The organism is Acinetobacter sp. BIGb0196 (genome assembly GCF_011759595.1).
In the GTDB taxonomy this organism is placed as follows: Bacteria; Pseudomonadota; Gammaproteobacteria; order Pseudomonadales; family Moraxellaceae; genus Acinetobacter; species Acinetobacter guillouiae.
In genome coordinates, this window is record NZ_JAAOZA010000002.1 from 634,385 (window position 1) to 692,055 (window position 57,671).

Below are 57,671 nucleotides of genomic sequence, written 5' to 3' on the forward strand. Positions count from 1 at the left end.
GAGGAGATGGTAGAACTGCACAAATTTTAGTCCCTGCTAAAAAACTAGGAGAGAATGAAAGCGATCAACGTAAAGCTCTTAAAACAGCAATTGCTGGATTGACTGCATGGAGTGGTACACCTTCTGCACCCGCTTATGCTGAAGCAGCTTCATATTTAATGGGTACAACGACATATTCAGAAAAAAAATATAGAATAAAAAGAGATATGCAATATATGACTAGGAGTTATACAGTTTTATCAACAGGCTCCGGTTCTTCCAGACGATATAATTATACATATACTTATAAAACGTACTATTGTCAGTCTCTAAATGCTCTAAACCTTAATACGTTAGCGCAAACATGTAAGTATTGGAGTGGCGCTACGACGACTTATGGGGGGACCAATGGAGCAATAACTAATAATTCACCCGTTTGGGAAAATCAACCTAATATTCAACCAAATGGTGGTTGGCTCGATACCTATACAGATACTTTTTATTCTGGGGATTATTACGACTATATAATACCAAATGCTGATAGTGGTATACCAAACTCAATTATAAAAGATGCTACATACCCTGATATCGTAATTGATAGAGCAGCAGAAAATGTTAATGCATTATATAAATCGCCATTACCAGATGCAAATAAGAGTGCATCATGTGATGGTCAGGGGGTTTATTTTTTATCAGATGGACAGCCAAATAGTTCCAGCGATGAACGTGCTGCAGCCTTAATGCAGCAAGCTTTAAATGATAAAGGAAGTTTATTTTCTTGTTCTAATGACTTATCAAACACTGCAGATGGCAGTGCTTGGCGTTGTATGGGAGCATTTGCGAAGTCATTGTTTAATCCTGTAACGAATCCTAAAGGGGTATCTATTCAAACAGCTTTTGTTGGGTTTGGTACAGAGTTTGCTGGTGATCCTTTGAATGCATCTACAGATATTCAAAATGCTTGTCGAATAAGTTCTCGTGCATATAAAGATGCAGCAACAGGTGCAGAACCTAACGATAAGTGTTCACCTGGATATGCTGGGAGTTTATCAGTTGCAAAACCGACTGAAAATAACTCAGGAACAGGAAGAAGTGATGGCTATAACTATGATGGTGGTTTCGGCAATGGCGGATTTTTCCAAGCCTCAAAAGCAACAGATATTACATTAAGTGTTATTCAGTTTATCAACTCTTTAGGAGATACTCCACCAGATCCTTTATCTACAGGTGCTATCTCTGTGCCAGTCGACGCATTAAATCCAAATGGTTTTCAACCATATGGATATTTACGTGCTTTAAAACCTGATCCTGGAAAAAATTATTTAATCTGGCAAGGTAATTTAAAGAAGTATGGAATTAATGGCGGAGCCTTAAAAGATGGACCAACAACAATTTTTAATGACCTAGGTGCATTAAATAAAAATACTAAAGACCTTTTTAATGCTTCAAATTCATTTGATTTAGGTCTTGTTGAAAAAGGCGGAGTTTATTCAAAATTAGCTTTGCCAACAACAGATAATCCTAATTTATTTAGACCATTATTTACAGACGTATCTAGTGTAAATAATGGGAAGCTTGTAAAAATCTCTGCAAAAGATAGCAATTTATTGGCTGTTACAAATAAACCAATTACAAATAATGCAGCATTATTGACAGGGTTTAAGACACAAGCTGTTGTAAAAGATTTTTCCACTCCACTTAAGATTAAAATATTAAATTATCTTGGCTATGACTTAGATTTGGCAACAACGACAACTTTACCTGATACATTAACACCACCAAGTTCCCCATTCACTGCTATGGGGGCAAGTATTCACTCATTCCCTGTTCAACTGACTTATTCTGGTGATTTAGATGCAGATGGTGATTTAACAGCAGTACGCTCACAATCTGTACTCTATTCAAGTATGGAAGGGGGCTTACGTGTTGTTGATGGATCAACAGGTGCTGAACAAATGGTTTTTATTCCATCAGATATCTTAGAAAAAGATGATGCTTCAAGAGCCTTACGCAGAAGTGAAGCAGGTGATGCCACTTATGGAATAGATGGTGCATGGGTTGCCGATCCAGCATATGAATTTGGCACAAGCTCAAACACAACATCTGTAAGAGCGAAGCAAATGAATGTGTATGGTGGTATGCGGATGGGGGGGACAAGTTATTACGGATTAAATGTACTGAATCCTAATTCACCAAAATTTTTATTTAGAATTGGACCTGATTTAGGTGGAAAATATGTACGCATAGGGCAAACCTGGTCTAAACCTGTACTTGCAAATGTACGTTATGGCGATAAATTCAAACGTGTGATGATCATCGGCGGTGGTTATGATATATGCTATGAAAATCCAAGATTTAAATTAAATACTGCAAATCCAGCGGAGTATGGTGGCGCTGCCTGTAAGAAAGCACAAGCAGATGGTAATGCTGTCTATATGATAGATGCGAATGATGGCTCTGTTCTGTGGTATGCAAGTAATGCAGGTGCAGATTCTAATAATGCAGCTATGACGCATAGTATTGTGAGTCGTATAAGTACTGTTGATCGTGATGGCGATGGTCTGGTTGATCATCTTTATTTTGGTGATTTAGGTGGGCAAGTATTTAGAGCCGATTTAAATAATGCAAAAGGGACACCTGTTTCTGGATTTGGTAAACGAGTTGTAAGACTGGCAAATCTAGGCAGTACAACAGTAACCGATGGAGACCAACCACGCTTCTATCAACCGCCAACCTTAACAAAACATACCCAAGGTTCAGACACTTTTATTCTAGTTGGGATTGCTTCAGGTGATCGTAGTACACCTTTAGATGTAACGCCATTAACTGGACGAGAAGGAATCTTACCTGCAAAAGCAATACCAAACAGACCTATGAATAATGTTTATGGGTTAATTGATCGTGATTTTAGTAATAAGGCATTAATAACGATTGCAGATAGTGATTTAAAAACAGTTAATTTAGTACTGACAGATTTAAAGAAAAATCCTCAAACGCTATCTGGGGCAATTGCATCAAGCTTTTTTCCATATAATAAAACAGGGCTACAAGGTTGGTATCGTTCTCTTTCTAGTGATTATACGGGAAATGATGTATCAGGAAGAACATCTGGTGGTATAAAGGCGTTTGAAGAAGAACCTATCGCTTTAACTAACTATTTATTTGTACCTACATATGATCCAGAAGGTACAGGTGTAGCACAACAAGATCCATGCAAACCACGCATTGTAGGTGAAAGTAATACCCAGCAGTTCTGTTTGCCATATGGTGTATGTTTGAAATTAGATGGTACAAAGGATATAGATGAAGATAAAAAGTCAGGCTTTCAAATTCTGAATGGTAAAAATACAAATGTTATTGGGGCGGGTATCCGAGGGATTACTTTAGGACCTGGTGAAAATTCAAATAAACCAAATAGTTGTGGAAGTTTAACCATGCTTGGAAATATTCAAGGCTCTGGTAAATGGGAATGTACACGTATCCTTAACCCAATACGGTGGTATGAGAAATATGTTTCAGCAAGTTAAGTTAAAAAATAATTTGCCTATGTATTCGGATCGTAGGCAATCGATTGTTCAATCTGGATTTACTTTAATTGAAGTAATGGTCGTTGTCATAATTATTGCTATTTTAGCTGCCGTAGCCTTCCCAGCCTATACGGAGTATACCCGTAGGGCTTCAGCATCCGCTGCTCAACAAGAAATGCAAAAGATTGCTGAGCAGCTAGAGCGATATAAAGCCAAAAATTTCACTTATAAAGGTTTTGATCCAAATTATATCTATGGTGTATCTGAGGCAATGACGGAAATTATCTTGCCGAAAGGAGCAAGTGGTGATCAGGTAAAATACAAAATCACTCTACAAGATCCAATAAGTGGGAAACAATTGTCTTCAAAGGATGATGCAAATAGAGGTCGAAATTGGGCAATCAAAGCTGAAAGTACTGATGTTAAAAACTATAATCTACTTATGACGAGCGAAGGGATTCGTTGTAAAACCAAAGACAGTGTTACTTTTACAGCTTGTACGGGTAGTGAGATTACATCATGGTGAAAGTATGAAGCAGAAAGGATTTACATTAGTTGAGTTATTAATTGTTGTGGCAATTATAGGAATTTTAGCTGCAATAGCCTATCCGTCATATCAAGAATATATTGTTCGAACAAACCGAGTTGATGCACAAAGCGAGATGCTTCAAATTGCCCGAAATTTATCCAATTATAAAATGGCGAAAGGGACATTTAAAGATGCCAAATTGGAAAATGGAGCATTTGAAGAAGATTATCCAAGTGTTGGAGAAGCAAAATATAAAGTTAAATTAGAAGTTTCTAAAGATAATTTAACTTGGTCTTTAAATGCTGCTCCAAGAGCGGGTTCTCAGCAAGCCGGAAATGGTGATGTCGGATTAGATAGCCAAGGCCAAAAATGTTGGAGCAAAGGTACCACTTGCACCCCATCAGCAACCACAAATTGGGACGGCAAATAAAAATTAAATTCAAAATTGTGGATAAATAAAATTTGATCTTTCTTTCATGACAAAGATAACGTAAAATATTGCCCTCTATGAAAGGGGTTTGAAATGTATCGATGGTCGGTACAAGGATAATCCGTAAAAACTATAAGGTTCTATCATGGTTGTAATTCGTCTAGCACGCGGTGGTGCTAAAAAACGTCCGTTCTATCAAGTAATCGTAACTGATAGCCGCAATGCGCGTGACGGTCGTTTCATCGAACGTATTGGTTTCTTTAACCCTACAGCTCAAGGTAAAGCAGAAAAACTTCGTTTAGATGCTGATCGTTTTGCTCACTGGGTTGCTCAAGGCGCTCAACCGTCTGAACGTGTTGCTTCTTTAGCTGCTCAAGCTAAGAAAGCTGCAGCTACTGCATAATTAAATCTTTAATTAGGCAGTAAGCCCATGACACCAGCACAGAATGTGCCCGAAGATCGTATTCAGATTGGACAGCTACGTTCAGCATATGGATTAAATGGGTGGCTCTGGGTCTATTCCAATACAGAACCTATGAGCAACATATTTGACTACCTCCCTTGGTACATTGAAACCAAAGCAGGTTGGCAAATTGTAGACGTAAAACGTTGGAAACCACATGGTAAAGGCTTGGTTGTTTCGTTGAAAAGTGTGAGTGATCGCACTGCAGCAGACAGCTTAGTTGGCGCGAATGTTTGGATTTCAAAATCGCAACTGCCTCAAGCAGGCGTGGACGAGTATTACTGGTCTGATTTAAAAGGTCTAATCGTATTAGGTCTGAATGAAGAAGAACAGGAAGTAAATCTTGGTCAAATCCACGAATTGTTTGAAACAGGCGCCAATGATGTCATGGTTGTTCGTGCAACAGCAGATAGCATCGATGGTGAAGAGCGAATGATTCCATGGCATAAAGATGTGGTACAACGCGTTGATCTCGAAGCTGGTCGTATCTATGTCAATTGGGGTGTAGATTTCTAATCCGATAAGGATTGGCGCAGCAGGAAAATAGAGGAGTCTGCGATGTTTTTTGCAGTCATTACGCTTTTTCCTGAAATGTTTGAAGCGATTACAGCGTACGGAATTAGCGGGCGAGCGGCAAAGCGTGACATTGTACAAGTTCATTGTATCAATCCGCGAGAATTTGCTGAGGGTAACTACAAACGAGTGGATGAACGTCCATTTGGTGGTGGTCCTGGTATGGTGATGATGGCTGAGCCGTTGGCAAAAGCAATCCACCATGCAAAAGAGCTTGCAAAGCAAGCAGGTGCAGTTCATGTTCCTGTGGTGTATATGTCACCGCAAGGGCAGACCTTAAATGAACCTGCAGTACAACAATTTGTTGAATATGACGGATTAATTGTGCTGTGTGGACGTTATGAGGGGGTTGATGAGCGTTTGATCCAAAAATATGTTGATCAGGAATGGTCGATTGGAGATTACGTATTATCAGGCGGTGAACTCCCTGCGATGGTTTTATTGGACAGTATTATTCGACGTTTGCCGAATACCATGTCAGATGAACAATCAGCAGTGCAGGACTCATTTGTGGATGGTCTTTTAGATTGCCCACAATATACCAAGCCAGATCATTTTGAAGGTTTGGATGTTCCTGAAGTACTTAAGTCAGGGCACCATGCCAATATTGAGAAATGGCGGTTTTTGCAACGCTATCAACGCACTTTAGAACGGCGACCTGAGTTGGTGGAAAAAGTTGAGTTGACCAAGCAGCAAAAAAAATGGCTAAAAGATGAGCGAGGGTAGGCAAGCATTGATTATGTTTGTTTCAACGCACGTCAGAAGCTGTACTTCTTATCAGGAATACAACAAGTCATCATTGTTGTCCTGCGGAATGTGAGTTCCATAAGAAGTCGGCTTCGAGAAAATACTTATGATTAAGTACTTATATTAGGCTCTTTATTGATCTGAATAACATCAGCAATAAAGGGAAAGATAAACGGGTTGATACGCGATTTAGCCTCTATCCCCAGCGGTTGTGCAGACCTCTTCTGTCCCGCAAAACGGAGATTCCCACAATGAGTGGTAAACATCCTTTAGTTCAAGCAATTGAAAACCAACAGTTAAAAACTGACCTCCCAACTTTTGCTCCTGGTGACACAGTTATCGTTCAAGTAAAAGTAAAAGAAGGTGATCGTGAGCGTCTTCAGGCTTTTGAAGGCGTAGTTATTGCGAAGAAAAACCGTGGCTTGAACTCTGCGTTCACAGTACGTAAAATTTCTAGCGGTGTTGGTGTTGAGCGTGTATTCCAAACTCACTCTCCAATCGTTGCTAAAATCGAAGTGAAACGTCGTGGTGACGTTCGTCGTGCTAAGCTTTATTACCTACGTGAATTGTCTGGTAAAGCTGCGCGTATTCGTGAGAAATTACCAGCGCGTAAACAAGGTTAATTTTAACTTTGCTTTACAGCTAAAAAATGCGCCATTTGGCGCATTTTTTGTTTCTTGCTACAGTTAAAGGTTAAAGTCCTTGTAGTTTCAGGCGATTGGTATGTTCACGATAGACTTGTACTGGGTCTGGTGAAAAAATTGCACGCAATCCTAAAATTTGATTGACCTCATCTAAGTGATTCCAACGATAATCATCACGAATCGTTTTACCGAATTTAGCACTACATCTTGAGACTAAGCCATCATTATCACGACCAGCATTAATTAATAAACTTGTGCCAAGTAGAGCAGAATCCAAGTCTAAAAGATTTGTGACGGCGGTATTGCCCGTAAATGAATAGAATTGAATCCCTTTTTCTTGATAAGCCCCTTCACCACAAGCTGTGGTACCAACGCCCATCGGGAATTTACTGTTAAATTGTGCAGAACCCTCAATGGTGAGACTTTTCCCACCTGCCAACGCATCATGGGGAAGTTCTTTCGGGTTAAGACCTTGCGCCCAGACAATTGCTTTTGAAAATAAATTGACCACACTCACCAATGGACCTTGAAGTGGCGTGCCTTCTATACTTAAGATAACGTTTGCAACAGGGCTACCTTTTTGTGGTGAACCAACAGCAGTCACAGATGCAATTTGCATAGGCATGATGCCTGCGACATAGCGGCTGGTTGGACCACCATGCGAATGTCCGATCAGATTGACTTTTTGACTGCCGGTAATTGCCAGAATCTCTTCCACTTGCTGAGCCAATTGCTCACCACGGACTTCAGTGGAATTAAAGGGTGATACTCGTGTAGCCCATGTATTGGCGCCGTTGCGAGCCAAATCTGGTAAAATTTGATACCAGTAGTCTAATCCTAAAACATCGCCAGCACGAATAAACCCAGCCATACCATGCACAAATACCACAGGATATTTGGTTTTTGCATAGTCCGAGTTCACTTTACTGACAGTCACTTTTTGCGCATTATTAGATGCATATGTGGTTGATAATGTACTCGCCAGCAGTAGACTCGCGATAATACGTCCATATTTCATGTTAAAACTCCATCTATTTTATTATTGGGCGATTTACATACCTCAATTTTAAATGTATTGAGTGTAAAGCCTCGATTCTGATCATGTTTGCAGGAACGCAAACTTAGCTTCTTTGTTTTTTTAATCTCGTATCAAATCAGATTCTGGAATTCGAAATTCAATACGATGTTCAATATAAAATTTGAATCCAGAATCATTTACTATTCAACTATAAAATATACTGAATGAACAGTACATTTTATCGCCTCTCATCGGCAATATTTACAAGCCTTGTAATTTCAGACGATTGGCATGTTGACGATATTGAGCAAGTGGATTCGGCGCAAAAAATAACCCACGTAGCCCTAAAACATGATTGATTTCATCCATGTGTGTTTGACGGTAATTGTCTCGAATCACTTGCCCATAATGGGTATTGCAACGATTCATCATGCCATCATTGTCTAGATTTTTATAAGACAAAGGCGCGAGTGTAGAAATGACGCCATCCATAACATCAAAAATGTTGGTGAATTGAGCTGTACCCGTCCAAGAATAATGATAAACACCATTGGCTGTTACTTTTTGACCATTACCACAGTCTTTGGGAATCGCAGCGCTTGGAAATTTTGCATTAAATTCAGCAGCCCCTTGTTCGCTCACACTTTGTAAAGAGTTATTTAGGCTGAGGGGGAGGGATGGATTACCTTCGAGAAGTGTAATCACAGGTGCTAAGATATATTGACTAAAAATTGTCAGAAGCGTATTTGCACCTCGGTTACTTAAAATATCATCTGCGATCTTAGAACCTTTAATTGCCCCTGCAACAGCAGTTAAAGAAGCAACTTTTGTGGGTGCAACGATTTCAATATAACGAATTGTTGGACCACCATGACTATGTCCAATCAGATTGACTTTGGGTGAGCCAGTCAGTGCGAGGACTTCATCGACTTGCTGTAAGAGCTGTTCACCACGAAGCTGTGTCGATTCCAATGGGGAGACTTGTGTCGCATAAACTTTTGCGCCATTGCGAGCTAAATCAGGGAGGATCTGATAGAAGTAATCTATGCCAAAGGATGAAGGCCCTAGACGTGTGAAACCGAACATCCCATGATTAAATACAATTGGATATTTGGTTTTTGCATAGTTTGAACTGACATAACGTGGATTTACAGTTTGTAAGCCAGATGCAGATGCAGTCATCGAACTTAATCCAATGATTAAACTCAGGGCGAAAATATTGATCTTAAATTTCATATTAAAATACTCTTGTTGTTTTTAAGTGAATTGTTGATTGACATGAAGTCTATGTTGCAAGCTAAAATTTGCTTACAACCCTTATGATCTCAAGCGATTGGCATACCATCTTTATCGTTATTGCTCTAAACCAAAGGTGCAAGTTGCATTAAAATCGTGTCAATCCCGAGCAAGTTTTTAGTTTGTGTGCGTCCTCCCTATAGATGGTTGTTAATATTATTTTCCACTTTGTATCAGCAGACTTGTAGGTATCCCTGAGTCATAAATGTACAGAGATCCTTGAGTCTGGCTTGCAAACTCAAGCCATAAAACGTGCTATAAACGCATAATCTAAATATTTTTGTTTTCGCTTTTTTCATCATTTTAGCGATGTGCTATGTATTCCATGGCTAATTTGCAAAGGGTAATTTGCCTCCTTGATCATGCACAGTTTCAAAAGTTTGTAATCTGAGTTGCTCTTGTTGATTTGCAAATTGTTGTGATTTCAATTGTTCTACAGCACGCTGTTTGGCTGAATCACTCAGATTACTTTTGAGGATAGTGTCACGTTCAGCAAGGTATTGATTAACTTTGCCTTTCCAATCATTTCTTTGTACATCAAGCGTTTCTAAGCGTTGTGTCGCTTCTGGTCCCACTAAATTGGTGCGCATTTGACGGATCTCTTGTGCAGAACCACCACGCGCCTTGATCTCTGCTGTCAGCTTTCTTAAGTCTTCAAGTTGATTGAGTTGTTGTAAATTCTCTTTCCAGTCTTCGGGGAGTTGCTCGAAAAGCTCTTTGAGTTTTTGTGCTTTTTCAGCCGCAGATAATTTTTGATTATCCATAATTTCTAGGCGGTCTACCGTATATTGATCATAGGTATCTTGTGTGCCAAATAAGCCTTGAATTTCATAATCTGAGAAGAATTTTTTTCTTAAATTTTTAGTATTGACTAAAATCTGTTGATAATACTTTGCACTCTCTTTATCTGCGGTAGGTGCTTGTAAATCACCTAATTTACTTCTGTAATCAATATAACGTGTCCAGAGATCATTTAACTGCGATAACACAGGCTCTTTATAGCTGATTTTGGTATAGCTGAGAAAATCGGTTTTGATTTGCTCAATGCTTTTTTCACCATATTGGGTGATGAAATATTCAAAGCAATCTTTGGTCTGTTCATTGACAATTAAACGATTGGAGGCATCTGCACGGATTTGGCAATTAATTTGCGTGTCTTGTTGGCTTTTGCTGGCAAAGCCCAGTGCTTGAGATGCTGGGAGCTGAGTTGAGGCCAATTGCCCCATCTGTTGTTCGAGTGCTTTTTCAGAAGCTGGTGGTGTTTCAGTCGATTCTGTATTAGGTTTTAGCCAAAAAATCACGGCTATAAGAATGATCAAGAGACTACCAATGATGATCCCAATCATTTTTTTAGATAGATCCATCTAATATTCCTACTATTTTTAGATTTTTTATTGAAAAAATAATTTGCCACAGAATTCGAAATTTCAAACAGAAAATTTGTAAAAATAGACGAATGGTTTTTGCTAAAATAGCGCATTATTCTCCGTATCCAGACCAATATGTCTTCAAAAGCTCAGAAAATACCGCGTCGCCATATCAGTGGTGTTTTTTTATTGAATAAGCCTTTAGGCATAAGTTCAAATGCGGCGCTACAAAAAGTGCGGTGGTTGTATCGTGCTCAAAAGGCAGGGCATACAGGGGCACTTGATCCTTTGGCATCTGGACTTTTACCAATCTGTTTAGGTGAAGCGACTAAATTTTCACACTATCTGTTAGATTCGACCAAGCGTTACCAAACGACTGTTCAGCTTGGGCATAGCACGACCACGGGTGATGTCGAAGGTGAAGTTCTACTTGAAAAGGCTGTACCTGAATTAAACCAAGACAGTATTCAACAGGTTTTGGCGCAATTTACCGGAGATATTCAACAAGTTCCGCCAATGTATTCAGCCTTAAAAAAACAAGGCCGTCCTTTATATGAGTTGGCGCGTCAGGGAATTGAGATTGAACGTGAGGCACGGCCAATTCATATTTTTGCCATTGAACTGATTGCTTTTAATCAGTACAGCCTGACCTTAGATATTACCTGCTCTAAAGGAACGTATATTCGAGTTTTGGGTGAAGACATTGCTAAAGCATTGGGAACTTACGGGCATTTAACATACTTAAATCGAACTCAAACTGGTCATTTTGATTTGATTCCGGAATATACCATTGAACATTTGGAAAGCTTGACTGAGCAAGCACGTGAAGCTTTGTTGCTGCCTGTCTATGCACCAATTGATCATTTTCCTAAAGTTCAGGTACCTGAAGGACGTGCGGAATATTTTAGCCGTGGTATGGAAAGTAATATTGAGCATGTTGCCGAAGCTGAAGTCTTGGTTTTTGATGGTGATAAATGTTTAGGCTTGGCTGAAATTACCGATAAAAAGCGTTTAGTGCCTAAACGCGTGCTAAACCTTTAATTTCGTTTCATTGTTAGAAAATAACTCAGTTTAAATCTAAGCCTGATTAAGCTCAAGCAGGATTAAGCCAAAGCAAGGTTAAGTCTCTCAGCGCCTTTTTAATAGACGCATTTAAAAGATAAGTGAATGTTATGGAATTTGATATCATCCTCAGTTTAGTATTCTTTGCCTTTTGTGCAGGGGCAATTGATGCCGCTGTTGGAGGTGGAGGGTTGATTCAAATTCCTGCATTGATGGGTGCTTTACCGCATTATCCTACCGCCACAGTTTTTGGAACCAATAAACTGGCTTCGATTTGTGGAACAGCTTCGGCTGCTTTTTCATATTTAAAACAAGTCAAAATTCAGTGGAAGCTGTTGGCAGTGATTGGAATCACTGCATTTATTAGCTCATTTGGTGGTGCTGCTTGTGTCTCACTGATCCCCCAAGAAATTTTGCGGCCATTTGTATTATTTATGCTGATTGTGATCGCAATCTATACATTTTTTAAGAAGCAATTTGGACAAGTCCATTTTCAACAAGAAATCACGCGTAAAATGTTATTGATCGCGGGTGTGGGTGGTTTATTGATCGGCTTTTATGATGGGATATTTGGGCCAGGTACAGGTAGTTTTTTCATCTTCTATTTTATTCGTTATCTGAAAGTTGACTTTTTGCACGCATCGGCGCTTTCCAAAATTGGCAATTTCATGACCAACTTTGCCGCACTGAGTTTCTTTGTTCCCACTGGACATGTGTTATTTCAATTGGGCCTGCTGATGGCTGTTGCCAATGTGTGTGGTTCATTGGTTGGTGTGAAAATGGCACTGAAATATGGCAGTGGTTTTATTCGTATTCTATTTTTGATTTTGGTCAGCATTTTGATTTGTCGCTTGGCCTATCAAATGTTTGTCGCGTAATTTGCTAGATTCTCTGGTTAATTTTTTTTGATACAAAAAAGCTTAAATTTTGTAAGGCTTTTTTTTGATTTGTCTTCTAAGATTGTTGGTTTCTTGATCGAAAAATCACAAACCGAAGCAATGGAAGGTAAATATCAAATAGGATTATAAAAAGAGGGATTTAGATGAATATATTTGAGGCTTTGAGAGAAAGCCATATCATTCAGAAGGATTTGTCAGAACAATTAACACATACCTCAGGCGATAGTCCTGAACGAAGGAAAATTTTTAATTTATTGAAAAATGAATTATTTGCCCATGCTGTTGCAGAAGATCGCTATTTTTATATTCCGTTAATGATGACGGATTCAGGTTTAAATATTACCCGTTTGGCATTGGCTGAACATCATGAGATGGATGAAATATTACAATCGCTAGAACAAACAGATTTTAGCCACTCTCGCTGGCTGGTTTTAGCGAAACGATTATCTGAAATCATCGCGCATCATATTCATCAAGAAGAGCATTCTTTTTTTCAAAAAGCGCTAAAGATTTTAGATGAAAATCAAAAATTAATCTTAGCAAAGAAATATTTATCGGAATATAAAAAGTATAAAGCAAAAGACCTTATCCGCTTGGTTGGCTAAGTCTGTTGGCTGGTATTTCGTTGACTTGTCTACAAAGGCAACTAAATAAAATTGAAGCTATAAAGTACCTAGAGAATGATGAGCAGATTGCTGAACGATATTTACAATTTTTTAAGTTAATGAGATGCTTCTCATCCATCATATATTTACGCTGATCTTCTCTTCCTTAAGATCGCGTAAATATGGTCGGGATTCTATATGACTGGCAGTGGGTCAGTATTGAGAATGTTTTAGTGAGCATTTGAGCTTTTCGCCGCTCTAAATGTTACCCCTACCGAGGCAATCATAATGCAGATTAAAGCAACGGTTTGCCAAGCAGTAATATGTTCATTCAGTAAAACCATACCTGAAATTGCGGCAAGTGCAGGGGATAGACTCGATAAAGTACCATAGCTCATTTTGCTTAATTGTTTTAAAGCAAGCAGATCTAAGGCATACGGAATCGCGGTTGCTAAAAGTGCAATCAGCAAAGCTTTGCCCCAGTACTGTGTTTGTAGCAAGGCATCTGGGTTATGTACAGCACTAATTGGTAGCATAACCAAGGCAGACAAGACGATTGCAATACTTAGTGCATGCATACCAATATTTTGTCGTACAACTTTTTGCCCAAAATAAATATAACTTGCCCAACAGACACCCGCACCTAAAGCAAAGGCAGCACCAAGATAGGAAAAGTTATGTGCGGTCGCATCTTGCCAAGGCACCATCAAAGCAATGCCAATGATGGCAAGAAATACCCAAATATAGTCAGTTTTTTGTTTAATCGAGAGCAGTGCCAAAGTCAGAGGCCCTAAAAATTCTAATCCAACAGCAATACCTTGAGGCAATTTGCCTAAAGAGGCATAGAACAGCACATTCATCAAACAGACTGAACCACTATAATAAAGTAGCTCATTCCATCTTAGGTAAGGTAAACGCTTGATAATTTTCCATGAACGGAACATTAAAATAATTAAAATAGACGCAAAACATAATCTTAAGGTCACGACGGTAATCGGATCTAAAACCTCAAATAATTGTTTCGCAAATGAGGCACTGATCTGATAAGCCACCATAGATAAAACCATGAAGAGCACAGCAGTGAGTTGAGAATTTGGCATATCTAAGGTGAGGAAAAATATTGCACAGATTTTAACACTTTCTCGGATTTATTTGAGTATTTCGCGAATAGATGAATATTGATTCAACATTTCCCTTTGAGATTCAGCCGAGTCCTCTGTAAGATGGGAATGATTATACTTGCAATGGCACATGTGTTAGGAATAAAAGATGTCAGGAAATACCAATAAAACTGAAAATTTAGGCTTAAATGCAACAGAGCAAGCAGAAGCTTGGTATATCGATGTACTTAAATTAGAACAACAAGGTCTTGCTCAAAATGAGCAAGACGCTCAAGCGCGTGTTGATTTGTTGGTTAATGCCTCTAATCAGAATTTTGCACCTGCAAGTACTTTGTTAGGACAGTGGCATGTTTTAGGCCGTTATGTAAATCAAAGTGTGCAGTCAGCTATTCTTTTTTTTCAACATGCAGCAAAGCTTAATCATGCACTGGCTCATTTAGAACTTGCTTATCTTGGCTTGAACAATGCAACCAATCAATTGACAAAAGCTCAAGCTTTAATGCATTTGCAACAAGCAGTTCAATTGAATCATCCAGAAGCAATTTTTGTTTATGCACAACAACAATTATCACAGGATCCACAGTCAGCATACTTATTACTTTTAAACAATTATTTAAAAAATCAGCATCAAAACAGCCTGAAGTTTTTTGTAGAGTTTTCAGGGTTTGATTCGATCAAAGTACAAAATGAATTGTTAAAAATCGCTGAAAAAGACCATTTTTCCTGTGCTTTATTGGCGTTTAGTTATTTAAAACAGAACAATCTTGATGCTGCTTTAAAATATGCCGATATCGCGCAAGAACATAATGATCCATTTGGCTGCTATGTTCGCGCACTTATTGAACAACAAAGTGCTAAAGCGGATGCGGCAGTTGTGCAAGAGTTTTTACTTAAAGCTGCAAAAAATGGACATATCGAATCTGCTTATTTAGCTGCAGTGACACTGTTGAAAAATTCGGAAAATGCCAAAACTGAGCAAAAGCAGAAAGAATATGCAGCACTCGCTTTTGATCTATTATCGCATGCTGCTGTTTCAGGTAATGTTCCAGCTCAATACTCTTTAGCACAGTGTTTACGCTATGGTATGGGAACTGAGAAGAATCTTGATCAGGGTATTTCTTGGTTAGAACGTGCTGCAATGCAAAACCATCCAGATGCCCAGTTTGAATTGTCGATGTTACTGCCTTTAGAACATGAACATCACCTCCCATTATTAAATTCAGCTGCAGAGAAAGGCCATGTTCAGGCCATGCTGTGTATGTCAATTTTTGAGCAACGTCAAAACAATGCGGATGGGGCATTATTCTGGTTAAACAAAGCCAAAGAGTTGAAAGTTCCACGTGCCTTCTTCTTATTGGCACAAATGTATCAGGAAGGTAAGTGTGTAGAGGCTGATTTAACCCAAAGTGCAGATTTGTTTAAACAAGCTGCCGATCATGGTGATATCGACTCTTATTTTGAATTATTTAAAATTTATAAAGATGGGATCGGGGTGCGTAAAAATAAAAAAACTGCCAGCAAATATTTGGATTTAGCCAAAGAAAACCAGCATATTGAAGCAGCTTCAATTGAGTTTTAATCAAAGATCAGTCTATGTCTGAATTATCGCAACACAAGCTCGCGCATGTAGCGACCTATACCCATGAGACAGGTCGCTTGTTTGTGGTAGGTGATATACATGGTTGTTATGATTTGTTGATGCAACAGCTTGAACGTGTTCAATTTAACTTTGAAAAGGATCTATTGATTGCTGTAGGGGATCTTGTTGATCGTGGTCCTGACAGTTTGAAATGTTTGCATCTGCTTGCAGAGCCTTGGTTTAAAGCTGTTTTAGGCAATCATGAAGAAATGTGTTTATTGTCGCAGATCGATCCGATGATGAAAGATATGCATGCGCATCATGGTGGAAAATGGTTTTATGCATTAAGTCCAGATCAGCAGCAACAAGTCATCGATCAATTAAACACTTTACCCATACTGTTAGAAGTCATTTATCAAAATAAGAAGTATGGCTTTGTGCATGCCGATATAGATCTAAATGATTGGGATGCGTTTAAAGTTGCGACACGATCTAAAAGTCGCGAATTGGCGTTATGGGGCAGAGGACGAATTAAAAATAAACGCTTTATGCGTTATTCAACAGTTGTCGGTGTGGAGCAGGTTTTTCTAGGTCATACCGTGGTTGATTTTGTCACCAAGAAGCATAATTGCTATTTTCTAGATACGGGCGCTTGTTTTGGAAGTGAGTTAAGCCTTGTTGAAATAGATCATCACCGCCCGATAGAAAAACAAGTGTTTGTCCTGAAGTCATAATTTTGCTTATTATTGTTTAAATATTTTTAAGAGTTCAGGCTATTCATTGCAGTGAATTTTATATGGCTATTACTTAAATTTTATCTGTGTAGTGGAAAAAATAAGTCTTTAATTAAAAAATACATACATATAAAAGCATTAACTATTAAATACATAAGTATAAGATTTTGAATTTTAAAGAAAAAATATTTATTTCTAATCAAGGTCATTCTTTCATTTATCGATATTCAATCAAATTTTTTGCCATTACTTGATTCGATACAGTAAGCATCAACTCGGTTAGATTGAGCAAAATATTAAAATATTTTTAAAATAAAACAGCTATTATTAATAATTAATTCACAGTAATATAAGTTATCGTGATGGATATCGCGAATTAAATAACAATAAGGTGATCAGAATGATGAGATCGAAAAATTATATAAAATGGTTTCTTTTTGCATGGGTAAGCTTACTTTTGTTGGCTTGTAACTCTTCAACAAAATTTGAACAGGGTCTTACAGCCAAATTTGAATATAGTCCAACAGCGCCAAGTATCGGTGAAGTTGTCAAATTTGATGGAACGAAAAGTACGGTTGACCAAACAAAAGAAGCCAGTGCAATTGCTAGCTATGCTTGGAACTTTGGAGATGGTTCAAGCGGAACAGGTGCTACAGTTGAACATAGTTATACCAAAGTTGGTCAATATACCGTGAGCCTGACGATAACAGACCTAGCAGGTCGGACCGACTCAACAACACAGAAAATAGAAGTAAAACAGGGAGCAACAACGATAAACCGTGAGGTTTTAGTCTCAGCTCAAACGGTTGATGGCGCTTCGATTCCAAATACAAATATTACAATAGAGGGGCAAAGTGTTAAAACAGATCAAAATGGTCGTGCGACTTTGAATCTAATACTTCCTCAAAACACACAAAAAGTGGTGGCTAAATTTGAAAAAGAAGGCTTTATCACGCAGTCAATTGTTTATGATATTGCCAATTTAAAAGCAATCTCAGCAAATTTATTGGCCATTAAACAAATTGTTCCTGTGTCAGAGATCTCTGACGCTCAAGTGATTCAATCCTTAAATTTGGGTGCACGCATTAGCATCCCCGCCAATGCTTTTGTAAAAGCAGATGGCAGCCTAGCCACAGGTGCAGTGACTGTTGAATTTACTCCATGGGATATTACCAATCGTGATTTAAATGCAATGCCTGCCAATGGTGTAGCACGCGATGCGCAAGGCAACATCGTGGATCTGATCAGTGCTGGAATGATTACAGCCACATTTAAAGATGCAGGTGGTCAGAAATTACAACTTGCAGCTGGTAAAACAGCAGACCTTCAAATGAATCTGCCGATAAAGAGTATCAATAATCAACAGATGAAAATAGGTACACAAATTCCAATGTGGTATTTTGACCAAGTGAGTGGATTGTGGATTGAAGAAGGTATTGGGCAGGTAATGCTGTCAAACCAATCGTCTACAGGCCTTGCTGTACATGCAACAGTGAAGCATTTTTCAACATGGAACTGGGATTTGAAATTTGAAAATGCAGGTTCAGTCTTTGTGCAGTGCCAATCCAATGGTGAGGGGATTCCATGCAATGTGACTGCAAAAATCAGCTTAAATGATGGTTCATCCTTAACCAAATCCAACAGTATTCCTAAAGAAGGGTTGACGGTGGTGAATATGCCTTCGAGTGGTTCAATTTATTGGACTGCAAAAGATCTAACAGGCACGATGCTGGGTGAAAAAACTTCGACAACCTCAGGTAATGTGATTATTGATCTTGGAAAATCAGCCACAGATCATTTTGTAAAATGTGCACTACCCAATGGGACGTTTGTGGCATGTTTTGGCAAAATAAATGACCAGTTGGATTTTTCAATATCGCAAGATGGCGGTCGTTTCCTCACAGGTATAAAAGACCCAGACGGGCAGTTGGATTGGTCTGCACAAACGGCTTTAATTTTTGAGAGTAATCAATGGGTGCGTTATAAAGGCCAGCAAACTTCAGGTTTAACAGGTAATGTTAATATTATCTTGGCAGATCGTGAAGTTGTTTATGTCAGCAATCAAGGCTTGAGTTTCCCGATTGTCTGTACCAGTTTGATTGAGGATCCTTTAAATGGGACCACTGAGCCCAATGGGAATTGGGAAGTTGTTCCTGAATTAATTGGAAAGTCATGCAATATAGAAATCACGGTATATAACATAGATGGTAGCAATGAGATCTTAACTTATAATGCAATCTATGGAAAACCGACGCAGATTCAATTACCAAGTAAATATTCAGGTTTTGATTCAGCTGGAAAAGGCCCTATTACTTATTTAAGTATTTATGTAAATATAGAAGACAGTAATGGTGACTTGGTTGAACGAATTGGTCTTGAACTAGAGCCAGATCCGAATAGCATGATAAAACTAATTATGGATGCACCTGATTGGTAGGTTTTAGATGAGTGAATTGAAACCACCTTTCGAGGTGGTTTTATCCTTTATGCCGTGCTTTTTGTGTGGTTACGGTGCAGCCAATTGATGCACTAATGATGGTGGCTAAGGCCAACCATTGGGTCCATAATAATTGTTCATTTAAGAAAATAAACCCTGAAAATGCGGCAATTGCAGGCTCAAGACTCATTAGTGTACCAAAACTTAAAGCAGATAAATTTCTTAATGCAATCATTTCCAATGAAAACGGCAAGGCACTTGCCAAGATCGCCAATGCAATAAAATAAATTAAATTTGAAGGTTCAAAAACCTGTAAAGGCATCCCAGAAAATAAGGCGATTGGCATTAAACACAACATGCCTACAAACATCCCCAAGCATACAGTATGGTTTCCAGAAACCCCTGAAGGTCGTTGACCTGCAATAATATACAGCGCCCAGCAAGCGCCAGCAGCTAAGGCAAAGGCAATGCCAATAGGATCGAGGCTTTGCTTTGCCTGATCAAATGGAAACAGTAAAACTAGTCCAAGTATCGCAAGTCCGACCCAAATAAAATCGAATTTTTGCCGTGCATGAAACAGGGCCACACTGAGCGGTCCAATAAATTCAAACGCTACGGCAATGCCGAGTGGAATACGATGAATTGATAAGTAAAATAAAGCATTCATTCCTGCAAGGGCAATACCATAACTGATGATGGATGACCATTTCACCTGTTTAAAATTGACCTGCCAAATTTTAAAAATCACGGCCAAAATCAATGAGCCGAGCAATAAACGCATAGCGGAAATGGTAAGGACTGGAAATTGATCAAATAATGTTTTTGCTAATGCGCCACTGCTTTGCATACTGATCATGGCAATGAACAATAGAACTAAAGCTTGCAGGTGTGGTGCATTTTTTAAATTTGGCATTGTTTCTGAAATTTAGAGTAAGGGCTTGGAGGAAAATCTCCGCAACAGGCTTTTTATATAAAACAATTTAGATGAAATGCTCATGTAATTTGCAAAGCTTATTGCGCTTTAGATAGTACACTGTCTTTGTAGAGTAGGGTGAGAGAAGATGCTAAATAGTTTATTAATCAAATAATTTAACTTAAAAAAATGCTATCGGAAAGAAGTGAAAGATTTATAAATCCCATAAAAAAAACCACAGGCAAATACCTGTGGTTTTTTAGCTTAAATCGTCTTAGAACAATACGCGAACGCGGATTGTGCCTTCAACTTCATGAAGTGTATCAAGCGCTTCTTGAGATGCAGTTGCGTCTACATCCATCACCAAGTAACCAACATCACCTTTAGTCATTAATGACTGACCAGAAATGTTGATGCCATGCTCAGCGAACAGGTTGTTAATTTTAGATAACACGCCTGGCACGTTTTTATGGATGTGTAGTAAACGGTGTTTACCTTCAGTCAATGGAAGTGCGATTTCAGGGAAGTTTACTGCAGATAAAGTCATACCTTTATCCGAATAAGCAACAAATTTTTCAGCAACTTCTAGACCGATGTTGGCTTGCGCTTCCATGGTTGAACCACCAACGTGAGGTGTTAAAATCACATTGTCTAGGCCACGAAGTGGAGAAACAAATTCTTCACCATTGGCTTTAGGTTCTTTCGGGAATACGTCAACAGCTGCACCAGCAATATGACCAGATTTAATCGCATCTGCCAAATCTTCAATAACAACACATGTACCACGTGCAGCATTGATGAAGATTGAACCTTCTTTCATTTTCGCAAATTGAGCTTTTGCAAAGAAGTTACGAGTTGAAGGAACATCGGGTACATGCAGTGTAACAACATCTGCATTTGCAAGTAGTTCATCTAAAGAACCCACTTGACGTGCATTACCCATAGGAAGCTTAGTCACAGCATCATAATAAATGACGTGCATACCCATGCTTTCAGCTAAAACTGAAAGTTGAGAACCAATAGAGCCATAACCCACGATACCTAAAGTTTTACCACGCGTTTCAAATGAACCTACCGCAGACTTGTTCCAACCACCGCGGTGAGTTGAAGCAGATTTAGCAGGCACACCACGAAGTAAAAGAATTGATTCTGCAAGAACCAATTCAGCAACTGAACGAGTATTTGAGTATGGTGCGTTAAATACAGGAATACCACGAATCATGGCTGCATTTAAATTCACTTGGTTTGTTCCGATACAGAAACAACCCACTGCGATCAATTTATTCGCAGCTGCAAAGACTTCTTCAGTTAATTGTGTACGGGAACGAATACCAATGAAGTGTGCATCTTTAACCGCTTCTTTCAACGCTTCACCCTCAAGCGCAGTTTTACGGTAATCGATATTGGTATATCCGGCAGCATTTAACGTGTCGATTGCGTTTTGATGAACGCCCTCTAACAACAAGAAACGAATTTTATCTTTAGGTAGTGAAAGATGTTGGCTCATTACGGCTCCGCTACAAAGGCCAAATTTAGTCGCAATATGATACCATAGACCTTGTTCTATAGATATTTCGATTGTGACAGTACAGTGGATATTTTATCTACGATTTCTGATAAGCATTATTCAAAAATTAAATGAAATGCTAATGCATTGATTTTTATAATGCTTGAAGCACACTTTATACACAAAGTGTGGATAATGTGAATCAAATCTGTGCTTTATCCTCAGCAGTCATCTAGGTAAAATACTGCTAAAATCAGTAAAGTTGCCGATTTCAGCTATAAAAAATGCTGAAAATTTTTCACAGACTGATTTAAAATCTCGAATGTTGTATAGCACAACCTCTTATTTACTTCTTGCTAGGTCCGCAAAACGATGAATGCTCCAGTAACGATAGCACCTGAATTATTGACCCAATTGACGCAAATCGTCGGTGAAAACCGAATTAAAACCGATGCTGACAGCTTAGAAAATTGGGGCAAAGACCATACTAAGCATTTTGATCCTCAGCCATCGGTCATCGTTTTCCCATCGAGCACAGAGCAAGTGCAAGCAATTGTTCAATTGGCTAATCAGTTTAATGTTGCGATTACCCCATCGGGTGGCCGTACAGGTTTATCGGCAGGTGCTGTTGCTGCCAATGGTGAAATTGTCGTGAGCTTCGACAAAATGAACCAAATTTTAGAATTTTATCCAGCTGACCGTATGGTACGTATTCAAGCGGGTGTAGTGACTGAACAGTTGCAGAACTATGCAGAAGAACAGGGGATGTATTATCCGGTTGATTTTGCTTCTGCTGGTTCATCACAATTGGGTGGTAACATTGGAACCAATGCAGGCGGAATTAAAGTGATCAAATACGGGATGACTCGTAATTGGGTACTTGGTCTGACCGTGGTGACAGGTAAAGGTGATGTATTGCGTTTAAACAAAGGCATGATTAAAAATGCTACAGGTTATGCAATGCAACATTTATTCATCGGTGGTGAAGGGACTTTAGGCTTAGTGACTGAAGCTGAAATTAAACTTGAACGCCAACCGCATGATCTACAAGTGATGGTATTGGGTGTTCCTGATTTTGATGCAATCATGCCTGTATTACATGCATTCCAAAGCAAAATTGATTTAACTGCCTTTGAGTTCTTTGGTGAACTGGCGATGCAAAAAGTTTTGGATCGTGGTCATGTACAACGTCCATTTGAAACTGAATGCCCATTCTACGTTTTACTTGAATTTGAAGCGCCGTATGAACCGATTATGGATGCTGCGATGGAAATTTTCGAGCATTGCATGGAACAAGGCTGGGTGCTTGATGGAGTGATGAGCCAAAATCTTGAACAAGTTCAAAGCTTATGGCGTTTACGTGAAGACATTTCTGAAACGATTGCCCCATTTACTCCGTATAAAAATGATATTTCAGTATTGATTACACATGTTCCTGCTTTTATTAAGGAAATTGATACAATTGTTGCTGAAAATTATCCTGATTTCGAAATCTGCTGGTTCGGCCATATTGGTGATGGAAACCTACACTTAAATATTTTAAAACCTGTGAATTTATCTAAAGATGAATTCTTTGCCAAATGTCAGGTGGTAAATAAGTATGTGTTTGAAACTGTGAAGAAATATGACGGTTCAATTTCTGCAGAGCATGGCGTAGGCATGACCAAAAAGCCTTATCTGGATTACACACGGACTGCTGAAGAAATTGAATATATGAAAGCCTTGAAGAAAGTGTTCGATCCAAATGGCATCATGAACCCAGGTAAGTTATTTGATCTGTAATGATTTAAATAGCTCGTTTGTACAAGCGCTTCGAGAGAAGCGCTTTTTTATTGCCGAACAAAAGATAAAATAAAGTTACATGCTGGTCGCCATTTATTGCTGAAAATTTGTTATGTTGGTTGCGCTTAAATATTGATAAGAAACTGAAAACTATGCTCATTGATAACATTTTAATTTCTAAACAAAGTTTAGACAGTGATGATCACTATGATGTGATTATGTCCAATATTGATAGCTTAAATGGCTTATTTGAACATTATGTCGAATATGATGAAGTATCCGCAGAGGCTTTATACAGTTATTTTGTCGATTACTATCTTGCTCAAGTCAATAATGGTGGTTTTTCACAATTCGTTTATAACACGGGTTGGGATGCGTTCATGGTGAAACATGTTCGTGAAGGATTAAAAGCCATGAATGCAACTGAGCATTCTGCTCTCTTTGAGCAAAGTGCGGATTTAATTGATCAGTTTTCGGATGAGCAATTAGAACAGTTCTTAGAGGGTGAATACTTTGGTGAAAATGAGCAACGAGATATTCTCAATGCTTTTGATGACCAGTTTTATGCATTGAATGATAGTGAAGATTTGATTGAAATAAATAGTCGATGGTTAAAGCAACATCCAAAGCTACAGGTTGTTGATGAAGATCAGATTTTGACGATTGTAGAGCAAGTCGCAGCCAAAATTCCAAATTTAGAACAACGTAAACAGCAAGCAGCGGAAAACAGCCCACGTTATTTTAAAATTATTCAAGCTTTATGCCTGCAAGCAGGTCAGGAACTAGATCGTATTACCATTGGTGATCCATCACATGAGTATAATGGGCAAGAGATCGTTGCTTGGCATTTTCTAACTGATGCAGGGCATTTTTATATGCTGGATCTAGGTGATCAAGCCTTGATGTTTAATGAAAATGATCAACAAATCATAGCGCTCGATGTTAGCCATATTGCAGATGAGTCATAAAGACACAGTTTTTAAATAGTGTACGTTTAAAAAGCATAGCATCATTAGGCTATGCTTTTAGTTTTAGGGTGATCAGAATGAATCGTTTGAGTTTAATTTCAGTATTTTGTTTAGTGGCTTTGTCTGGCTGTGCAACAACACAAAATTTAATGAATAAAGTAGGTGGTTCAGAGACACCATTAAGTCAGGTTTTAAATGAACGTCCTGATTTGCGTAAGGATCTCGCGACTGTTGAGTTGCGTCAGTATTTTAATAGTGTGGAATCACCCACTGTCGCAGAAGTGAAGTTGACTGAAACAGGTTTGATGGATGATTCTGTGCGCTCAATTCGTAGTGTGTATAGCTTTAAAAATATTGATGGTCAGTGGAAACGTATAGATATGCAGAAGGAATATCAGTGCTATCGTGGTAAAAACACTAAGACCTTCCAAAAGGCAAAATGTCCTTGATAATTTTTTGATTTATGCTTGAAAAATAGATAGAAATGCTGGATAAAAACGTATCAGACTTGGTACGTTTTTTTTATTTGGGAAATAACAATAAATGAATATTTTAATTGTAGGTAATGGTTTTGATCTTTCGCATTTTTTGTCTGCTACAAGAAGTTGAATATATAAAAATATATAGTCAAACCACCTCATTATTCATACAAGTGATTTCCATCAAGTCATTAATCATCAATAAAGTTTATGTTTTTGTATGAACTTTTAGAAACTGTTGGTTATCAATTCATTTTTTGTACTTTTGAATCCTAGATGGTTGTTCTATCGTGTGGCGACATGGATGTCGCCGTTGGGTGGGGGTACAGGACGGACCCCTCGCCAAACATGAGCAAAAACAAAGCACAGCTTTGTTTGCAGCGCAAGGTTTGGCATCCGACTACGAAAAGTGAGGCATCGCCTACGCAAAGGTATTTAAACTTTGAATGTAAGGTGCGGTATAGCAAGCTTTTTATAATCAAACAATTTATTTTTTACATGTAATTGATTAATTAAAAGTATTAATTAATCGAAATTCTATTCTTATGTCTGAGCTTTTGACAGGTTGGCTATAAAGCAAATTATGCTGGTAAATATCAGGATGAACTAAAGCGAATATTGATGAAGTTCTTGAATTAAAAATAAAGGGAAGTCGACTTTGGATTCAAAGAAAATTTAAAAAGCACTGAAATTAATGATATAAAACTTATAGATTTACCCAAAATGTGAACACAATGAACATCCAACAAGAAATTCAACACTTATTCCAAAACAGAGATGAACATCCACTGTTTTATATCGAAAGCGGTAGTCGCTTATGGGGCATGGCAAGTCCAGACAGTGATTACGATGTACGTGGTTTTCATCTACCCTCCAAGGCACAATATTACGATTATCGCCAACACCGTGATTTAATCGAGATCATGGATGGCGACTTTGACTTTGTTTCATTCGACTTAAATAAAATGTTTGGGCTTTTGGCAAAAAGTAATCCGACTGTTTTAGAGTGGGTACGTGCACATATTGTCTATTTTAATCAATTTCCTGAATGGGAGAAATTTAGAGATGGCTTACTTGAACGAATAGACTATAAAGCGCTGTATTATCATTACTTGTCGTTGGCTAAAGGCGGTATGCATGTCATGCAAACCGCAGATAACTTTACCTATAAAAAAGTGTTTTATTCTATTCGTGGTCTGATGTCAGCAGAACTAGCAACACAGCAAATTATGCCTGAACTCCTGATTACGCAATTGTTTGATCAAATCGACGCTCATGATCCCTTACGGCATTGGGCAGAAGATTATTTAGAAATCAAAAAACAGCAAAAAGAAAAAGTGCAATTACCTGTCGCGGAACAAGCGCAAATCTTACAACTGTTAGAAAATAAAATTGAGGCCTTAAATTTAAGAGCGATTGAACCGACCAATGATATTGAAAAATTAAAGCAATATCTCACCGAATATAGCTTTAATTTAAAACAACATTTTTATGGCTAATGCTTTTACTCAATCAGAGAATAGTGACACTATGAAAACCCTTGCCTTTATTCATCGTAATGACACCCGCTTTGCGATAGGGGATTTTTATCCTGTACTTTCTGTATTTTCACACTATGAATTAGGCAATACCGTCTCTCCCTTTCTGTTATTGGATCATTTAGGACCTGGTGTTTTAAAACCGACCAATTTACGCAAAGGGGTGAGTGAGCATCCTCATCGTGGTTTTGAAACGGTTACCCTGATTTTTGCTGGTGAATTAGAACACCGTGATTCATCGGGTGGTGGTGGTATTGTTTCAGCGGGTGATGTGCAATGGATGACCGCAGCTTCAGGTGTGGAACACAAAGAGGTCTTTAGTGAGGCATTTTCAAAAACGGGTGGTTATTTTGAAATGGTGCAACTGTGGGTAAATTTACCTGCCAAAGATAAAATGAATCCACCACGTTACCAAAGCTTGCGAAAAGCCAATATTCCAGTGATTGAACTTCCGAATAGTGCTGGAACGGTACGAGTGATTGCTGGAGACTACCAAGGGCAACACGGGCCAGCAAAAACGCATTCGCCACTTCAAGTTTTGGATATTGAAATCCAAGCAGGGCATAAGGTCAGATTGCCCGCAGGCGCAGGAGAAACCACACTGGTCTATTTACGAACGGGTAAGGCTCAGTTTCAAGCTGAAGATGAAATATTTGAAGAGCAAGGGCTTGCTGTGATGTCGAGTTTGGAACAAGACTTTGAAATAACGGCATTGCAACAGTGTAAATTGTTGCTGCTTACAGGCAAACCGCTTCAAGAACCGATCAATGGGCATGGGCCATTCGTCATGAACAACTACGCAGAAATTCTTGAAGCATATGACGATATTAAGCGTGGCACATTTATCAAATCAACAGTGCGCGAAGATGAATAAAGCAAACTGTGAGAATTACAATTTGCTCTAATACCTAATTTATCGATTGAGGTTTGTTCTTGAGTGCAATCAAGCCTTTGATCAGCAATGCAATCCCGATACCCACACATAATCCCATTAAGAACTTGCCAAATATACCCAAGCCCAATTCTTTATGGTTGGCTGAGCTAATCGCTTTCGCCGTATCTTCAGCCGAGGCGGTCGCATTGGCTTGACTATCCATCAATGCCACAAAGCCTGTATCTGTTTTACAGCTTCCTATGATGGTGCTTGAGTTTTCAGCATATTTATTTTGAACCAATTGTTCACATCGCGCCTGATCTTCAGCACTAATTTTAGGTGCAGAACTAATAAAATAAAGTCCTCCACCCACCAACAATAAAATCACGCCAATAATGATCAGCGATATTGGGTTTTTATTTTTCATTTAAATTATTTATATCCGCTTATACAGCATTTAGAGTAGCTTAAGAATAATAAATGTTCAACTTTCACTGGAAATTTGTCTGTGTTAGACTAGTAAAACTTAACCCTGTGTGTACCTCTATGAGCTTTCTCATAAATCGGGTCAAGTTATAAATCTCACAAATATAGTTTCAGCAATTACTTTACCTATTGAATTAGACACCTTGTGAATACGGTGTTGAACTGCCTTTATTCAACGTAAATTCCACAATTTAATATTTATATTTCAGTGCTTGTCATTGGGCGAACGCTTATCTTTAAAAAGTAGTGTGAGCAAAGCAAGCCAATAAAGATATGTAGAAAATAATGCAAAATTTAGTGCAAAAAGAACAAACTGCAAGTTTGAGTCGCGCTACGCTTATGTTTCCATTGGCGTTGGTGTTATTTGAATTTTCAGTTTATATCGGTAATGATTTGGTTCAGCCTGCGATGCTCGCAATCACCAAAGAATTTGGTGTGAGCAGTGCATGGGCACCATCATCTATGTCATTTTATCTCCTCGGCGGGGCATGCGTCGCAGGGATACTCGGACCTTTGTCTGACCGATTAGGACGTAAGAAAGTGTTATTGTCAGGTGTTGCATTCTTTGTCATCACCTGTTTATTAATTTTACTCACCCACAATATTGAAAGTTTTCTTGTTTTAAGATTCTTGCAAGGTTTTGGTTTATCTGTGATCGCAGCAGTGGGTTATGCTGCGATTCAAGAAACCTTTGAAGAGCGTGATGCCATTAAAGTCATGGCACTGATGGCAAATATTTCTTTGCTTGCCCCTTTGATTGGCCCTGTTGTCGGCGCATTCCTGATTGATCATGTGTCATGGCACTGGGGATTTATTGCGATTGCCTTTTTAGCTTTTCTGAGTTGGTTTGGTCTAAAAGCCAAGATGCCAGCACGTACAAGCAGTATTCCCAAAAAACCGTTGAGTTATATTTGGGATGATTATATGCAAGTCTTGAAAAATAAGACGTTCATGGGCATGACCCTCGGCTTGCCAATGGTGGCGATGCCTTTGATGCTATGGATCGCATTGTCTCCAGTGATGTTGGTTGAGGAACTGGGACTCAGTAGTATGCAATATGGTCTGGCGCAATTCCCTGTATTGGGTGGGTTGATTCTAGGTAATATTGTGCTGATTAAAGTGATTGATCGTTTGCCACTGGGTAAAACAGTTTTGATTGGTTTACCTTTGATGCTTTTAGGTACCGCAATTGTGGTGGTTGGGATCATTTGGCGCGAATATTTTCTTCATTGCGTTATTTTAGGCATGACCTTAGTCAGCTTTGGTGAAGGAATTAGTTTTTCAGTGCTTTATCGTTTTGCCTTAATGTCATCTGAAGTCTCTAAAGGCACTGTCGCTGCTGCTGTTTCAGTGTTGATGATGTTCACTTTCTTCTTTGTGATTGAACTGATTCGAATTCTGTATGAGCATTTTCATCTCTGGGCTTATGCGTTGTCATGTTTTGCGTTAATTGCTTTGTGGTTCACTATTCCACGTGGATTATTAAAAACAATTATGCAGCAACGTAAAGTAAATGGTGAGTTTTAAGCTCACTTGAGTTTCCCTCTCCTTGTAAAAGGGGAGGGAGCTTTGCTTCTTAAATAAACAGGTTAAGGCTGTTGTAATGCTTTTAATTTATGATCAAAAACAAAAGGCCCAAAAGGTAAAATTGAAGCAATTAAACCTAAAATAAACATGTGAATGGACCACTTCTGTTTTCCACAGACAATCAATAACACTGCAAGAAAAGCAAGAAATAACACACCATGTCCCATGCCAATATATTTCACATAAATAGGCATATCCCAAATATATTTCAAAGGCATCGCAATAAAGAGAAGAAGGAGAAAGGAAATACCTTCAAGAAAACCAACAATACGTAAAGATTTGATATTCATGGTCACGTTAGTCAAATGAGAATGAAGCTTGAGTCTAACCGAATTATCTAAACGATTTGAAAAAAATAGTAAATAAAATCGATTGATTTAAATAGATGAAAGATCGTTCTGGAGAATAAGTTTTTAGTTTCCAGACCAGATATAGCCCAATATTTAAGATCGATTATGGTAAAGCTTTGATTGCAGCGTCCTGCTGTTGCTGTTCAAATTCAGTGATATAAACACACCCGATATAGGTTTTGTGTTCACCTTCATCTACAACGGGATTCGATTCAGCCAAAGTCAGTTTACGCAAAGATTTTTCGGTTTCTTTGGTCTCAAGATCTGTTTTTACAACTTTCTCTCCTGAAAAATACGGCATATCTTTAAAGAACGGATTTTGCGTGATTTGAAACTTTTTAGCGAGGTCTTTGGTATTCGCATGTTTTAAAACAGCCAACATTCCACCAGTAACCAAACTGATTTGATCTGTAGTTTGACCAAATACCGTAATCGGGACTTTACTGACATAGCTATATTCTTCACCTTGTTTGATCCAGCCATTCTTTTTCAGATCATCCTCAAATTCAAAACCTAAGTCATAATAATTTTTCAGTGTCTTTTTACACTCTAAAAATTGCTGTAAGTCTTGATTAAATTGAGAATCTGCAAAAGCACTGGGCGCAGCACTAATGGTCAATGCAGAGAATAAAAACGTTAGGCAATGTCTAAGTTTCATGTGAAGCCTCTAAATATCTGGTCATTCTTGCTATTTAATTTCTAATCGAAGTAAGGTTGTTTTTAGTTTTAACAACTCAGGTAAGGTTTCCAATAATAAACTGATTTGTTTAAGCACCAAAAGTAAATTATCTGACAAATTTTCTTGATCACTGATGTGCTGAATTTCAGTGAGTTTTGTTTCAATTAAGACTTCATTTACAGCGGTTTGATTGAGCAAAACATCAGTTAAGGTATGTTTGCACCATAACATTAAATCTAAAATCTGCTGATCATGTACATGTTCACGATGGCTACCTAAAGCTGAAACATAACTGAGCTGGCTATGGCTATAAACTAAGTATCTAAAGGCATTGTGAATTAAATCCGGATTTGGATTGGGTTCAGCACTTAAGCTGGAAATCATCGTGGATAATTCAATCTGTGCATTATGTGCCGCTCGACGTGCTTTACGATAATCAATACTGTTGGTACGGCCTTGTTGATATTGTTCAACAACCGCATCGAAATAGTCTAAGGTTGCCTTACTGCTTTTACGGATATTGTTGGAAATATCACGGAAGTTCCAGTCTGGCCAAATAAAACTGACCGCAAACCATGCGATTAAACACCCCAAGAGGGTGTCGATAATGCGCGGTAAAATAATGGCATAGCCTGCGCCTTTTAAATTAAAGATCAACAAGACCATTAGCGTTGCCATTAAAGTCGCCATGGCATATTTCTTTGAGCGTAAGTAGAAAAAGTACACCCCAAAAATAATGGTAAGGAGTAATTGCCCTTCAATACTGGGGACAAAGTATAAAATGGGAATACCCAAAAGTACCCCTAATACAGTCCCTAGCGTGCGCAGTTTTAAACGACTTTTGGTGGCAAAATAACTAATTTGGCACACAAATAAACTGGTGAGTAAAATCCAATAGCCGTTTTTGGCAAAGGGTAGTAGCGAAATGGCATAGCCCACAGCAAACACAAACGCGATACGCACGGCATGGCGAAATAATGCAGAATTTGGGGTTAAATGTTGTTTAATCTTGAGCCAAAGGTCTGGTAGATCATGGATATCATCATCCAATAAATTGAGATTATCTCGATGTTGGCTATAACTTTGTTGATAATTACGTTGTTCAATACTCAGGTTAACAAATTGATCTTGCACATTTTTCAGATTGTTTAATACCAACAGTAAGTTTTTTACTTCTAAATTATGTGGATTGTGTTGAATCCATTCCTGCATTGAGTTTTCTAAATGGGCTAAAGCAATATTGTTGTCTGTATGCGTTTGAAAGATTTGGCGCTTTAAAATTGCCTCGGCAAGTTGCTGACAATTACGCGCCTGCAAACGTACATTCTTTTGAATGCGATATATTAAATCTGTGCGGCTAAAGTTTTGATGAATCTTTTCATAGTGCAAATAATTGGAGGTAACTTGTTCATGAATATCTTGGGCCAGAAAATATAAATTAAGCCAGTAAATGGTGTTTTTATTGGCACGAGAGGCTTTTAATCGGGTCAGTAATGAGGCTTTGGTTTGGTTTAAGTTTTTTACCAACTGACTGTTTTGCAAAGAAAGGTCATATAAAAGCTGTTCAACATTGTCGATATTATCAGGATCAAATAGTTTTGCTTTTGACATCAACAGCTCGGAAAGAAGATTGAAGCTATTGGATAAGTTGTCTTGTACAGCCTGTGTCGGTTTCAGTAGATAGAAAATGATTGAGGTCACGCCATACCATAATGTGCCCATGACAAAATAACTGGGCTGTTGATACCACTCAGTATATTCACCCAAGCCAAACATGGTATAGATTGACAAGAGTACGGTACCAAATGAAATGGTGGCGTAGCGTTGCCCTAATGCGCCCATTAAGATAAAAACTGCGCTGGACAGAGATAAGTAAATTAAAAATAAAAGTTTATAGGGATGTAAAAAATCTAAAATACTGCTGACTGTAAAAAATAGCACACAGACTAAGCCAAGATTTCTTAAACGGATACTCAGTCGGTCATCAAAATCTGTGAGCGCTGTTGCAATTGCACCAAGCGTAATCGGTACAATGAGCTGTTCATAACCTAGAAAATACAGCCCAAGCGTTGTTCCAGTTAAAACAATCAAAATCTGTAGGCAATAAATCAAAGTTGAATTTGATTTTATATTTTGAAAGATTTGCTGATAACTATTCACAGTGTCAATTCAGTGGCTTGGGCGTTTCAATATTTTACTCATTTCTGAAAAGGCGACACGATTTATTGCATATAGAAATGTAAAAAATAAACGGTAATATTCAACATTTTGTATACAGTTTAACCCTTACTTAAATGCTTAAAAAAACTCAGAATAAGCGATCAAATACTTAAAAATAGCAAAAATGTCAAACCAGCAAAACACTGAAATAAAACAACCTCGTTATCGAAATGCTGAATTAACAGAACGTCGTAATTTAAAAATGGCGGGTTCGATCCATGCCTATGTACGTGGCAATACGGCCAAATATTATGATTGGTTGAAGCAAGCTGAAATAAGTTCGATCCCACAGGGGCCAGCGATTTGGATTTGTGGAGATTGTCATACTGGGAATTTGGGCCCTGTTGCCAATGCTGAGGGTAAAATTGATATTGAAATTCGTGACCTAGATCAAACAGTGATTGGTAATCCTGCCAATGATGTTATCCGTTTAGGGTTATCCTTAGCCACAGCTGTGCGTAGTTCAGATTTACCTGGTGTGGTCACCGCGCAGATGATTGAAGCGTTGTATGCAGGTTATGTACATGCCTTAGTACAAAATGGTCGAGGGATTGATAAATTACAGCGACCAGTACTTGTGCATAGTGCGATGCAAAAAGCACTTAAGCGAACCTGGAAAAATTTAGCAAGAGAGCGTTTAGAAGGTTTAACGCCAGAAATAACCTTGGGGAAGAAATTTTGGCCCTTATTGAAAAAAGAACATCTCGAAATTCATCGTGTTTTTAATCAGCCCGATATTCAAGACTTGGTCACAATGATTGGTCAGCGTGATCAATCCGCTCAGTTGAAAGTCATCGATTCAGCATATTGGGTTAAAGGGTGCAGTTCTTTAGGCTTATTGCGCTATATCGTACTGATGGATTCATCGAATCATATTGTCAGAGATGGCAAAGGCTTGTGTTTAATGGATCTGAAAGAAGCCACAACAGCACTTGCACCACGTTATTCAAATACACCGATGCCAAAAGACAATGTGGCAAGAATTGTTGAAGGCGCAAGACATTTATCGCCATTTTTAGGGGAGCGGATGCGAGCAAGTAAGTTTTTAGATACTTCGGTTTTTATTCGAGAGTTATTGCCACAAGATTTAAAACTCGAAATAGAAGGGGTCAATGAAGTTGAGGCCAAAGACTTAGCTTTCTATTTGGCTTTTGTGGTTGGTCGGGCACATGCTCGACAGATGGATGATGCAGTACGCAATGCTTGGGTAAAAGAGCTAAAACGCAATCAATCTAAAACCATTGATGCGCCATTTTGGCTATGGCGTAGTATTGTTGAATTGATGAGTGTACATGAGACAGGTTATTTGGAACATTGCCGCCGTTACGCGCTTTCGCATCTAAAATAAACACGATGTGGATAAGCGCATACTTATCCACAATTAATGATTTAAATTATTGAATCACACCACAGGCAATACGATCCCCACCACCACCCAGTGGTTTTGGATGATCTGAATAGTTATCACCACCCGCATGAATCATAATAGCTAAGCCTTGAATATCGGCCAGTTTTAGACGTGGTGCAATTAAGGTTGTTTTGGCATTACCATTTGAATCTACATTGAGTACAGGTAAATCGCCCATATGCCCATCATTCGGAGTGCCATGACCAGTTTTCTGTGGATTGAAATGACCACCCGCAGCTAAAGCAGCGCCCATTTTCCCGTCTTTTTCAGCAGGGGCACATGAGCCTTTTTCATGAATATGGAAACCATGATAACCAGAAGGTAATTGGCTAAGTTGGGTGTTGATGGTTAAACCATTTGGAGAATCTTGCAAGCTTACTGTACCAATTTTTGCACCAATGCCTTGTGCAGAGACCGCATGCATATCCACTGTTTGTAATGGTGTTTTAAGCTTAGGTTTGACCGTTGTTGTACTACATGCCGCTGTAAAAAGTGCGATACATGTACAAAGTATAGAAGTTTTAAAGAAAGTAGATGTCATCGAACGCATCCAAAGTATTTGATTATGATTAGTCACTATTCAAACAAAGCACGGCCTGATAAACAATGTGAATTAAATGTCTGATTGTATGAATTTATTTAACAGTAAATTTGATTGGCATTGATTATGCTGACTAAAAATAAATAAACAAAATAATTACGCAGAATATCTGCGATATATAGATCGTTAGACAAGGTATATTCGCCAATTAAAGCTTATTCGCGAATATACGATTTCAAATATTGAAATTTTAATTGTCACTTGCCTGAATTGGGCTAAGGTTTTGTAGGCTGATCATCATCAATGTCATAGACCATCGTGGCATCTGGCATTAGGATTTCTGGCTCAGTGGTTTCATGTAACCACTCACGCCAAATGGCCAAAAGAATTGCAAGAATGACAGGGCCAATAAACAGTCCAACCAGTCCAAAACTTGCTAATCCACCAAGTACACCAAACATGATCAACAAGAACGGAATCTTGGTTGCACCTGAAATAACCAAAGGTCGAATCACATTATCAGCAGTACTGACAATACAAACACCCCAAGCCATTACACCAATTGCTTCCATGGTTTGACCTTGTGAAAACAGCCATAATGAAACTGCACCATAAGCAACAGGAGGGCCGAATGGAATCAGTGCCATCAAGAAAGTCACAATGGTGAGTACCATTGGATTTGGAACACCGGCAACAAAATAACTCACACCAGCAAGAAATGCTTGAGCAACCGCAGTTAAACCAACACCATAAACCACAGCACGGGTTGTTTCAGAAATGGTGTCAAGATAATGGTGAATACGTGGGCCAATTAACATTTGTAAGGCTTTACTGACTTGTTCCAAAATGGTTTGACCATCTCGATAGAAGAAGAATAAAGACATGATTGCAAAACCCAGCTTAACCAAATTCTTGGTAATTTCGTTCAGGACGAATTTACCATAGTTCATATGGCCTTGAATCCACAGACCAATGGTTTGCGAAAGGCTGGTAGGATCGGCATTAATTTCACGTACGGTACGGCTGACTTCTTTTCCAATAATGGGGAGTTCACGGATAAAGTCTGGAACAGTCAAATGACCTGAAGATAATTGGCGTTGTAGGTCGAAATAAAGATTTCGTCCTTCATGTTGTAAAATAAAAATAGCAAAAGTCAGTGGAATTCCAACCACCAAAACCACCAGTGTAATCATGAGTGATGCACTGAGGGTTGGTCGATTCGAACCAAACATTCTTAAGATGCGTTTGTACATTGGCCAAGTCATATAGGCGATAATACATGCCCATAACACAGGTACAATGAAGTATTTGAGAATATCGTAACCCAAAAAAATAAGGATGAACAATAATCCAAACAATAAGATACGTTGTAAGTTCGAAGTGAATTCTTGCACTAATTACTCTAAAAATTGTGAGTGATTGACTCAATATTAACTGAAAAATAAAGTGTGGCAAATTTTAAGCACAATTTATTTGATCTTTATTGAATTGGTTTTAGAACCAATCGCTTGGATCGTCTATTAAAGCATCAAGTAAGGGTTGCCATTGTTCTTGAATGGTTAAAAAGTTCTTTTGGGTTTTATCAAAAACATTTAGACCTTGCATCGCCAATTGGCTATAGGCAGTACGTTCAGATATCCATGCAACAGGTTTTTGTTCGATTTTATCAAAGAATTGCTGAATATCTTTCGAGCTTGAGCTGTTGGCTTTCATTCGATTGGCAACCAGATATACAGAAACTTTACCTTTACGAATTTTTTTAATGTCTTGGATGTGTTTAAGGAAACGTCGGGTACTGTCGATATCAAAAAAAGAGGGTTGTAACGGAGTGACTACAGCATGGCACTCACTAATCAGTTGTTCAGCATGTTCACCAGTTAAAGCACCTGGTGCATCAATCACTAAATAATCTAAGTTTTTAGGTGCATCTCCAATTGATTTTTCATGACGCCAATCCAGACTTTGAATTGTTGCTGCAGTGTCAGGACGTTGCTTTAACCATTGCAGTGCAGATTTTTGTCCATCTGCATCAGCCAAGGCCACTTTATAGCCTTTTTGTGCAAGCGCCGTCGCTAATGTTATTGCTGTAATCGTTTTCCCACAACCGCCTTTTAAATTTGCAACAAGTATTGTTTTCATGATTGATCAATTAAGTCTGTAAGCTAACCTTCACCTTACTTTAGCATTAATTTTTAGCATATAGGTTATACATGACAAAACTTTAGTAGTTGTTTACATTGTGCAAGATATCGAGTTAAAGGAAAAAGCATGTCCATCTGGATGGCGATGTTAATTGGTGCATGTATTGGCATCGTTTTAACCACAATCGTGTTATCAAGTACGCGTAATGGCAAAATCAAAGCAGAGTATGAGCAGTATATTGCTGAGTTGGAATTAGAGCATCAGCAGGCTTTAGCAAGCGCACAAAAGCGTAGTGTAAATACCAGTCGTGCTGTGCTGAAAGGCAAAATGGCGGAACAACTTGCACCAATCATGCCTGAGTTTCGTTATTTACCCAGTGATGCCAAGTTTTTAGGTGATCCTATTGATTATGTGGTGTTTGATGGCTATACCGATTTTCGAGATGGTGAAGGTTTGGCTGAAGATATTGAAGTGGTGTTGATTGATATTAAGAGTGGTGGGGCACGTTTGACCAAAGGGCAAAAAGCGATTGCCCAAGCAATTCAAGACGGACGAGTCCGCTTTGAAACGATTCGGATTGATTTTGAAGATTAGAAGGTTGAAGTGTTGTTGCATCGGGTGTGTAGATTTTTAGCCTAAATCAAAAACCAAGGTCCTTTTCGACTTTGCTTTAGATCAAGTGAAAAGGACACTGTTTTTAAATTGTGGGTGAAAGGCGAAACGATCTTGTTTTTAACAAGGATTGAGTGAGGTTAAAATTTCTCTATCAAATTTTCTATTAAATTTATCTATTCAATGGCGCAAGCTTAGAGCTTGTGTGCTCTGGCCATAAACATACGCCGTCCAATTTTTGGCAGTTCCTCAGCATCAAAATAATATTTTTCAGAAAACTTAAAATTGGCGTTTAAAAGTTCAAGTTCGATATTACGGTTTAAGTGACATCCATCAGCAATAACTTTTTGTATAGGTGTTAAAAGATCTTGCAGTTTTTTTAAGGTGTTATTGTCATGATATTGAACGTGTTCAATTAGATGCAGTGTCCCTTGAGGTTTTAAAACGCGATAAATTTCTTGAATGGCTTTGTCTAAATTGGCAATGCTACACATGGTCCATGTACTGACGATATTTTCGACTGAATGATCTGCAAAAGGCAGCTTTTCTGCGCTGGCTTGAATGTGTTGTACATGAAAAGGTGCATCAAATACCCGTTTTTGAGCAAGTTGATAGACATCTCGGTTTGGCTCAAGCGCATAAACTTGATCAACCTCTTGGTAAAATGGCAGGTTTAAACCTGTGCCAAAACCAATTTCTAAGACTTCACCTCGAACTTTTCCAAGTAATTCTGCACGTCCATCCATCATGCTTGGTGTTTGCATCACCTGATTAAGCAAATGCGGGAAAATACGTTGTTGGTAAAATTTATAAATCATCATTGTATGCAATTATAGGAATATAAGCTAAATTCTAACCAAAGCCTGCTTTGAATATAAGACAAAAATAGGACGAAATCTCTGTATTTTGTTACCGAAACTCGATTTTTATTTTAAGTTTTTATATTAATACTAGGATTATAGATTTTGTACAATTTTTAAGTGTGGTTTGAGGAGCATGATATGAGTAAAAAGTTAATCTGTGCAGCGTTGATGGCACTGAGTGCTTTTCAGGTCTATGCCTTTCAATCTACTGATTCTTCTAAAGTTTCAAAAGCCAACCCAGCATTTAATATTGCCAATGGTTTAGCACCAATCGATCAACATCAGAAGATTTCTGTTTTGGAACCTTTTCATGGGGAGTTTCGGATCCTCGGTTCAAAAGAATATAAGGATGATGAGCAAGCAAAATTTTCTCCAATTGATTATGCAGTAACTCGTGGTTTATTTACTGAGCCTGAAATTGCCCGCCAGATTTCGATCAATCAATATGATCGTTTCTTAAATTGGAAAATGGCTCGACCACCAATTCCTGCTCAATTGGCAACTCAATTGGTCAGTAATATGCATATTATTCCTGCTAATCCTGAAATTGCTCAACAAATCAAACAGGTAAAGCGTGGTGATTTAGTTCGTTTAACTGGTGATTTGGTTCAAGTGAATGATAAAGATTTGGTGTGGAAATCTGCTTTGGATTGGAATGGTGTCGGTGATGGGGCGTGTAAACTGATTCGGGTGAATTCTATTCAGTGGTTGGAAAAGCAAAATATCTAAATTCAAATTGAGCCGCATCAGAGAAGATGATAAGGTTTGCTATAATTTTAGCCAGTTTGAATCATAAAGAGTGTGATAAATGAAAGGTTTAGTGGGTTTTACTTTGTTGGTTTGCAGTTTGGGCTTAGTCGCTTGTCAAAGTTCAAGTCCTACAGTGGAAGGTAAAACACATGAGTATACATTGAAACAAAAGTGCCCAACTTTGATGGATATGAAAGTGGGTGAAGTGCTTGTATTCAATGCACCTGAAAACCCAAGCACAGGTTACCAATGGCAGTTATTACAACCACTTAAAATATTTAAAACAGAAGAAACCTATTTGCAAAATGATAATGAAGAGGGAGCCGTGGGTGTCGGTGGCACCAAGACGTTCCGTTTTAAAGCTGAAAAACCAGGACAAGATTATATTGAATTGGTGCATGTTCGTTCATGGGAATCTTCAAAACAACCTGATCAACAATGGCGTTGTCGTATTCGGGTTTCTTAGGATTTCACTTTAATTGTACTGGTTCAAACATGACAGCGTTTCTTCTCTTGTGCCATTTGATCTAGCACAAGAGAAGATTAAAGCATTAGTTTTTTATTTTTTATCGGTCAATTGTTTCCAGTGATCGAGTTGATCTTTGGCTGTGAACATACCCCCCATACCTTTTACATCATCAGCTGAATTTTTAGATTGACCGTCTTTAGACAGTTTATTCTCGTCATAGATTTTGGCTTGATTTTCCCAAAATTGATAAATTAAACCTTGAATATAGCGACCTTGTTCAGTTTTTAGATCCAGTTCTTTAAGCATATTCAACGCAGATTCAATGCTATCACGTTTGAGTTGCTGATCAATTTCGTAGGTCAGCGTATCTTCAGCTGCACGTTTTTTAAGGTCAGCTTCTAAAGCATTATTATTTTCGGTAAATTTCTGATCATATTCTTCAAGTAATGCAATATCGTGAGCATCATCGGGTGTACTTGGAAAGCTTTTAATCGGTTTGGTTTTCAATTGATCCATGATCTCTTGAGAGGCGTCTTTAGGTTCAGATGAATTGTTTTGCTGTGGGCTATCTTTAGGAGAACATGCTGCCATGAAAACGACGGATGTAAGTAAACCTGAAAGGAGTAAAGGGCGAAGTATTAAATTCATGATAAACATTCCTCATTAAAGCGTTTCGATTAGCGCAGTTTCCTAAAGTTATAAACATAGGTGACATAAGGGAAGTCTATTTCATCTTGCGCATGTTTACCCGTATATTCCAAGACAATATGTTCGAATTTGTGTTTCAGCGCGAGTTGCTCTTGTTCTGGCATCGCTGCAATAAAACTGGTGGATAATAAGCGCTTGCTGACCACATTTTCCACGGTTCCAGTTTGTACTTGTGAAAAGACTTTGGCTGTTTCAAGTTGGAATAAAAATTGATTTTCAAACGCCAATTTCCATTGCCCACTATGGTAACGTGGTGTGTCTCCTTCGATCGTCGCGAGCAGATCTGCCAATGCTTTAACCCAGTTTATCGTCTCATCGCGCTGGTTCCAGACCAAACCAAGGTGACCCTCAGGTTTTAAAATGTGGTGAATTTCATTCAAGGTTTCAATATTGGCAAACCAGTGAAATGACTGGGCGCACAAAACAGCATCAATACTTTCAGATTCTAACGGAATTTGATCACTCTTTGCTTGAAGCGTTTGTACATCAGGATGTACTATTTTCAATTGTTCCAACATTTCTGTGACGGGCTCGACAGCAATAATATTGGGCGTTGCTTGTTTGAGGTAAGGGAGAAATTTTCCAGTACCTGCACCTAAGTCAACAACGCTTGAATCTGAGCCTAGAGCTAAATCTTCTTTTAACCATTTGACCACGTCTTGTGGATAATTGGGTCTGACTTGTTGATAAAGTTCAGCAGCAGTACTGAAGCCTTTTTGAGCAGCAGGATGTAGGGAATGTGTCATATTTTGCGCTTTTTTATCTGACTAGACTCTATAAAATATGACACTTGAAGCAATCAATAGGCAAGCGCCTATTTATTTAATTTCAGCCAATGATAGAGCTAGTGCTCGGTGTGCGAATGGATAAGCAAATAATTTTTGAAGATGATCATATTAGAGCAATCTATTTACAAGGCGATTCTGACACTTTAGTCCTGTCATTTGGTGACTTGATTTCTAGAGCCAAAGGACTTTCCATCAATGCTGAAAAGTCTTTGATGAAATATAACTATGCCGTGGTCGGGATTATGCCAAAACAGAAGTCTTGGTTTCCTGCCTCAAGCATGGCTGCATTGTTAGAGCACTTAGATCCCATTTTAAAACAATTTAAAAATATCGTGGGTTATGGCGGTTCGATGGGTGGCTATGCGGCAATCAAATATGCCAAAGCTTTAAAAATGAATCGTGTTGTTGCCATGGTTCCGCAATATTCTATCGACCCTTTAGAGGTTGAGGACAAGCGTTATACAGATTTCTATGATGCTGAATTAAATGCGGATATGCGTATTCAGGCACAAGATATCGTTGCAGACTGTGAATACATCATTGTTTATGACCCTTATTTTGAAAATGATAAAGAACATTATTTAAAAATTAAGCCATTGATCCCTCAATTGCATACGTTACATTTACCGTATACTGGTCATGATGCGATTGCAGTTTTAGCCAACTCTGCGTTACTACATGATTTTATTGAACGTGAATACGATCAAACTTATTTTTATAAGCAGATTCGTGAAGTAAAGAAAAACAGCAAATTTTATTATCGAAGTGTGATTGCTCACTTATTGGGGACACATAACGAAGCTTTGGGTAAAATTCTAAAAGGTACAGATATTCAACTGGATAGTACTTTCTTTGATGCCAGTTTAAAGCAGACCATTACGCGTATTTTATTGACCAATAAGCGAGTGGATGAGCAAGATTTGCAGAAACTGGGTATTCAAGTCAATTTTGCTTTTGAAGATAAAACGCAGCTACAAGACAGTTTTGGCAATATTTTAGTATTTAACGTGATCACACAAAAGCTAGAAAGCTATGATCAACAAGTAATTGATGTGAATGGCAAATACATTATTCCATTGCATGTTGAAAACAATGGTTTGGCACAAGTCGAGATCAAAAAGCAGACCTATTTGATCTGTATGAATGATCGCCGTGTAACCAAATTATTTAAGCAAGATGAAGCGTTATCTTTGGATATGAATCCAATTGTGATTAAAAAAACCACTGACTTTTATGTATTGACCTATAAAAACTTTTATATGAGTTGTGATATTCAAGGTTTGGTGAGTTTTGATGATGAAAGCTTAAATGAGTTTTGTCACTTTAAGGTTGCTTAAAGTCAGCGGTTGAGCTGAAACACCATTTGCTGTCTAACGATTTGACATTTGAGCCATTTAAATAGACAGATACAGCTTTAGTTACACTGCTTTAAATAGGCGATTGGAAATAAAGCTGTATATTTTTTAAATTCATTTTGAACGTCTAAATCACTGACTTTATAGACTTCGCTAGAATGTTGATAAACATCAGTCACTGCTGCCAGAGAACCTTCTTCACCGTCTCTATAGTGATAACGGAAGGTTTTTTGCGTGGCATGGAGTAGTTTTTGCTTCATGGGTGGTTGATGAAGGAAGGTATAATTAAACACACGATTTTCCATCTCCAAATAATATCGAGCTTGAATACGACAACCTCGATTTAATTTAATCAGTTTGAATTCATTTCCCTCAGAACTTCTAAACTCTGCTTCATCCAAGTTATTAATCGATTGTAAAATATATGCTTTTGCATAGGCTGGTGAATATAAGCCAAAACAAAGCAGAGCGAGCATAAGTGACGGATAAGCTGTCCTATTCATTGTGCGGTCTTTTTAGCTGATTGTTTAACTCACTATAAGGCGTAATCAGGTGTTTTAAAATATAAAACAAGACCCCATACCAGAGGCCTCCATTAACTCAAAAGTTATAAATAAAAAATTATAAATTTTAGAATCTACGATTCGCTCGTTTAAACGTCCCAAAGTCATTAAAACGAACCCCATTTTCTTGCATCACTGGATAGCAGTCTTGGGCAATGGCTTGACGAATATAAAATGGATCACGTACAACAAAATGGTGAATGGCATGTGTACCAGCAAAGTTAAAACAAAAGGCTTGTAAAGGTTTCATTCGCCAATCTGTCCAGACCTGACACTGCTGAACGATATTGCCATCTTCAACATCGCCATAATAATGCATATTGGAACTGGTAAAATGCAGGCTTAAAGTGCGTAAAAAATTTGGTGCTGCAATGCTTACGGCATAAAACTTTGTGGTTTTGTCTGCAAGTCTCCATAAGCTATTTTTAGGTTGTGCTATGCCTGTGGCTTTCATTGCCAATTTGGCAGCATTGATCAATAAGAAACCATGCCATAAGGCATAATGAATATGTCCAAAGGGTGCATAACTCGCAGAAAGTTTTGCTTTTAATTTGAGTTTATCTGCTTGGGATAAATGCTTTTGAGCATGAATAAAACGCTTGGTGGTTTTCATCATGGTGATGGGGCGTAAATAGATCGCCAACATATTGTCACCAGTCATCAGCAAACGTTTTAAGCCCCATTGGTCACCATTGTTAATACCGCGTTCTTCTAAATCTGTTTTGGTACCCGATGATTTGTGATGATGTAGATGTACCTCGCGACGTATCCATGGGTTCACGGTACTTGGGCGAAAGGCGTAAACGGCTGCCAACATGGCATCATTGATTTTTTTGTTTTTACGGTAATACATTTGGTGAATAAGATCATGCTCTAGTTCATGTAAGAGCGACATCCAAAATGCAGAAAGCGGAATTGCCACATACCAAGGCATTTTCCCACGAGTGTATTGTGTTATATTGAAAATAATCCCTGTTACAGCTGTTACAAGGATGGCTAGGCCAATTTGGTCTTGGTGCTGAACCAGCCAAGGATGACGTTCGCGTAATTGATTTCCAGCTTCCAAAATTGTTTTACGAATTCGGTGGCTACGTTGTTCATCTTCTGGATCAGCAAAAAGTTTAGTTTTGCTTTGTATGGACATTTGTACATCGGAAAGGGGTAAATTCATCTCCGGTTTCCTCTATATTTTTGTAGTACTACAAGGAAGTTTTTAAAACCAACATTTGTTGGGTTTTATGAGAGATTATCTGATGATTAAAATAACGTCAACGTCAGTTTTAAAAAAAATGACGAAAAAGGTGAGCCAACCAAAACAAGAACGTTCCCAAAAAAGAATGGATAAGATGCTGGCAACCACGCAAGAGTTACTGTTATCCATTGGAATTGAAAAGATTTCGATTCCTGAAATTGCCAATGCATCTGGTGTTCCACGGACCAGTATTTATCAGTTCTTTCCGACGAAATACGATATTTTTCGTCATATTGCACTGACGCATTTAAACGATTTAGTCAAACAACTCGGACAAGCTGCTGTTCGAGTGTTGACGGAAAACCCAAATGCACCCATAGAAGTATACGGACAGTTACTCTCAGAGAGTATGATTCGTACCACAGCCAAATATTTTAATGAATCTGAAACGGCGAGCTTGTTGATTTTAAGTGGACCTTTTACCCGACAAGCTTATCTGGAATACCAAATAGAATTAAAAAAAGTCAGTCATGGTGTCCGAAAAGCATTGGAAATGATTAAAGTGGATGAATATGTACCACAGGAGCCTGATACATTGACGATTTTGATGGAATTGGTTTTTACTTGTATGAAGCATGGTTATTACAACGAAAGCTATATTTCTGAAGCCATCATTCAAGAGGCCTACCGTATGACCAATGCATACTTATTGGCTTTAAAGAATAATTCTTTTGGTTTTTCAGAAGCATCGGCTTCGTAAGTAAAATTGGCTCTCTATCATTAAGGAAAAGCAATGAAAGCTGTATTTTTAGATTATGAATCTTTAGATAAACAGGATTTGGATTTTCGTCAGCTAAAAGCAGCTTTTGATGACTTAATACTTTATCCATCGACCACAGCAGAGCAAGTTCTAGCACGCATTCAACATGTAGACGTGGTGATCAGCAACAAAGTGATTGTGAATGCTGAGACGATGGAGCAATGTAAAAATTTAAAATTAATTTTGATTTCGGCCACGGGGACCAACAATATTGATTTAGATTTTGCACGATCAAAAGGTATTGTGGTGTGTAATTGTCAGGGCTATGGCACATCTGCAGTTGCACAGCATACACTGACGTTAATGTTGGCATTAGCAACATCTTTACTCAAATATGAGCATGCAGTTAAACAAGGCGAATGGAACAAATCGCCAATTTTCTGCTTACTGGATTTTCCAATTGTTGAATTATCTGGGAAAACTCTTGGCATCATTGGTTATGGTGAGCTTGGTCAAGCGGTTGCCAAGTTGGCAGAAGCTTTTGGGATGAAAATTTTGGTCGCATCATTACCCAATCGACCAACGCATAAGGATCGAATACCTTTTGCCGAATTGCTTGCGCAAGTCGATTTTCTTTCTCTGCATTGTCCTCTAACAGATGAAACACGTGATTTAATTGATAGCCAAGCCTTTGATAAGATGAAAAAATCTGCATTTTTAATCAATTGTGCCCGCGGTGGTATCGTTAATGAACAGGCTTTGGCCGATGCATTAAGACAAGGCAAAATTGCAGGTGCGGCAACAGATGTGCTTTCTGTTGAACCACCGACACAAGGTAATGTTTTACTTGCACAAGATATTCCAAACCTGATTATCACACCGCATAGTGCGTGGGGTAGTGTAGATGCACGTCAAGGTATTGTGAATCAAATGCTTGAAAATGTTGAGGCATTTAAGCAGGGGAAAGTGATTCGTCAGGTGAATGGCTAAAGAGCCGAGTGAAAAAGCACAATGAAAAAAGGCGCAATTAAAAAACACCGTTAAATAGCTATATTCGTTTTTACTGCTATCACTTTGAGCATAGGTAGCGCAAGGTGTGGAGATCGACGGATTAAGTGTGTTTAGCTGCTTATCTTGGTACACCAACCTCATCATCTGTTGAACTTTGCGTATTGCTTGAGTTGGTATCTTTTGAACCTGTGGTATTGGTGTTGACATCACGCTCTTGGTTTTCGATTGGTAATGACTGTTTTTTAATTTCAGGTTCTTCTTGCCCATTGTTGGGTAATTGATTTTGAACTGCGGGTTGAACAGGTTGTGTGGTGATCGGCGTATTTTGAACGTTTGCTGTAGTTGCAGCAGTTACAGTATTCGTCGTATTGGGTGTGGTCGAAGATTGACTTAAGCTGCCTTGTTCAATCGGAACATTTAAATTGGTTTTACCCATCACTCGATCTTTGGTTTGCTCAACTTTTTTTACCGCAGTATCTATGCCTTGGCGAGTACTATCACGAGCCTCAGTGGCTTTTTCAGTGGTATATTTTTTGGTATTTTCAATGGTTTCATCCAAAGACGGTTTAATTTTTTGAATCCCTTTTTCGGTCGCATCACCTACTTTTTCAGCGGTATTCTGTACAGCTTCACCGGTCTTATGTGCCAATACTTTAAAAATATTTGGATTATCACCATATGGCTGGGTTTGATTTTGAGTATTGGTTTGCGCATAGAGTGATGGTGTTGCAAGTATTGCAGTGATCACACATAGACTTTTGATCATCTTCATGATGTTTTGATCCCTTTATGATGATTGTAGCGATTCGCTCAGTGCTAATTGGGATTATCATACTGTTTTATTTAGATAAAAAGTAAAATGGAAAGAAAAATCCTACAGCAAGAAAACATATGTATACATTGCATACCAAATTACTAGTAGATATATAAGAAAAGCTCACCTAAGTGAGCTTTTTTAAATGGGCATTAAATCTAAATTATTTTGTAGCAACTTTAGCGTCTGTAGATACAGCGACTTTAGCGCTACCTACTGGTGTTTTCACATGGGTTTGTGAATTTACTTTTGCACCTGTATTTGCTGGTTTTGGTTTAACTAAATCCTTGGTTTTCTGCCAAGTTTTACTTGTCGCTGATTTGGTTTTGTCTTTTACTTTAACAGCTGCTTCTTTGGTGTTGTGACCCGCTTCAGAACTTAGTTTTTTGGTATTTTCCCACGCACCTTTCGTCGCAACTTTACCTTTGTCTATGCCTGTTTCCACACCAGTCCCGACTTTATCAGCAGCATGTTTAGTGCCGTCCCATGCATCTTTAGATACATCACGGGTTTTATCGACACCTTTTTCAACACCTGTCCCGACTTTATCAGCTACATTTTTAGTGCCATCCCACGCATCTTTAGACACATCACGGGTTTTATCGACACCTTTTTCGAGACCTGTACCTACTTTAGCAGCAGTATTCTTAGTGCCATCCCAAGCGTCTTTAGACACTTCACGGGTTTTATCAACACCTTTTTCGAGACCATTACCTACTTTATCTGCTGTGTTATGGATACCTTGACCAATGTTGCTTAGAATGCCTCCATTGGTTCCGACTTCAGCAGAAGCATTTGCACTTACATCTGTATTGGCAAAAAGAGGAGAGCTGGCAAGAAGTGCTGTGGCGATCACTGTTGTTTTAAGCATTTTCATAATTAGTTTTATCCTGTACCTGAATGAGTTCAAGTTTGAGTGTTGCCTATAATAATGTGAAATATGTATAAAAATAGCCTTAGAGATAAAACAGCAACAGCTTATCTACAGAGTTTTAACAATAGTGTAAGAATTGTGAATGAATGTTACGACTAGACGTGTTTGGAAGACTTGGGCATTTTTATTTTTTAAATTCTGATGCTTATAAGAATATGAGAACGATGATAAAAGCATTTTCTGTAAGAATTTCTAGCTTGTTATTAAAACAAAAACGACATAAGCTTTGGGTTAAATTGTTGGTTTAATCATCATAATGAAAAATATAATAATCTTGATATTTCTCACCTTTATATTGAGTTTAAAACCCAGTTTTGCCTGCGGCTGTGGTGATGAATTGTCTTCCAGCCATCAAATAATGAGTTGGATTGTGATGGGCGTGGTTTTTTTAATTTATTTGATTCCAAGCCTTTATTTTGCAAAATATTTTAGGAAATATCAGCTATCTATTGAGCATTTGATTTTGTCTCATGTGCTGATGATTGCGATGCTCTACGCAATGATGAATTCGTTTAAATTGGGTTTAAATCCAATTTATTATTGGTTTGCTGATTACCTCCCAAATAGTTTCATATTTGCTGCGATTGGATTCATTGGCGTCCTTGTTTGGATTTATCCCGTGATTTATGTGGCTAAAAGAGCGAAATAATTTTGTATTTAGCTCTTTTAGCTTCGACGACGTATCAAAGTGAAGTGCCGAGATTAATTACATTTTTCCAGATTTGATGTTTTAAAGTTATTTTTAAGTGAGTTGAAGTTTTTTAGCTTTTCAGCATCTTTTGGGTCAAAAACAGTTTGTTTATTTTCGACTTCAGCATCTACATTTGAAAATGCTGAGATGAGCTGATCACCTTTAAAAATCCAATGTTCTGTGGCTTTTCCTGTTTCAAAGTTGCCAGTAAATTCGATGACACAGTTGTCTGTTTGTTTGATGAGTTTGGCAAGGTTATGTTTTGTGCTTGGTTCAGCAGAGATATTTTTATGTTGTTCTAAAACAGTTGGAGCATTTGGATTGGTGGGTGTGGTTGAGCAGGCAGAGAGGGCGATCACTATTAACGGTACAGATAATAATATTTTAGAATTCATATGCTTTTGATCTTAAACTTAACTTGATCAATTGAGTCTATACAATGTATTGGGAATATTTAGTTTTAGATTGTTAATTTTTATTGTTATGTTTTCATTTATTCATGCATTTTGGAAAGCAAAAACTAAAAATAAACCCGCTCGAAAGCGGGTTATAATTTATGTTTCTACTTAGTGCTGTAACACCGAAATATCCGCAACACTTGTAAACAAGTCACGTAACTGTGCAAGTAAACGTAAACGGTTTGCTCCCAACTCTGAATCCCTGATTCTCAAAGAACGTATTCGTCGCCTAATGTAAAAGACGAAACAGCGAAAGATTTTTACCCATGCTCTTGATGATAATGGCGTGTTTGAAGTGTGAGTAATTGTGATTTTAAATGATTTAAATCTTCATCTAAACCAAATCTTTGCGCTAAAGGATCAACCAAGTGGCTTGAGTCAAGATGAGTGGTCTGTAAAGACAAATCATTTGAAAAAGACTTTAACTGTTGTCTACGAGACACGCTAGAACACGAATAGCGTCTAAATTTTTCAAGTAAGAAAACTAAACGGCGTGTTTCAAGTGTACTTAGATTATTTGTTATAGAAGGTAAAAGCTCTGAATAGAGTAAAGCTTCAGCAACTGGTTTCACTTCACTAAATGTTGCCGATGATAATGGTTGTTTTAACAACGTATTCAAAGCATGTTCAAACTCTACCTGATTCATCATATGAGTTAACCTCTTAACTCCGAAAGGATTGACACGATATATTGAATATTCGAGTGTAATTGTTCAGGAGTCGCATAGTACATTTCAGCATTATTCGCTGATTTTTTAAACGCTTCAAGAGAAAACTTACCATTAAGGTATAATTCTTTGATGTCTTCGATATCTCTATCAGATAAACGAGCAAGTTTTGAAATGGCTAAATCTAAACCGGATACTAAATAAACTTCAACAATGCTATTGGCAACTAAAGGAATCGCTCTTTCAGGATAGTCAGGGTCGACAGATGCAAGGCTGGTGTTAAAACTACGATCAAACTCTAAATTAGTTTCAAGATTATTATCATCTAAATATTCAACGTCATTATTTTCTAAAAACAAAACTATATCGTGTTTCTTTAATTGCTGGATTGCCTGAATTTCAGCATCTATATCATTGCTACCACGAGCATTGGTATGAATATGAAATGCACAACCACCAAAAATAAATGCTTTTACAGCGCCATTAGGTAGATTCTTATGATTTTTTAATATGTAATTCCCAAGCTCTTGAAAGAGCTTGAGAATAGCGATAGTAATTGGAGAATTACTATAGATCGTCATACTTAGTGCTGTAACACCGAAATATCTGCAACGCTTGTAAACAAGTCACGTAACTGTGCAAGTAAACGTAAACGGTTTGCTTTGAGTTCTGCATCATCTGCCATGACCATCACATTCTCAAAGAATGCATCAATCGGTGCACGAAGCGCAGCCAACTTAGAAAGCGCAGTGGTGTAGTCTTTCGCGTCCAAAAGTGGTTGAACTGCAGGTTTGATATTTTGAATTTCGGTATATAGCGCCTTTTCAGCATCTTCAAGCAATTTAGCTTCAACAATCTCACCTGTAGGTGCAGCTTCTTTTGCCAAGATATTGGCAACACGCTTATTGGCAGCAGCCAAAGCAGCAGCTTCTGGCAAGTCACGGAAATGATTTACCGCCGTCACACGCTTATCAAAATCAAGTGGAGATTTTGGAGAAAGTGCTTGAACAGCCTGAATCACATCAACGGCAACACCTTGGTCTTCGTACTTAGCACGGTAACGACCTTCAAGGAATGCGACAGCATCGGCTAAAGTCTTCGCATGATCTTTCAATACATCGCCATAAGCAGCCAAAGCAAGCTTGATCAGTTCTTCAATCGAAACATCAAGATTATTTTCAGTCACCAAACGTAAGATACCAATCGCAGAACGACGTAAAGCAAATGGATCTTTCGAACCTGTTGGTGCTTGGCCAATCCCGAAAATACCTGTGAGGGTATCTAAACGATCAGCAAGGGCAATGGTTGTACCTGTTTTCGTTTTTGGTAGAACATCGCCAGCAAACTTAGGTAAATATTGCTCACCTAAAGCTTCAGCAACTTCATCATTTTCGCCTTCAATACGTGCGTAATAAGTTCCCGCAATCCCTTGAAGTTCAGGGAATTCACCGACTAACTCTGAAGTTAAGTCACATTTTGCAAGCAGTGCAGCTTTTTCAGCATCTACAGAATTTGCACCCGTGATTGCAGATAACGCCACAGCCAATTTTGCAATACGTTCAGACTTGTTCCAAAGTGTGCCCAATTGTGCTTGGAAGACCATATTGGCTAATTTTTCTTTACGAGAAGCAAGTGGTTGCTTTTGATCTTGTAAGAAGAAAAACTCTGCATCAGACAAACGAGGACGTACAACTTTTTCATTGCCTTCAATGATTTGAGTTGGATCTTTAGACTCAATATTGGAAACAGTAATGAAATAAGGCTGTAATTTATGTGCTGCATTGACCAAACAGAAATACTTCTGGTTGTCTTGCATCGTGGTAATCAAAGCTTCTTGAGGTACAGCAAGGAAACGTTCTTCAAAGCTTGCACGTAGCGCAACAGGCCATTCAACCAATGCAGTCACTTCATCACGTAGGTCAGCAGGAACGATGGCAATCGCATTGACTTCATCAGCCAAAGCTTTAACTTGTTGGTCAATGATTGCTTGACGCTCTTCAAAAGAAGCTACGACATGTGCTGCTTTTAATTTCGGCAAATAATCATCTGAGTTTGTTAATGAAATCGCTTCAGGGGCATGGAAACGGTGACCATAGGTCAGATTGCCCGCTTTATGATCCTGAATCGTTGCATCAATCACATCATTGTCTTTTAACAAGACGACCCATTTCACCGGACGAACAAATTCAGTACGGCTTGCCGCAGAGCGCATACGTTTTGCGATGGGTAAATTATCCAATGCTGTTTGTAAAATTTGTGGAAGTAAAGCGTCAAGACTTTGACCTTTCACATCTTTTAAATAACAAACTTTTTCAACTTTACCTGCTTGGAACGTTGATACTTGATCCGCAGTAATGCCTTGACCACGCATAAAGCCTTCTAAGGCTTTGGTTGGTTTGCCTTCTGCATCATAAGCAGCTTGTAGGGCAGGACCATCAAAACGCTTTTGAGTGTCTGCTTGTGCACCATCAACATTGACAATTTTTAATGCCAAACGACGTGGTGCTGCATAAGCTTCAATTGAATCAAATGCCAAACCTGCGTCTTTTAAACCTTTAACCGTTTCAGCTTGTAACGCATCACGTAAGGTCTTTAAGCTTTTAGGCGGTAATTCTTCACAGCCAAGTTCGAATAAAACTGTATGTTTAGACATTATTTATTCTCCTCAGCTTTTGCTTCTGCTTCAACTTGTGCCTTTAACTGTGCAAGCACTTCGTCACGTAAATGCGGTTCAGCCATTGGGAAACCGAGTTTGGCACGAGCAGCCACATAGCTTTGTGCAATAGAGCGTGCCAAAGTACGCACACGTAAAATATAACGTTGACGCTCAGTGACAGAAATAGCACCACGTGCATCGAGTAAGTTAAAGCTGTGTGATGCTTTGATGACTTGCTCATATGCTGGAAGTGGAAGTTCCGCTTCCATTAAACGGGTTGCTTCAGCTTCATAAAAATCGAAGAGTTCAAACATTTTTTCAACGTTGGCATATTCAAAGTTATAAGTTGATTGCTCTACTTCATTTTGATGGAACACATCACCGTAGGTGACGGTACCAAATTGACCTTTGGTCCAAACCAAATCATAAACTGAATCAACACCTTGCAAGTACATTGCCAGACGTTCAAGACCGTAAGTGATTTCACCTGTGACCGGGTAGCATTCAACCCCACCAACTTGTTGGAAGTAAGTAAACTGAGTCACTTCCATACCATTTAACCACACTTCCCAACCTAAGCCCCAAGCGCCCAATGTTGGAGATTCCCAGTTGTCTTCTACAAAACGAATGTCATGTGTAAGCGTGTCAATACCAATCGCTTCTAAAGAGTCTAGATACAGTTGTTGGATATTGTCAGGGTTCGGTTTAAGCACCACTTGGAATTGATAGTAGTGTTGTAAACGGTTTGGGTTTTCGCCATAACGACCGTCTTTAGGACGACGTGAGGGTTGAACGTATGCTGCGTTCCATGTTTCTGGCCCAAGCGCACGTAAGAATGTTGCAGTGTGAAATGTCCCTGCGCCCATTTCCATATCGTAAGGCTGTAACACAACACAACCTTGTTCAGCCCAGTAGTTTTGTAAGGCAAGAATTAAGCCTTGGAATGTATCAATATGCGATATGGCGCGACTCATGCAGCATCCACTATAAGTATTAGAAAAAATTGGTTCTAAGTATAAGGATTTTGGGGAGGTGTGGCAAAGGTTAGTCTATAAATATTGATTCTTATCGCAGATCAACTTATGTGCATTTTTTCAGATTTTCTTTTGAGATAAAACTTTTCATTTCTTTGGCCTCTTTTCTTATTTTCATTTCCTCAATGTGCTCTTCAATTTTTGCATCTGGAGCATCACTATTGATTACGGGTTCCGAGCTTGAATTTTCAGATATTAAAATGAGATCATCCCTAAAAAAAGCCCAATCTTTTTCTATTGTTGGTATATTTTTAGAAGTGGTTTTTGCTTTTAAGATGCAGATTTTATCTTTTTTAATCAGCGTAAGTTCAAGTGTGCTTGATGGTTCGCCCGTCATTGCAATTTGCTTTGTTTCTAAAATTACAGGTTCATTTGATGTACTACATGCAGCAAGGTAAAAAGAAGAAGTTAAAATGATGAAATGGATTATTTTGTTCATTGGTAAAATTAAATAAGTTAAATTATATGTTTGATATTAACATAAAAAATTTATATTCATGAACTTTGTAAAGGTAGAGGGCGCTTCAAAAGCTGAATGTCGGAAGTTCATCATGACGATGTCACAACGCTTCATTCAATGTTAAGTAAGTGAATTATTTAGAAATCATAGGGGCGAATTTAGAGGATGATAAAATGCACAAGATCATTATTGGGCTGTAGCAAAATTAGAAAAGACCAATCAAAACTTAATCTTCAATCCATAATCCTTTTTCAATGCCAATAACGCCTCAGCATTGCCTTTGGCATCATCAACAGGGTTATGAGTATGTGCTGTTTTACGCAAATGCTTAAAACTTTGAAAGCTATCTTTGACCAGTCCTTTATACAAACTGCCTAAATTTTGTGAACTAAATCCAAACGGATTACTGCCAGTAAAATGATGAAAATACCAACAGACAAACATCCAGTCAAAACCATTATTATCACTAATAAAGATAGGGCGATCTTTACTGACTTTACTCACCCACTTGGCAAAGTCTTTCATAACATGCTCAGGATTGTTAAAGCTTAGGGTTTCTTCACGACTAAAGCCTGAAACTGCGAGCGCTTGAGGAATATAATTCTCGGAAATTGGTTTAAGTAAACCGTAGAATTGTTGATGTAAGTGATCTTCGACCAACACTGCACCTAGCGCAATCATTGAGTAATCACCGGGAATTGGACCATCTGCTTCGATGTCCACCATAATATAAGCCATATATTTTCCTTATTTTAAGATATTGTTTTTATGCTGGAAGTCATTATAAATGATGATTTTAATCGCTGACAAACTTTATCGGTATTTTGCTTTTTTAATATTTATAGCTTATAAATTATTGAATAAATTTAAAACATTTTTAAATCATCCCTTATGCAAAAAATACAGAAAAACAAACTTTGGCTAAGCCTTCTCCTTATTGTATTGGCAGTTATTTCTATTCCTGCAATTCATCTTTTTAAAACAAAAATCAATGAGCAACAGGGAATTGAGCATATTCCTACAGGTTATCGGGATGATGCCAGTCATCTTAATTTGACAAAAGTGCATAAAATTGTCGATGTAGAAAGTACACCCGAAGCGATTCAACAACAACTTAAAACTTTACTTAAATATGCAGCTGAACATCATCTAAAAGTCTCGATTGCAGGAGCTAAGCACAGTATGGGCGGGCACACCATTTACCCTGATGGTATTGCACTGAATATGTTGCCTTATAACCACATGAGCTTTGATGAGAAGAGTAATATTCTCACGATTGGCTCGGGTGCAACGTGGGAAGAGGCACTTCGGTATCTAGACCGCTATGGTAAATCAATTGCAGTGATGCAAGCGTTTAGTAATTTCTCAATTGGCGGCTCGATCAGTGTCAATGGACATGGTTGGCAAAAGAATTCACCCCCAGTTTCATCCAGTGTTGAGTCATTTACCTTGATGAATGCCCAGGGAGAAATTGTAAAATGTAGTCTTACAGAACATCCTGAACTGTTTAAATTGGTGATTGGTGGCTATGGATTATTTGGCATTATTCTCGATGTAAAATTAAAAGTTGTAGATAATGTTGCTTTAACATTTCAATCAATTTCAGTTTTACCTGAAGACTATGTAAACGCGTACCAAAAGATTGTCAGCAATAATCCAGATGTACAATTTGCTTATGGTCGTTTACGTATTTCAGACAAGCATTTTTTACAGCAGGCAACCTTAAACTATTTTGAAAAAATCGATAAAAAACCTTTAGCCTTGTCACAACAGCAAAGTAAAAACGCTGAAACTAAGCGGATTGTGTTCCGTGGCTCTGTCGATAGTGAATACGGCAAACGGCTACGCTGGGATCTAGAAAGTAGTCTGAATTCAGTATCGCCTTATGCGATATTTAGTCGCAATGAAATTCTCAGTGAAGATGCCGCCTTGATTGAAAATAAAGATATCCATTCAACCGATCTATTGCATGAATATTTTATTCCAAAGCAGCACTTGGCTCAGTTTATTCAAGATCTCAAGCCCGTGTTAAAAACTAAAAAAGTGGATCTACTCAATATCACGATTCGTGAAGTTGAACATGATCATGATGCATTTATGAATTATGCCCGAGAGGATGTTTTTGGCTTGGTGTTTCTGTTTAATCAAAAGAAGACCCCACAACAAGAGCAGGATATGCAACAACTGACTCAGCAATTGGTTGATATTACACTTAAAAACCAAGGCACATTTTATTTGCCTTATCGCTTACATGTAAGTCGCGACAAGATGCGTTTAGCCTATCCGCAAACGGATGCTTTTTTTAGTTTGAAGAAAAAATATGATCCAGAGGAGATTTTTAGTAATCAGTTCTATCTACATTATCGTGAGTCGTGAATGATGGTCTGGAAAATACTTTTAATAAACCCCAATAACAGCACCCTGCAAATACAGAAATTGCATAAAAAAACCAATCGCTCAATAGTTTCCATAGCGGTGTAGGCAATGATCCAGTAAAAACCAGATAGCCAATGATGCTGACAATTAACCACATCAACAGTGAGCCGACGAAAATACTGAAAAAATTAAGCCAATACTGATGTGCAAGCCAAAGTGAAATGACATAAGCAACTGGAATGACTATAACGCAATAAATCAGATAAATGATTAAGCTGATACCAAATATTGTGAGTAGAGACTGTATATCATATTGATGATTCATAAAAAGAAAAAATGCGACCAATAGGATTAAGCTCAGACTGGGTGCTAAAAACAAAGCCTTTAAAATCGATTTATTGCTATATTGAGCCATGATCAAAACAACAAAGGAATAAATATGATAAGAGCATGCACAATCATGATGGTTTTATCTACAACTATTTGTTCAATATCAGCTTATGCAGAACAGAGTGCTGCTTCACCTGATGTATATAACCAATGTGTTGAACAAACCATCGAAAAACTGGCTTTAGGTAACATTAACAATGCTGTGGTTGAATCATGTAGTAACCAGAGCAGGGCATATTATGAAAAAGAAATTGTCAAAGTTCTTGATCAGATCAAAAAACAGAGTCAGATAGACCTTCGGCAAGAACGTTATAATGACATCATGAAATCGCAACGCTTATGGAAAGCTTATGTTGATCAGGAGTGCCAAAATGCTGGAAGTTATATTGGTTCACCCATGTATGCGTTTTGCCCAATGCAAGAATATGGGAAAAGACTTGATCAATTGACTGAATATGCCCAGTGAAAAATCAGTAGATGAGAAATATCGGCGAAAAATTTATCCATTTAAGATAGATAATAAATATATCTTATAACCACAACATCGTATAATTCACACTTTAAACCGTGTTAAAGCGCAGGACTGTCGTGTTTCATACGCAACTTGAATGGTTAAATACCTTAAAACCCAATTTTAAAGTTTTACCGCTAAAAGATCGTTTAGTCTGTGGTGTTGGGGCACTGCTTGGATTAGCAGTGTCATCATTGATCAGTTGGTATGTACTCGGTGGATTTAATGCATGGTATATCGCACCGATGGGCGCGTCCTCGGTATTGCTCTTTGCTGTACCCGCGAGTCCTTTAGCACAACCTTGGAATATGGTGGTGGGGAATACCATCGCAGGTTTAGTCGGCGTGACCTGTGCCATCTTTATTTCCAATCCAACCGAGGCATTTAGTGTTGCTGTTGCGTTGTCGATATTTTTGATGATGAGTACAGATTCATTGCATCCGCCAAGTGGCGCAGTGGCGATTACTGCCGTATTGGGTGGTACTTCTATTCACCAATTGGGTTATCAATTTATCTTTTACCCAGTATTACTCAATTCAGTCTTGCTGCTAGTGATTGCAATCATTTTTAATCGTATGTTAGGAAAGCAATATCCACAGGTTGCACAGCTCAATACACGTTCTAAAGATCCAACGCCGACACAGAAAGTCACCATTCAACCGCAAGATATTCAAGATGTGTTAGAACAACAGACACAGCTTTTAGATATTAGTGAATATGATTTACAAAAAATCATTTTAGAAGCACAGGCAAAGGCCAATGCAAGAGCAGTACATCAATACCTTTGCCAAGATATTATGAGCAAGGATGTGCTGAGCTTGGATGAGCAAGATGATATTCACCAAGCTTTAGATAAGTTTAAACATGTGAATTTGATGAGTTTGCCCGTGCTCAATGCTGATCGGGAATTGGTTGGCACATTGGCATTGTATGAAATTGTAGAATGGTTTAAACGCGCTGCCGATGCTCGTGCCCCTTGGGAACATTTGGTCAAACAAATTATGAATCGACAAGTGGTGACTGTTCAGCCGACGCAACCGATTCAAGACTTGGTGCCTTATTTCGTTGAGCGCTCTTTTAATTATATCCCTGTGGTTGATCATCAAAAAATGGTCGGGATTATT

58 protein-coding genes and 1 pseudogene (2 of these 59 running past the window's edge) are annotated in these 57,671 nt (G+C 38.3%); 30 read left to right on the forward strand and 29 right to left on the reverse strand.

All coding sequences use genetic code 11. The features are described from left to right. The 7 genes from FHR28_RS15745 to rplS all read left to right on the forward strand — a co-directional run. Positions 1–3,506, forward strand: the 3' portion of a protein-coding gene (locus FHR28_RS15745) for a PilC/PilY family type IV pilus protein (RefSeq protein ID WP_166783033.1). The gene continues 598 nt to the left of window position 1, outside the view; the window shows 3,506 of its 4,104 coding nt (coding positions 599–4,104); the start codon falls outside the window, past its left edge; the stop codon is at positions 3,504–3,506. Beyond that, positions 3,490–4,032 (forward strand): type IV pilin protein, encoded by a 543-nt coding sequence (locus FHR28_RS15750; RefSeq protein WP_166783034.1) that lies wholly within the window; start codon positions 3,490–3,492, stop codon positions 4,030–4,032. The genes FHR28_RS15745 and FHR28_RS15750 overlap by 17 nt, the downstream gene beginning before the upstream one ends. 4 nt (positions 4,033–4,036) lie before the next feature. Beyond that, positions 4,037–4,465 (forward strand): type IV pilin protein, encoded by a 429-nt coding sequence (locus FHR28_RS15755; protein WP_166783035.1) that lies wholly within the window; start codon positions 4,037–4,039, stop codon positions 4,463–4,465. 145 nt (positions 4,466–4,610) lie between these two features. Next, complete coding sequence (gene rpsP, locus FHR28_RS15760; protein WP_004718284.1) at positions 4,611–4,868, forward strand: 30S ribosomal protein S16; 258 nt, start codon at positions 4,611–4,613, stop codon at positions 4,866–4,868. Positions 4,869–4,895: 27 nt separating this feature from the next. Continuing rightward, on the forward strand, positions 4,896–5,444 hold the full coding sequence (rimM, locus tag FHR28_RS15765) for a ribosome maturation factor RimM (protein ID WP_004718282.1): 549 nt from the start codon (positions 4,896–4,898) through the stop codon (positions 5,442–5,444). 42 nt (positions 5,445–5,486) lie between these two features. Beyond that, on the forward strand, positions 5,487–6,227 hold the full coding sequence (gene trmD / locus FHR28_RS15770) for a tRNA (guanosine(37)-N1)-methyltransferase TrmD (protein WP_004818651.1): 741 nt from the start codon (positions 5,487–5,489) through the stop codon (positions 6,225–6,227). A gap of 272 nt (positions 6,228–6,499) precedes the next feature. After that, on the forward strand, positions 6,500–6,871 hold the full coding sequence (gene rplS / locus FHR28_RS15775; protein WP_004718278.1) for a 50S ribosomal protein L19: 372 nt from the start codon (positions 6,500–6,502) through the stop codon (positions 6,869–6,871). Positions 6,872–6,941: 70 nt separating this feature from the next. On the opposite strand, the gene FHR28_RS15780 is transcribed toward rplS, so the two are convergent. The 3 genes from FHR28_RS15780 to FHR28_RS15790 form a co-directional block, all read right to left on the reverse strand. Then, entirely contained in the window at positions 6,942–7,910 is a 969-nt protein-coding gene (locus tag FHR28_RS15780; protein WP_166783036.1) for a lipase family alpha/beta hydrolase, read from the reverse strand. A gap of 261 nt (positions 7,911–8,171) precedes the next feature. Further along, complete coding sequence (locus FHR28_RS15785; RefSeq protein ID WP_166783037.1) at positions 8,172–9,146, reverse strand: esterase/lipase family protein; 975 nt, start codon at positions 9,144–9,146, stop codon at positions 8,172–8,174. Between the two features lie 389 nt (positions 9,147–9,535). Beyond that, a complete protein-coding gene (locus FHR28_RS15790; protein ID WP_166783038.1) occupies positions 9,536–10,570 on the reverse strand; it encodes a lipase secretion chaperone in 1,035 nt (344 codons plus the stop codon). 138 nt (positions 10,571–10,708) lie between these two features. Between FHR28_RS15790 and truB the strand changes: the two genes are divergently transcribed. From truB to FHR28_RS15805, 3 genes are all read left to right on the forward strand, one after another. After that, positions 10,709–11,614, forward strand: coding sequence for a tRNA pseudouridine(55) synthase TruB (gene truB / locus FHR28_RS15795; RefSeq protein WP_166783039.1), 906 nt, complete (start codon positions 10,709–10,711; stop codon positions 11,612–11,614). A gap of 131 nt (positions 11,615–11,745) precedes the next feature. Next, positions 11,746–12,513: a sulfite exporter TauE/SafE family protein gene (locus tag FHR28_RS15800; RefSeq protein ID WP_166783040.1), complete on the forward strand. Its 768-nt coding sequence runs from the start codon at positions 11,746–11,748 to the stop codon at positions 12,511–12,513. A 164-nt stretch (positions 12,514–12,677) separates the two neighbouring features. After that, positions 12,678–13,139: a hemerythrin domain-containing protein gene (locus tag FHR28_RS15805; protein WP_056516695.1), complete on the forward strand. Its 462-nt coding sequence runs from the start codon at positions 12,678–12,680 to the stop codon at positions 13,137–13,139. 230 nt (positions 13,140–13,369) lie between these two features. Here FHR28_RS15805 and FHR28_RS15810 read toward each other — a convergent pair whose 3' ends face one another. Next, positions 13,370–14,239, reverse strand: a complete 870-nt coding sequence (locus tag FHR28_RS15810; protein ID WP_056516700.1) for an EamA family transporter — start codon at positions 14,237–14,239, stop codon at positions 13,370–13,372. A 169-nt stretch (positions 14,240–14,408) separates the two neighbouring features. Here FHR28_RS15810 and FHR28_RS15815 point away from each other — a divergent pair, with 169 nt between their 5' ends. The 3 genes from FHR28_RS15815 (at position 14,409) to FHR28_RS15825 (ending at position 19,010) form a co-directional block, all read left to right on the forward strand. Further along, positions 14,409–15,839: a tetratricopeptide repeat protein gene (locus FHR28_RS15815; protein WP_151956636.1), complete on the forward strand. Its 1,431-nt coding sequence runs from the start codon at positions 14,409–14,411 to the stop codon at positions 15,837–15,839. Positions 15,840–15,853: 14 nt separating this feature from the next. Continuing rightward, on the forward strand, positions 15,854–16,573 hold the full coding sequence (locus FHR28_RS15820; RefSeq protein ID WP_004718259.1) for a metallophosphoesterase: 720 nt from the start codon (positions 15,854–15,856) through the stop codon (positions 16,571–16,573). A 400-nt stretch (positions 16,574–16,973) separates the two neighbouring features. Next, positions 16,974–19,010, forward strand: a complete 2,037-nt coding sequence (locus tag FHR28_RS15825) for a PKD domain-containing protein (protein ID WP_166783041.1) — start codon at positions 16,974–16,976, stop codon at positions 19,008–19,010. 40 nt (positions 19,011–19,050) lie between these two features. Here FHR28_RS15825 and FHR28_RS15830 read toward each other — a convergent pair whose 3' ends face one another. Further along, positions 19,051–19,923, reverse strand: a complete 873-nt coding sequence (locus tag FHR28_RS15830) for an EamA family transporter (RefSeq protein WP_166783042.1) — start codon at positions 19,921–19,923, stop codon at positions 19,051–19,053. A gap of 274 nt (positions 19,924–20,197) precedes the next feature. Continuing rightward, positions 20,198–21,430 (reverse strand): phosphoglycerate dehydrogenase, encoded by a 1,233-nt coding sequence (gene serA, locus FHR28_RS15835; RefSeq protein WP_004718250.1) that lies wholly within the window; start codon positions 21,428–21,430, stop codon positions 20,198–20,200. Positions 21,431–21,802: 372 nt separating this feature from the next. Between serA and FHR28_RS15840 the strand changes: the two genes are divergently transcribed. The 6 genes from FHR28_RS15840 to FHR28_RS15860 all read left to right on the forward strand — a co-directional run bounded on the left by FHR28_RS15840 (position 21,803) and on the right by FHR28_RS15860 (position 27,071). Next, positions 21,803–23,212, forward strand: a complete 1,410-nt coding sequence (locus FHR28_RS15840) for an FAD-binding oxidoreductase (RefSeq protein ID WP_004718247.1) — start codon at positions 21,803–21,805, stop codon at positions 23,210–23,212. A gap of 152 nt (positions 23,213–23,364) precedes the next feature. Next, a complete protein-coding gene (locus tag FHR28_RS15845) occupies positions 23,365–24,180 on the forward strand; it encodes a DMP19 family protein (protein ID WP_166783043.1) in 816 nt (271 codons plus the stop codon). 77 nt (positions 24,181–24,257) lie between these two features. Further along, a complete protein-coding gene (locus FHR28_RS15850) occupies positions 24,258–24,629 on the forward strand; it encodes a hypothetical protein (protein ID WP_166783044.1) in 372 nt (123 codons plus the stop codon). Positions 24,630–24,949: 320 nt separating this feature from the next. After that, a complete protein-coding gene (locus tag FHR28_RS22040; RefSeq protein ID WP_259191678.1) occupies positions 24,950–25,072 on the forward strand; it encodes a hypothetical protein in 123 nt (40 codons plus the stop codon). A 321-nt stretch (positions 25,073–25,393) separates the two neighbouring features. Further along, on the forward strand, positions 25,394–26,158 hold the full coding sequence (locus tag FHR28_RS15855; protein WP_166783045.1) for a DNA polymerase beta superfamily protein: 765 nt from the start codon (positions 25,394–25,396) through the stop codon (positions 26,156–26,158). A 31-nt stretch (positions 26,159–26,189) separates the two neighbouring features. After that, the gene (locus tag FHR28_RS15860) at positions 26,190–27,071 is read left to right on the forward strand and encodes a pirin family protein (protein ID WP_166783574.1); all 882 of its coding nucleotides are present in this window, start codon (positions 26,190–26,192) and stop codon (positions 27,069–27,071) included. A 34-nt stretch (positions 27,072–27,105) separates the two neighbouring features. Here the strand turns inward: FHR28_RS15860 and FHR28_RS15865 are convergent, their stop codons facing one another. Next, on the reverse strand, positions 27,106–27,498 hold the full coding sequence (locus tag FHR28_RS15865; protein WP_004718237.1) for a hypothetical protein: 393 nt from the start codon (positions 27,496–27,498) through the stop codon (positions 27,106–27,108). Between the two features lie 344 nt (positions 27,499–27,842). On the opposite strand from FHR28_RS15865, the gene FHR28_RS15870 reads away from it, so the two are divergent. Continuing rightward, positions 27,843–29,084 carry an MFS transporter gene (locus FHR28_RS15870; RefSeq protein ID WP_004818687.1) on the forward strand — a complete coding sequence of 414 codons (1,242 nt, stop codon included), beginning with the start codon at positions 27,843–27,845 and terminating at the stop codon, positions 29,082–29,084. Positions 29,085–29,146: 62 nt separating this feature from the next. On the opposite strand, the gene FHR28_RS15875 is transcribed toward FHR28_RS15870, so the two are convergent. The 3 genes from FHR28_RS15875 to yccS form a co-directional block, all read right to left on the reverse strand. Then, a complete protein-coding gene (locus tag FHR28_RS15875) occupies positions 29,147–29,434 on the reverse strand; it encodes a DUF3817 domain-containing protein (protein ID WP_034615366.1) in 288 nt (95 codons plus the stop codon). Positions 29,435–29,597: 163 nt separating this feature from the next. Beyond that, the gene (locus tag FHR28_RS15880; RefSeq protein ID WP_166783046.1) at positions 29,598–30,152 is read right to left on the reverse strand and encodes a hypothetical protein; all 555 of its coding nucleotides are present in this window, start codon (positions 30,150–30,152) and stop codon (positions 29,598–29,600) included. A 30-nt stretch (positions 30,153–30,182) separates the two neighbouring features. Beyond that, a complete protein-coding gene (gene yccS / locus FHR28_RS15885) occupies positions 30,183–32,333 on the reverse strand; it encodes a YccS family putative transporter (RefSeq protein ID WP_166783047.1) in 2,151 nt (716 codons plus the stop codon). A 184-nt stretch (positions 32,334–32,517) separates the two neighbouring features. Between yccS and FHR28_RS15890 the strand changes: the two genes are divergently transcribed. Next, positions 32,518–33,741 carry a DUF2252 family protein gene (locus FHR28_RS15890; protein ID WP_166783048.1) on the forward strand — a complete coding sequence of 408 codons (1,224 nt, stop codon included), beginning with the start codon at positions 32,518–32,520 and terminating at the stop codon, positions 33,739–33,741. Between the two features lie 46 nt (positions 33,742–33,787). On the opposite strand, the gene sodC is transcribed toward FHR28_RS15890, so the two are convergent. The 3 genes from sodC to FHR28_RS15905 all read right to left on the reverse strand — a co-directional run bounded on the left by sodC (position 33,788) and on the right by FHR28_RS15905 (position 36,481). After that, positions 33,788–34,342, reverse strand: coding sequence for a superoxide dismutase family protein (gene sodC, locus FHR28_RS15895; RefSeq protein WP_004718225.1), 555 nt, complete (start codon positions 34,340–34,342; stop codon positions 33,788–33,790). Positions 34,343–34,617: 275 nt separating this feature from the next. Then, entirely contained in the window at positions 34,618–35,736 is a 1,119-nt protein-coding gene (locus tag FHR28_RS15900; RefSeq protein ID WP_166783049.1) for an AI-2E family transporter, read from the reverse strand. A gap of 100 nt (positions 35,737–35,836) precedes the next feature. Beyond that, positions 35,837–36,481, reverse strand: coding sequence for a ParA family protein (locus FHR28_RS15905; protein ID WP_004718222.1), 645 nt, complete (start codon positions 36,479–36,481; stop codon positions 35,837–35,839). A 129-nt stretch (positions 36,482–36,610) separates the two neighbouring features. On the opposite strand from FHR28_RS15905, the gene FHR28_RS15910 reads away from it, so the two are divergent. Beyond that, positions 36,611–37,078, forward strand: a complete 468-nt coding sequence (locus FHR28_RS15910) for a Holliday junction resolvase-like protein (protein ID WP_166783050.1) — start codon at positions 36,611–36,613, stop codon at positions 37,076–37,078. Between the two features lie 212 nt (positions 37,079–37,290). Here FHR28_RS15910 and FHR28_RS15915 read toward each other — a convergent pair whose 3' ends face one another. Beyond that, entirely contained in the window at positions 37,291–37,914 is a 624-nt protein-coding gene (locus tag FHR28_RS15915) for a class I SAM-dependent methyltransferase (RefSeq protein ID WP_151956641.1), read from the reverse strand. 183 nt (positions 37,915–38,097) lie between these two features. Here FHR28_RS15915 and FHR28_RS15920 point away from each other — a divergent pair, with 183 nt between their 5' ends. Next, on the forward strand, positions 38,098–38,688 hold the full coding sequence (locus FHR28_RS15920; protein WP_004818701.1) for a hypothetical protein: 591 nt from the start codon (positions 38,098–38,100) through the stop codon (positions 38,686–38,688). A gap of 79 nt (positions 38,689–38,767) precedes the next feature. Then, positions 38,768–39,175: a protease inhibitor I42 family protein gene (locus tag FHR28_RS15925; protein ID WP_004718213.1), complete on the forward strand. Its 408-nt coding sequence runs from the start codon at positions 38,768–38,770 to the stop codon at positions 39,173–39,175. Between the two features lie 93 nt (positions 39,176–39,268). On the opposite strand, the gene FHR28_RS15930 is transcribed toward FHR28_RS15925, so the two are convergent. Both FHR28_RS15930 and FHR28_RS15935 read right to left on the reverse strand, forming a co-directional pair. Then, entirely contained in the window at positions 39,269–39,826 is a 558-nt protein-coding gene (locus FHR28_RS15930) for a hypothetical protein (RefSeq protein WP_154129281.1), read from the reverse strand. Between the two features lie 29 nt (positions 39,827–39,855). Beyond that, entirely contained in the window at positions 39,856–40,632 is a 777-nt protein-coding gene (locus FHR28_RS15935; RefSeq protein WP_166783051.1) for a class I SAM-dependent methyltransferase, read from the reverse strand. An 89-nt stretch (positions 40,633–40,721) separates the two neighbouring features. On the opposite strand from FHR28_RS15935, the gene FHR28_RS15940 reads away from it, so the two are divergent. Continuing rightward, entirely contained in the window at positions 40,722–42,011 is a 1,290-nt protein-coding gene (locus FHR28_RS15940; RefSeq protein WP_004818705.1) for a hypothetical protein, read from the forward strand. Positions 42,012–42,088: 77 nt separating this feature from the next. On the opposite strand, the gene FHR28_RS15945 is transcribed toward FHR28_RS15940, so the two are convergent. Continuing rightward, positions 42,089–42,532 carry a hypothetical protein gene (locus FHR28_RS15945; protein WP_105714017.1) on the reverse strand — a complete coding sequence of 148 codons (444 nt, stop codon included), beginning with the start codon at positions 42,530–42,532 and terminating at the stop codon, positions 42,089–42,091. 127 nt (positions 42,533–42,659) lie between these two features. Then, positions 42,660–43,763 (reverse strand): fatty acid desaturase, encoded by a 1,104-nt coding sequence (locus tag FHR28_RS15950; protein ID WP_096732826.1) that lies wholly within the window; start codon positions 43,761–43,763, stop codon positions 42,660–42,662. 82 nt (positions 43,764–43,845) lie between these two features. Between FHR28_RS15950 and FHR28_RS15955 the strand changes: the two genes are divergently transcribed. Beyond that, positions 43,846–44,544, forward strand: a complete 699-nt coding sequence (locus FHR28_RS15955) for a TetR/AcrR family transcriptional regulator (protein WP_105714016.1) — start codon at positions 43,846–43,848, stop codon at positions 44,542–44,544. 33 nt (positions 44,545–44,577) lie between these two features. Beyond that, positions 44,578–45,534 (forward strand): 2-hydroxyacid dehydrogenase, encoded by a 957-nt coding sequence (locus tag FHR28_RS15960; protein WP_105714015.1) that lies wholly within the window; start codon positions 44,578–44,580, stop codon positions 45,532–45,534. A 139-nt stretch (positions 45,535–45,673) separates the two neighbouring features. Here FHR28_RS15960 and FHR28_RS15965 read toward each other — a convergent pair whose 3' ends face one another. The 10 genes and pseudogenes from FHR28_RS15965 to FHR28_RS16010 form a co-directional block, all read right to left on the reverse strand. Next, the gene (locus tag FHR28_RS15965; protein WP_166783052.1) at positions 45,674–46,327 is read right to left on the reverse strand and encodes a hypothetical protein; all 654 of its coding nucleotides are present in this window, start codon (positions 46,325–46,327) and stop codon (positions 45,674–45,676) included. Positions 46,328–46,532: 205 nt separating this feature from the next. Beyond that, entirely contained in the window at positions 46,533–47,246 is a 714-nt protein-coding gene (locus FHR28_RS15970; RefSeq protein ID WP_105714013.1) for a hypothetical protein, read from the reverse strand. A gap of 759 nt (positions 47,247–48,005) precedes the next feature. After that, a complete protein-coding gene (locus FHR28_RS15980) occupies positions 48,006–48,389 on the reverse strand; it encodes a hypothetical protein (RefSeq protein WP_056516780.1) in 384 nt (127 codons plus the stop codon). Positions 48,390–48,560: 171 nt separating this feature from the next. After that, positions 48,561–48,653 (reverse strand): annotated as a pseudogene (locus tag FHR28_RS22165) (hypothetical protein); the annotation flags it as partial. A 59-nt stretch (positions 48,654–48,712) separates the two neighbouring features. Continuing rightward, on the reverse strand, positions 48,713–49,102 hold the full coding sequence (locus FHR28_RS15985) for a hypothetical protein (protein ID WP_004718187.1): 390 nt from the start codon (positions 49,100–49,102) through the stop codon (positions 48,713–48,715). Positions 49,103–49,107: 5 nt separating this feature from the next. Then, a complete protein-coding gene (locus FHR28_RS15990; RefSeq protein WP_166783053.1) occupies positions 49,108–49,701 on the reverse strand; it encodes a DUF6036 family nucleotidyltransferase in 594 nt (197 codons plus the stop codon). 2 nt (positions 49,702–49,703) lie between these two features. Beyond that, positions 49,704–51,773, reverse strand: coding sequence for a glycine--tRNA ligase subunit beta (gene glyS / locus FHR28_RS15995; RefSeq protein ID WP_056516783.1), 2,070 nt, complete (start codon positions 51,771–51,773; stop codon positions 49,704–49,706). Beyond that, complete coding sequence (gene glyQ, locus FHR28_RS16000) at positions 51,773–52,750, reverse strand: glycine--tRNA ligase subunit alpha (RefSeq protein ID WP_004718182.1); 978 nt, start codon at positions 52,748–52,750, stop codon at positions 51,773–51,775. Before glyQ ends, glyS begins: the two co-directional genes overlap by 1 nt. 106 nt (positions 52,751–52,856) lie before the next feature. Further along, positions 52,857–53,249 carry a hypothetical protein gene (locus tag FHR28_RS16005; RefSeq protein ID WP_166783054.1) on the reverse strand — a complete coding sequence of 131 codons (393 nt, stop codon included), beginning with the start codon at positions 53,247–53,249 and terminating at the stop codon, positions 52,857–52,859. A 240-nt stretch (positions 53,250–53,489) separates the two neighbouring features. Continuing rightward, positions 53,490–54,008, reverse strand: coding sequence for a 3'-5' exoribonuclease (locus tag FHR28_RS16010; RefSeq protein ID WP_166783055.1), 519 nt, complete (start codon positions 54,006–54,008; stop codon positions 53,490–53,492). A 153-nt stretch (positions 54,009–54,161) separates the two neighbouring features. Here FHR28_RS16010 and FHR28_RS16015 point away from each other — a divergent pair, with 153 nt between their 5' ends. After that, positions 54,162–55,646 (forward strand): FAD-binding oxidoreductase, encoded by a 1,485-nt coding sequence (locus FHR28_RS16015; protein ID WP_166783056.1) that lies wholly within the window; start codon positions 54,162–54,164, stop codon positions 55,644–55,646. Here FHR28_RS16015 and FHR28_RS16020 read toward each other — a convergent pair. Next, a complete protein-coding gene (locus tag FHR28_RS16020) occupies positions 55,609–56,061 on the reverse strand; it encodes a hypothetical protein (RefSeq protein WP_151956650.1) in 453 nt (150 codons plus the stop codon). The two genes, FHR28_RS16015 and FHR28_RS16020, sit on opposite strands and share 38 nt — an antisense overlap. A gap of 24 nt (positions 56,062–56,085) precedes the next feature. On the opposite strand from FHR28_RS16020, the gene FHR28_RS16025 reads away from it, so the two are divergent. Together FHR28_RS16025 and FHR28_RS16030 are read left to right on the forward strand one after the other, a co-directional pair. Further along, positions 56,086–56,502: a lysozyme inhibitor LprI family protein gene (locus FHR28_RS16025; protein WP_151956651.1), complete on the forward strand. Its 417-nt coding sequence runs from the start codon at positions 56,086–56,088 to the stop codon at positions 56,500–56,502. Positions 56,503–56,624: 122 nt separating this feature from the next. Next, a protein-coding gene (locus FHR28_RS16030; protein ID WP_151956652.1) for an HPP family protein crosses the window boundary here: on the forward strand, positions 56,625–57,671 show its 5' portion. It continues 54 nt past the right edge of the window; only the first 1,047 of its 1,101 coding nucleotides appear in the window; the start codon lies at positions 56,625–56,627; its stop codon lies beyond the right edge, outside the window.

Excerpts from the sequence above, each read along its gene's own strand:
- FHR28_RS15750 (WP_166783034.1), top strand. The coding sequence starts at position 3,490 with ATGTTTCAGCAAGTTAAGTTAAAAAATAATTTGCCTATGTATTCGGAT.
- FHR28_RS15755 (WP_166783035.1), top strand. The coding sequence starts at position 4,037 with ATGAAGCAGAAAGGATTTACATTAGTTGAGTTATTAATTGTTGTGGCA.
- rpsP (WP_004718284.1), top strand. The coding sequence starts at position 4,611 with ATGGTTGTAATTCGTCTAGCACGCGGTGGTGCTAAAAAACGTCCGTTC.
- rimM (WP_004718282.1), top strand. The coding sequence starts at position 4,896 with ATGACACCAGCACAGAATGTGCCCGAAGATCGTATTCAGATTGGACAG.
- trmD (WP_004818651.1), top strand. The coding sequence starts at position 5,487 with ATGTTTTTTGCAGTCATTACGCTTTTTCCTGAAATGTTTGAAGCGATT.
- rplS (WP_004718278.1), top strand. The coding sequence starts at position 6,500 with ATGAGTGGTAAACATCCTTTAGTTCAAGCAATTGAAAACCAACAGTTA.
- FHR28_RS15780 (WP_166783036.1), bottom strand. The coding sequence starts at position 7,910 with ATGAAATATGGACGTATTATCGCGAGTCTACTGCTGGCGAGTACATTA.
- FHR28_RS15785 (WP_166783037.1), bottom strand. The coding sequence starts at position 9,146 with ATGAAATTTAAGATCAATATTTTCGCCCTGAGTTTAATCATTGGATTA.
- FHR28_RS15790 (WP_166783038.1), bottom strand. The coding sequence starts at position 10,570 with ATGGATCTATCTAAAAAAATGATTGGGATCATCATTGGTAGTCTCTTG.
- truB (WP_166783039.1), top strand. The coding sequence starts at position 10,709 with ATGTCTTCAAAAGCTCAGAAAATACCGCGTCGCCATATCAGTGGTGTT.
- FHR28_RS15800 (WP_166783040.1), top strand. The coding sequence starts at position 11,746 with ATGGAATTTGATATCATCCTCAGTTTAGTATTCTTTGCCTTTTGTGCA.
- FHR28_RS15805 (WP_056516695.1), top strand. The coding sequence starts at position 12,678 with ATGAATATATTTGAGGCTTTGAGAGAAAGCCATATCATTCAGAAGGAT.
- FHR28_RS15810 (WP_056516700.1), bottom strand. The coding sequence starts at position 14,239 with ATGCCAAATTCTCAACTCACTGCTGTGCTCTTCATGGTTTTATCTATG.
- FHR28_RS15815 (WP_151956636.1), top strand. The coding sequence starts at position 14,409 with ATGTCAGGAAATACCAATAAAACTGAAAATTTAGGCTTAAATGCAACA.
- FHR28_RS15820 (WP_004718259.1), top strand. The coding sequence starts at position 15,854 with ATGTCTGAATTATCGCAACACAAGCTCGCGCATGTAGCGACCTATACC.
- FHR28_RS15825 (WP_166783041.1), top strand. The coding sequence starts at position 16,974 with ATGATGAGATCGAAAAATTATATAAAATGGTTTCTTTTTGCATGGGTA.
- FHR28_RS15830 (WP_166783042.1), bottom strand. The coding sequence starts at position 19,923 with ATGCCAAATTTAAAAAATGCACCACACCTGCAAGCTTTAGTTCTATTG.
- serA (WP_004718250.1), bottom strand. The coding sequence starts at position 21,430 with ATGAGCCAACATCTTTCACTACCTAAAGATAAAATTCGTTTCTTGTTG.
- FHR28_RS15840 (WP_004718247.1), top strand. The coding sequence starts at position 21,803 with ATGAATGCTCCAGTAACGATAGCACCTGAATTATTGACCCAATTGACG.
- FHR28_RS15845 (WP_166783043.1), top strand. The coding sequence starts at position 23,365 with ATGCTCATTGATAACATTTTAATTTCTAAACAAAGTTTAGACAGTGAT.
- FHR28_RS15850 (WP_166783044.1), top strand. The coding sequence starts at position 24,258 with ATGAATCGTTTGAGTTTAATTTCAGTATTTTGTTTAGTGGCTTTGTCT.
- FHR28_RS15855 (WP_166783045.1), top strand. The coding sequence starts at position 25,394 with ATGAACATCCAACAAGAAATTCAACACTTATTCCAAAACAGAGATGAA.
- FHR28_RS15860 (WP_166783574.1), top strand. The coding sequence starts at position 26,190 with ATGAAAACCCTTGCCTTTATTCATCGTAATGACACCCGCTTTGCGATA.
- FHR28_RS15865 (WP_004718237.1), bottom strand. The coding sequence starts at position 27,498 with ATGAAAAATAAAAACCCAATATCGCTGATCATTATTGGCGTGATTTTA.
- FHR28_RS15870 (WP_004818687.1), top strand. The coding sequence starts at position 27,843 with ATGCAAAATTTAGTGCAAAAAGAACAAACTGCAAGTTTGAGTCGCGCT.
- FHR28_RS15875 (WP_034615366.1), bottom strand. The coding sequence starts at position 29,434 with ATGAATATCAAATCTTTACGTATTGTTGGTTTTCTTGAAGGTATTTCC.
- FHR28_RS15880 (WP_166783046.1), bottom strand. The coding sequence starts at position 30,152 with ATGAAACTTAGACATTGCCTAACGTTTTTATTCTCTGCATTGACCATT.
- FHR28_RS15890 (WP_166783048.1), top strand. The coding sequence starts at position 32,518 with ATGTCAAACCAGCAAAACACTGAAATAAAACAACCTCGTTATCGAAAT.
- sodC (WP_004718225.1), bottom strand. The coding sequence starts at position 34,342 with ATGACATCTACTTTCTTTAAAACTTCTATACTTTGTACATGTATCGCA.
- FHR28_RS15905 (WP_004718222.1), bottom strand. The coding sequence starts at position 36,481 with ATGAAAACAATACTTGTTGCAAATTTAAAAGGCGGTTGTGGGAAAACG.
- FHR28_RS15910 (WP_166783050.1), top strand. The coding sequence starts at position 36,611 with ATGTCCATCTGGATGGCGATGTTAATTGGTGCATGTATTGGCATCGTT.
- FHR28_RS15915 (WP_151956641.1), bottom strand. The coding sequence starts at position 37,914 with ATGATTTATAAATTTTACCAACAACGTATTTTCCCGCATTTGCTTAAT.
- FHR28_RS15920 (WP_004818701.1), top strand. The coding sequence starts at position 38,098 with ATGAGTAAAAAGTTAATCTGTGCAGCGTTGATGGCACTGAGTGCTTTT.
- FHR28_RS15925 (WP_004718213.1), top strand. The coding sequence starts at position 38,768 with ATGAAAGGTTTAGTGGGTTTTACTTTGTTGGTTTGCAGTTTGGGCTTA.
- FHR28_RS15930 (WP_154129281.1), bottom strand. The coding sequence starts at position 39,826 with ATGAATTTAATACTTCGCCCTTTACTCCTTTCAGGTTTACTTACATCC.
- FHR28_RS15935 (WP_166783051.1), bottom strand. The coding sequence starts at position 40,632 with ATGACACATTCCCTACATCCTGCTGCTCAAAAAGGCTTCAGTACTGCT.
- FHR28_RS15940 (WP_004818705.1), top strand. The coding sequence starts at position 40,722 with ATGATAGAGCTAGTGCTCGGTGTGCGAATGGATAAGCAAATAATTTTT.
- FHR28_RS15945 (WP_105714017.1), bottom strand. The coding sequence starts at position 42,532 with ATGAATAGGACAGCTTATCCGTCACTTATGCTCGCTCTGCTTTGTTTT.
- FHR28_RS15950 (WP_096732826.1), bottom strand. The coding sequence starts at position 43,763 with ATGAATTTACCCCTTTCCGATGTACAAATGTCCATACAAAGCAAAACT.
- FHR28_RS15955 (WP_105714016.1), top strand. The coding sequence starts at position 43,846 with ATGATTAAAATAACGTCAACGTCAGTTTTAAAAAAAATGACGAAAAAG.
- FHR28_RS15960 (WP_105714015.1), top strand. The coding sequence starts at position 44,578 with ATGAAAGCTGTATTTTTAGATTATGAATCTTTAGATAAACAGGATTTG.
- FHR28_RS15965 (WP_166783052.1), bottom strand. The coding sequence starts at position 46,327 with ATGAAGATGATCAAAAGTCTATGTGTGATCACTGCAATACTTGCAACA.
- FHR28_RS15970 (WP_105714013.1), bottom strand. The coding sequence starts at position 47,246 with ATGAAAATGCTTAAAACAACAGTGATCGCCACAGCACTTCTTGCCAGC.
- FHR28_RS15980 (WP_056516780.1), bottom strand. The coding sequence starts at position 48,389 with ATGAATTCTAAAATATTATTATCTGTACCGTTAATAGTGATCGCCCTC.
- FHR28_RS15985 (WP_004718187.1), bottom strand. The coding sequence starts at position 49,102 with ATGATGAATCAGGTAGAGTTTGAACATGCTTTGAATACGTTGTTAAAA.
- FHR28_RS15990 (WP_166783053.1), bottom strand. The coding sequence starts at position 49,701 with ATGACGATCTATAGTAATTCTCCAATTACTATCGCTATTCTCAAGCTC.
- glyS (WP_056516783.1), bottom strand. The coding sequence starts at position 51,773 with ATGTCTAAACATACAGTTTTATTCGAACTTGGCTGTGAAGAATTACCG.
- glyQ (WP_004718182.1), bottom strand. The coding sequence starts at position 52,750 with ATGAGTCGCGCCATATCGCATATTGATACATTCCAAGGCTTAATTCTT.
- FHR28_RS16005 (WP_166783054.1), bottom strand. The coding sequence starts at position 53,249 with ATGAACAAAATAATCCATTTCATCATTTTAACTTCTTCTTTTTACCTT.
- FHR28_RS16010 (WP_166783055.1), bottom strand. The coding sequence starts at position 54,008 with ATGGCTTATATTATGGTGGACATCGAAGCAGATGGTCCAATTCCCGGT.
- FHR28_RS16015 (WP_166783056.1), top strand. The coding sequence starts at position 54,162 with ATGCAAAAAATACAGAAAAACAAACTTTGGCTAAGCCTTCTCCTTATT.
- FHR28_RS16020 (WP_151956650.1), bottom strand. The coding sequence starts at position 56,061 with ATGGCTCAATATAGCAATAAATCGATTTTAAAGGCTTTGTTTTTAGCA.
- FHR28_RS16025 (WP_151956651.1), top strand. The coding sequence starts at position 56,086 with ATGATAAGAGCATGCACAATCATGATGGTTTTATCTACAACTATTTGT.